At 71.4% G+C, this 55,548-nt stretch carries 54 protein-coding genes and 3 pseudogenes (1 of these 57 cut by a window edge); 21 read left to right on the forward strand and 36 right to left on the reverse strand.

The window, feature by feature from the left end:
• Window positions 1-182: 182 nt before the first annotated feature.
• A complete protein-coding gene (locus ACFYPH_RS22760; RefSeq protein ID WP_387184389.1) occupies window positions 183-989 on the reverse strand; it encodes an MBL fold metallo-hydrolase in 807 nt (268 codons plus the stop codon).
• Between the two features lie 137 nt (window positions 990-1,126).
• On the opposite strand from ACFYPH_RS22760, the gene ACFYPH_RS22765 reads away from it, so the two are divergent.
• Window positions 1,127-2,344 carry an NADP-dependent isocitrate dehydrogenase gene (locus ACFYPH_RS22765; RefSeq protein ID WP_387184392.1) on the forward strand — a complete coding sequence of 406 codons (1,218 nt, stop codon included), beginning with the start codon at window positions 1,127-1,129 and terminating at the stop codon, window positions 2,342-2,344.
• Between the two features lie 318 nt (window positions 2,345-2,662).
• On the opposite strand, the gene galT is transcribed toward ACFYPH_RS22765, so the two are convergent.
• The 4 genes from galT to ACFYPH_RS22785 form a co-directional block, all read right to left on the reverse strand.
• Window positions 2,663-3,739: a galactose-1-phosphate uridylyltransferase gene (gene galT, locus ACFYPH_RS22770; protein ID WP_355138210.1), complete on the reverse strand. Its 1,077-nt coding sequence runs from the start codon at window positions 3,737-3,739 to the stop codon at window positions 2,663-2,665.
• Complete coding sequence (locus ACFYPH_RS22775) at window positions 3,736-4,560, reverse strand: DeoR/GlpR family DNA-binding transcription regulator (RefSeq protein WP_355138208.1); 825 nt, start codon at window positions 4,558-4,560, stop codon at window positions 3,736-3,738. The genes galT and ACFYPH_RS22775 overlap by 4 nt, the downstream gene beginning before the upstream one ends.
• A gap of 112 nt (window positions 4,561-4,672) precedes the next feature.
• Entirely contained in the window at window positions 4,673-6,202 is a 1,530-nt protein-coding gene (cysC, locus tag ACFYPH_RS22780; protein WP_354857122.1) for an adenylyl-sulfate kinase, read from the reverse strand.
• An 88-nt stretch (window positions 6,203-6,290) separates the two neighbouring features.
• On the reverse strand, window positions 6,291-7,805 hold the full coding sequence (locus tag ACFYPH_RS22785) for a glycosyltransferase family 2 protein (RefSeq protein WP_354857121.1): 1,515 nt from the start codon (window positions 7,803-7,805) through the stop codon (window positions 6,291-6,293).
• Between the two features lie 237 nt (window positions 7,806-8,042).
• Here ACFYPH_RS22785 and ACFYPH_RS22790 point away from each other — a divergent pair, with 237 nt between their 5' ends.
• From ACFYPH_RS22790 to ACFYPH_RS22810, 5 genes are all read left to right on the forward strand, one after another.
• Window positions 8,043-8,957 (forward strand): ABC transporter ATP-binding protein, encoded by a 915-nt coding sequence (locus ACFYPH_RS22790; protein ID WP_354857119.1) that lies wholly within the window; start codon window positions 8,043-8,045, stop codon window positions 8,955-8,957.
• The gene (locus ACFYPH_RS22795; protein WP_354857116.1) at window positions 8,950-9,855 is read left to right on the forward strand and encodes an ABC transporter permease; all 906 of its coding nucleotides are present in this window, start codon (window positions 8,950-8,952) and stop codon (window positions 9,853-9,855) included. The genes ACFYPH_RS22790 and ACFYPH_RS22795 overlap by 8 nt, the downstream gene beginning before the upstream one ends.
• The gene (locus ACFYPH_RS22800; protein WP_363936936.1) at window positions 9,855-10,766 is read left to right on the forward strand and encodes an ABC transporter ATP-binding protein; all 912 of its coding nucleotides are present in this window, start codon (window positions 9,855-9,857) and stop codon (window positions 10,764-10,766) included. The genes ACFYPH_RS22795 and ACFYPH_RS22800 overlap by 1 nt, the downstream gene beginning before the upstream one ends.
• A 4-nt stretch (window positions 10,767-10,770) precedes the next feature.
• On the forward strand, window positions 10,771-11,481 hold the full coding sequence (locus ACFYPH_RS22805; protein WP_354857112.1) for an ABC transporter permease subunit: 711 nt from the start codon (window positions 10,771-10,773) through the stop codon (window positions 11,479-11,481).
• 93 nt (window positions 11,482-11,574) lie between these two features.
• A complete protein-coding gene (locus ACFYPH_RS22810) occupies window positions 11,575-12,219 on the forward strand; it encodes a hypothetical protein (protein ID WP_354857111.1) in 645 nt (214 codons plus the stop codon).
• A 51-nt stretch (window positions 12,220-12,270) separates the two neighbouring features.
• On the opposite strand, the gene valS is transcribed toward ACFYPH_RS22810, so the two are convergent.
• The 8 genes and pseudogenes from valS to ACFYPH_RS22850 form a co-directional block, all read right to left on the reverse strand.
• Window positions 12,271-14,835 (reverse strand): valine--tRNA ligase, encoded by a 2,565-nt coding sequence (gene valS, locus ACFYPH_RS22815; RefSeq protein WP_354857109.1) that lies wholly within the window; start codon window positions 14,833-14,835, stop codon window positions 12,271-12,273.
• Window positions 14,836-14,891: 56 nt separating this feature from the next.
• On the reverse strand, window positions 14,892-16,772 hold the full coding sequence (locus tag ACFYPH_RS22820) for an ABC transporter ATP-binding protein (RefSeq protein ID WP_354857108.1): 1,881 nt from the start codon (window positions 16,770-16,772) through the stop codon (window positions 14,892-14,894).
• Window positions 16,769-18,649, reverse strand: coding sequence for an ABC transporter ATP-binding protein (locus ACFYPH_RS22825; RefSeq protein ID WP_355063776.1), 1,881 nt, complete (start codon window positions 18,647-18,649; stop codon window positions 16,769-16,771). Before ACFYPH_RS22825 ends, ACFYPH_RS22820 begins: the two co-directional genes overlap by 4 nt.
• A 37-nt stretch (window positions 18,650-18,686) precedes the next feature.
• Window positions 18,687-19,196 (reverse strand): methylated-DNA--[protein]-cysteine S-methyltransferase, encoded by a 510-nt coding sequence (locus ACFYPH_RS22830; RefSeq protein ID WP_387184401.1) that lies wholly within the window; start codon window positions 19,194-19,196, stop codon window positions 18,687-18,689.
• A pseudogene (locus ACFYPH_RS22835) lies at window positions 19,193-19,549 on the reverse strand (DNA-3-methyladenine glycosylase family protein); the annotation flags it as partial. The pseudogene ACFYPH_RS22835 and the gene ACFYPH_RS22830, both read right to left, overlap by 4 nt.
• 92 nt (window positions 19,550-19,641) lie before the next feature.
• Window positions 19,642-20,665, reverse strand: a pseudogene (locus ACFYPH_RS22840) (bifunctional transcriptional activator/DNA repair enzyme AdaA); the annotation flags it as partial.
• Window positions 20,666-20,765: 100 nt separating this feature from the next.
• Entirely contained in the window at window positions 20,766-22,166 is a 1,401-nt protein-coding gene (locus tag ACFYPH_RS22845) for an FAD-dependent oxidoreductase (protein ID WP_354857100.1), read from the reverse strand.
• Window positions 22,167-22,897: 731 nt separating this feature from the next.
• Window positions 22,898-23,407 carry a SigE family RNA polymerase sigma factor gene (locus ACFYPH_RS22850; protein WP_354857097.1) on the reverse strand — a complete coding sequence of 170 codons (510 nt, stop codon included), beginning with the start codon at window positions 23,405-23,407 and terminating at the stop codon, window positions 22,898-22,900.
• 140 nt (window positions 23,408-23,547) lie between these two features.
• Between ACFYPH_RS22850 and ACFYPH_RS22855 the strand changes: the two genes are divergently transcribed.
• Together ACFYPH_RS22855 and ACFYPH_RS22860 are read left to right on the forward strand one after the other, a co-directional pair.
• Window positions 23,548-24,054, forward strand: a complete 507-nt coding sequence (locus tag ACFYPH_RS22855; protein WP_354857095.1) for a hypothetical protein — start codon at window positions 23,548-23,550, stop codon at window positions 24,052-24,054.
• Window positions 24,055-24,114: 60 nt separating this feature from the next.
• The gene (locus ACFYPH_RS22860) at window positions 24,115-24,849 is read left to right on the forward strand and encodes a peptidase E (protein ID WP_354857093.1); all 735 of its coding nucleotides are present in this window, start codon (window positions 24,115-24,117) and stop codon (window positions 24,847-24,849) included.
• Between the two features lie 7 nt (window positions 24,850-24,856).
• On the opposite strand, the gene ACFYPH_RS22865 is transcribed toward ACFYPH_RS22860, so the two are convergent.
• From ACFYPH_RS22865 to ACFYPH_RS22890, 6 genes are read right to left on the reverse strand one after another with little or no spacing between them, the layout of a single operon-like run.
• On the reverse strand, window positions 24,857-25,204 hold the full coding sequence (locus tag ACFYPH_RS22865; RefSeq protein ID WP_387184405.1) for a hypothetical protein: 348 nt from the start codon (window positions 25,202-25,204) through the stop codon (window positions 24,857-24,859).
• 29 nt (window positions 25,205-25,233) lie between these two features.
• A complete protein-coding gene (locus ACFYPH_RS22870; RefSeq protein WP_354857090.1) occupies window positions 25,234-25,788 on the reverse strand; it encodes a nucleotidyltransferase domain-containing protein in 555 nt (184 codons plus the stop codon).
• A complete protein-coding gene (locus ACFYPH_RS22875; protein WP_354857087.1) occupies window positions 25,785-26,354 on the reverse strand; it encodes an exonuclease in 570 nt (189 codons plus the stop codon). Before ACFYPH_RS22875 ends, ACFYPH_RS22870 begins: the two co-directional genes overlap by 4 nt.
• Window positions 26,351-26,842, reverse strand: coding sequence for a hypothetical protein (locus ACFYPH_RS22880; RefSeq protein WP_387184409.1), 492 nt, complete (start codon window positions 26,840-26,842; stop codon window positions 26,351-26,353). The genes ACFYPH_RS22875 and ACFYPH_RS22880 overlap by 4 nt, the downstream gene beginning before the upstream one ends.
• Window positions 26,843-26,850: 8 nt before the next feature.
• Window positions 26,851-27,168 (reverse strand): hypothetical protein, encoded by a 318-nt coding sequence (locus ACFYPH_RS22885; protein ID WP_363938817.1) that lies wholly within the window; start codon window positions 27,166-27,168, stop codon window positions 26,851-26,853.
• A gap of 4 nt (window positions 27,169-27,172) precedes the next feature.
• The gene (locus tag ACFYPH_RS22890) at window positions 27,173-27,595 is read right to left on the reverse strand and encodes a YbaB/EbfC family nucleoid-associated protein (RefSeq protein ID WP_355138184.1); all 423 of its coding nucleotides are present in this window, start codon (window positions 27,593-27,595) and stop codon (window positions 27,173-27,175) included.
• A 152-nt stretch (window positions 27,596-27,747) separates the two neighbouring features.
• Between ACFYPH_RS22890 and ychF the strand changes: the two genes are divergently transcribed.
• Both ychF and ACFYPH_RS22900 read left to right on the forward strand, forming a co-directional pair.
• Window positions 27,748-28,833, forward strand: coding sequence for a redox-regulated ATPase YchF (gene ychF, locus ACFYPH_RS22895; RefSeq protein ID WP_387184412.1), 1,086 nt, complete (start codon window positions 27,748-27,750; stop codon window positions 28,831-28,833).
• Window positions 28,834-28,948: 115 nt separating this feature from the next.
• Window positions 28,949-29,761, forward strand: coding sequence for a class I SAM-dependent methyltransferase (locus ACFYPH_RS22900; RefSeq protein ID WP_387184497.1), 813 nt, complete (start codon window positions 28,949-28,951; stop codon window positions 29,759-29,761).
• Window positions 29,762-29,854: 93 nt separating this feature from the next.
• Here the strand turns inward: ACFYPH_RS22900 and ACFYPH_RS22905 are convergent, their stop codons facing one another.
• Entirely contained in the window at window positions 29,855-30,229 is a 375-nt protein-coding gene (locus ACFYPH_RS22905) for a VOC family protein (protein WP_387184415.1), read from the reverse strand.
• 129 nt (window positions 30,230-30,358) lie between these two features.
• On the opposite strand from ACFYPH_RS22905, the gene ACFYPH_RS22910 reads away from it, so the two are divergent.
• Complete coding sequence (locus ACFYPH_RS22910; RefSeq protein ID WP_355138174.1) at window positions 30,359-30,799, forward strand: SRPBCC domain-containing protein; 441 nt, start codon at window positions 30,359-30,361, stop codon at window positions 30,797-30,799.
• Here the strand turns inward: ACFYPH_RS22910 and ACFYPH_RS22915 are convergent.
• The 4 genes from ACFYPH_RS22915 to ACFYPH_RS22930 all read right to left on the reverse strand — a co-directional run bounded on the left by ACFYPH_RS22915 (window position 30,729) and on the right by ACFYPH_RS22930 (window position 33,885).
• Window positions 30,729-32,042, reverse strand: a complete 1,314-nt coding sequence (locus tag ACFYPH_RS22915; protein WP_387184418.1) for an MFS transporter — start codon at window positions 32,040-32,042, stop codon at window positions 30,729-30,731. The two genes, ACFYPH_RS22910 and ACFYPH_RS22915, sit on opposite strands and share 71 nt — an antisense overlap.
• A 169-nt stretch (window positions 32,043-32,211) precedes the next feature.
• Complete coding sequence (locus ACFYPH_RS22920; protein ID WP_387184421.1) at window positions 32,212-32,946, reverse strand: class I SAM-dependent methyltransferase; 735 nt, start codon at window positions 32,944-32,946, stop codon at window positions 32,212-32,214.
• A 223-nt stretch (window positions 32,947-33,169) separates the two neighbouring features.
• Window positions 33,170-33,532, reverse strand: coding sequence for a PH domain-containing protein (locus tag ACFYPH_RS22925; protein WP_354857068.1), 363 nt, complete (start codon window positions 33,530-33,532; stop codon window positions 33,170-33,172).
• 44 nt (window positions 33,533-33,576) lie between these two features.
• The gene (locus tag ACFYPH_RS22930) at window positions 33,577-33,885 is read right to left on the reverse strand and encodes a 4a-hydroxytetrahydrobiopterin dehydratase (RefSeq protein WP_354857066.1); all 309 of its coding nucleotides are present in this window, start codon (window positions 33,883-33,885) and stop codon (window positions 33,577-33,579) included.
• Window positions 33,886-34,068: 183 nt separating this feature from the next.
• On the opposite strand from ACFYPH_RS22930, the gene ACFYPH_RS22935 reads away from it, so the two are divergent.
• On the forward strand, window positions 34,069-34,509 hold the full coding sequence (locus ACFYPH_RS22935; RefSeq protein ID WP_354857064.1) for a (deoxy)nucleoside triphosphate pyrophosphohydrolase: 441 nt from the start codon (window positions 34,069-34,071) through the stop codon (window positions 34,507-34,509).
• A 144-nt stretch (window positions 34,510-34,653) separates the two neighbouring features.
• Here the strand turns inward: ACFYPH_RS22935 and ACFYPH_RS22940 are convergent, their stop codons facing one another.
• The 6 genes from ACFYPH_RS22940 to ACFYPH_RS22965 all read right to left on the reverse strand — a co-directional run bounded on the left by ACFYPH_RS22940 (window position 34,654) and on the right by ACFYPH_RS22965 (window position 42,176).
• Complete coding sequence (locus ACFYPH_RS22940) at window positions 34,654-35,721, reverse strand: succinate dehydrogenase/fumarate reductase iron-sulfur subunit (RefSeq protein WP_354857062.1); 1,068 nt, start codon at window positions 35,719-35,721, stop codon at window positions 34,654-34,656.
• The gene (locus ACFYPH_RS22945; protein WP_354857059.1) at window positions 35,718-37,646 is read right to left on the reverse strand and encodes a fumarate reductase/succinate dehydrogenase flavoprotein subunit; all 1,929 of its coding nucleotides are present in this window, start codon (window positions 37,644-37,646) and stop codon (window positions 35,718-35,720) included. The genes ACFYPH_RS22940 and ACFYPH_RS22945 overlap by 4 nt, the downstream gene beginning before the upstream one ends.
• Before the next feature lie 12 nt (window positions 37,647-37,658).
• Window positions 37,659-38,465, reverse strand: a complete 807-nt coding sequence (locus tag ACFYPH_RS22950; RefSeq protein WP_354857056.1) for a hypothetical protein — start codon at window positions 38,463-38,465, stop codon at window positions 37,659-37,661.
• Window positions 38,466-38,711: 246 nt separating this feature from the next.
• Window positions 38,712-40,118: a metallopeptidase TldD-related protein gene (locus tag ACFYPH_RS22955; protein ID WP_354857054.1), complete on the reverse strand. Its 1,407-nt coding sequence runs from the start codon at window positions 40,116-40,118 to the stop codon at window positions 38,712-38,714.
• Window positions 40,119-40,158: 40 nt separating this feature from the next.
• Window positions 40,159-41,595: a TldD/PmbA family protein gene (locus ACFYPH_RS22960; RefSeq protein WP_354857052.1), complete on the reverse strand. Its 1,437-nt coding sequence runs from the start codon at window positions 41,593-41,595 to the stop codon at window positions 40,159-40,161.
• A 32-nt stretch (window positions 41,596-41,627) separates the two neighbouring features.
• Complete coding sequence (locus tag ACFYPH_RS22965) at window positions 41,628-42,176, reverse strand: Uma2 family endonuclease (RefSeq protein WP_354857050.1); 549 nt, start codon at window positions 42,174-42,176, stop codon at window positions 41,628-41,630.
• A 279-nt stretch (window positions 42,177-42,455) separates the two neighbouring features.
• Between ACFYPH_RS22965 and ACFYPH_RS22970 the strand changes: the two genes are divergently transcribed.
• The 5 genes from ACFYPH_RS22970 (at window position 42,456) to ACFYPH_RS22990 (ending at window position 48,408) form a co-directional block, all read left to right on the forward strand.
• Window positions 42,456-43,511 (forward strand): ABC transporter ATP-binding protein, encoded by a 1,056-nt coding sequence (locus tag ACFYPH_RS22970; RefSeq protein ID WP_354857136.1) that lies wholly within the window; start codon window positions 42,456-42,458, stop codon window positions 43,509-43,511.
• The gene (locus ACFYPH_RS22975; protein ID WP_354857048.1) at window positions 43,508-44,518 is read left to right on the forward strand and encodes a dipeptide ABC transporter ATP-binding protein; all 1,011 of its coding nucleotides are present in this window, start codon (window positions 43,508-43,510) and stop codon (window positions 44,516-44,518) included. Before ACFYPH_RS22970 ends, ACFYPH_RS22975 begins: the two co-directional genes overlap by 4 nt.
• Window positions 44,515-45,522: an ABC transporter permease gene (locus tag ACFYPH_RS22980; protein WP_354857045.1), complete on the forward strand. Its 1,008-nt coding sequence runs from the start codon at window positions 44,515-44,517 to the stop codon at window positions 45,520-45,522. Before ACFYPH_RS22975 ends, ACFYPH_RS22980 begins: the two co-directional genes overlap by 4 nt.
• Before the next feature lie 10 nt (window positions 45,523-45,532).
• Window positions 45,533-46,519, forward strand: a complete 987-nt coding sequence (locus ACFYPH_RS22985; protein ID WP_354857043.1) for an ABC transporter permease — start codon at window positions 45,533-45,535, stop codon at window positions 46,517-46,519.
• A 146-nt stretch (window positions 46,520-46,665) separates the two neighbouring features.
• Complete coding sequence (locus ACFYPH_RS22990) at window positions 46,666-48,408, forward strand: ABC transporter substrate-binding protein (RefSeq protein WP_354857042.1); 1,743 nt, start codon at window positions 46,666-46,668, stop codon at window positions 48,406-48,408.
• A 154-nt stretch (window positions 48,409-48,562) separates the two neighbouring features.
• Here the strand turns inward: ACFYPH_RS22990 and ACFYPH_RS22995 are convergent, their stop codons facing one another.
• Together ACFYPH_RS22995 and ACFYPH_RS23000 are read right to left on the reverse strand one after the other, a co-directional pair.
• Window positions 48,563-49,030, reverse strand: coding sequence for a nuclear transport factor 2 family protein (locus ACFYPH_RS22995; RefSeq protein ID WP_354857040.1), 468 nt, complete (start codon window positions 49,028-49,030; stop codon window positions 48,563-48,565).
• Window positions 49,031-49,109: 79 nt separating this feature from the next.
• Entirely contained in the window at window positions 49,110-49,853 is a 744-nt protein-coding gene (locus tag ACFYPH_RS23000; protein ID WP_387184431.1) for a helix-turn-helix domain-containing protein, read from the reverse strand.
• Between the two features lie 152 nt (window positions 49,854-50,005).
• Between ACFYPH_RS23000 and ACFYPH_RS23005 the strand changes: the two genes are divergently transcribed.
• The 4 genes from ACFYPH_RS23005 to ACFYPH_RS23020 are packed head-to-tail and all read left to right on the forward strand — an operon-like array spanning window position 50,006 to window position 51,226.
• Window positions 50,006-50,170: a hypothetical protein gene (locus ACFYPH_RS23005; RefSeq protein ID WP_354857039.1), complete on the forward strand. Its 165-nt coding sequence runs from the start codon at window positions 50,006-50,008 to the stop codon at window positions 50,168-50,170.
• Entirely contained in the window at window positions 50,160-50,543 is a 384-nt protein-coding gene (locus ACFYPH_RS23010; protein WP_354857037.1) for a helix-turn-helix domain-containing protein, read from the forward strand. Before ACFYPH_RS23005 ends, ACFYPH_RS23010 begins: the two co-directional genes overlap by 11 nt.
• A gap of 30 nt (window positions 50,544-50,573) precedes the next feature.
• Window positions 50,574-50,795 (forward strand): hypothetical protein, encoded by a 222-nt coding sequence (locus tag ACFYPH_RS23015; protein WP_354857036.1) that lies wholly within the window; start codon window positions 50,574-50,576, stop codon window positions 50,793-50,795.
• Window positions 50,783-51,226 (forward strand): hypothetical protein, encoded by a 444-nt coding sequence (locus ACFYPH_RS23020; protein WP_354857034.1) that lies wholly within the window; start codon window positions 50,783-50,785, stop codon window positions 51,224-51,226. The genes ACFYPH_RS23015 and ACFYPH_RS23020 overlap by 13 nt, the downstream gene beginning before the upstream one ends.
• 201 nt (window positions 51,227-51,427) lie before the next feature.
• Here ACFYPH_RS23020 and ACFYPH_RS23025 read toward each other — a convergent pair.
• From ACFYPH_RS23025 to ACFYPH_RS23040, 4 genes and pseudogenes are all read right to left on the reverse strand, one after another.
• Window positions 51,428-51,906: pseudogene (locus tag ACFYPH_RS23025) on the reverse strand (response regulator transcription factor).
• On the reverse strand, window positions 51,897-52,349 hold the full coding sequence (locus ACFYPH_RS23030) for an ATP-binding protein (protein WP_354857032.1): 453 nt from the start codon (window positions 52,347-52,349) through the stop codon (window positions 51,897-51,899). Before ACFYPH_RS23030 ends, ACFYPH_RS23025 begins: the two are co-directional and overlap by 10 nt.
• Before the next feature lie 550 nt (window positions 52,350-52,899).
• A complete protein-coding gene (locus ACFYPH_RS23035; RefSeq protein ID WP_354857030.1) occupies window positions 52,900-53,820 on the reverse strand; it encodes an alpha/beta hydrolase in 921 nt (306 codons plus the stop codon).
• Between the two features lie 126 nt (window positions 53,821-53,946).
• Window positions 53,947-55,548, reverse strand: partial view of a prolyl oligopeptidase family serine peptidase gene (locus tag ACFYPH_RS23040; RefSeq protein ID WP_387184436.1) — the 3' portion only. Its footprint extends 543 nt past the window's final position; only the last 1,602 of its 2,145 coding nucleotides appear in the window; its start codon lies off the right edge, out of view; its stop codon occupies window positions 53,947-53,949.

The raw sequence follows: 55,548 nt of genomic DNA on the forward strand, positions 1-55,548 counted from the left end.
CGCGCCGGGGTCCCTCGCCCCCACGCGCCGCACTTGCCCTCTGTATTGGTCTCCCCCGCCCCACGCGGGCGGGGCGCGCCGGCCGCGGCCCCCCCCCCCTCCTGCGCTCCCGCCCCGCCCCGACCCCGTTGATCAAGAGGTTTGCGTCACCGCGAACGCGATTTCTGACCCAAACCTCTTGATCAACACGGGTGGGTGGGGGTGAAGGGGGTGGAGAGGTGGGGGGTGGCTAGGAGGGTGGGGTTGTGGGTGTGCAGGGCCGTTAGGCGGGAGGCGCGCGCTTCGTCGGGGTCTACCTCGTGGGCGTACGCCAGGGTGGGGTCGATCAGTTGCACCAGGTGCACCAGGAGATCGCCGGTGAGCAGCATTCGCTCGTCGGCCGCTGTCAGGAGCACCGACTGGTGGCCGGGGGTGTGCCCGGGAGTGGGCAGCAGTCGTACCGCAGGGGTCAGGGTTGTCTCGCCGTCGACCACCCGGAGCTGGCCGGCGGCGCGCAAGGGCGCGATCAGCCCGGCCGGCAGCCCGGGGTTGATCGCCTCCGCCGCCTCCAGTTCGGTGCGTTGGAGCAGGTAGCTGGCGTTCGGGAAGTACGGGCGGCCCGGTGTGCCGGTGACCGCCCAGCCGATGTGATCGCTGTGCAGGTGGGTCAGCACGACCGTGTCGACGTCGGCCGGGTCGATGCCGGCGGCGGCCAGTTCGGCGGGCAGCCGACCGGGCACCGGCGCCCAGCTCGCGGCGGGTGCGTCGGTCGGGCCGATCCCGGCGTCGACAAGGGTCACCGGCCCGTCACCCGAACGGATCGCGAAGCTGCGAAACGGCAGCCACCACCGCCCGTCGGCGGTGACCGAGGCGGGGTCGCGGCGGTCGGCCTCCTGCCACTGGGCCGCCGTGGCGTGCGGAAACGCCTCTGCGCGGGGCTGGAAGAAGGCGCCCTCGCCGTCGGTGAGCGCGGTAACCGTGATAGACCCGAGGGTGCGGCGAAGTGGCATCGAGCGATGGTGTCAGGGAACTGCTGTGTCGTGCAGCCCGGTTCCGCCGGTCGGTCGAGGCCGGCTGAGGGCTGCCGGCCCAATTGCAGTACGCTCGTACTGCTTGAGCACGTGTCCCCCGAGAGGAGCGCCGGCCGATGGCGAAGATCAAGGTAAACAACCCGGTCGTGGAGCTCGACGGCGACGAGATGACCCGGATCATCTGGAAGCAGATCCGGGAGCAGCTGATCCTGCCCTACCTCGACGTCGACCTGCACTACTACGACCTGTCGATCCAGTACCGCGACGAGACCGACGACCAGGTCACCATTGACGCCGCCAACGCCATCAAGGAGCACGGCGTCGGCGTCAAGTGCGCCACCATCACCCCGGACGAGGCCCGGGTCGAGGAGTTCGGCCTGAAGAAGATGTGGCGGTCGCCCAACGGCACCATCCGCAACATCCTCGGCGGCGTCGTCTTCCGCGAGCCGATCATCATGTCCAACGTGCCGCGGCTGGTCCCCGGCTGGACCAAGCCGATCATCATCGGCCGGCACGCCCACGGTGACCAGTACAAGGCCACCGACTTCGTCGTCCCCGGCCCGGGCACGGTGACCATCACCTACACCCCGGCCGACGGCGGCACGCCGATGGAGATGGAGGTCGCCAACTTCCCCGGCGGCGGCATCGCCATGGGCATGTACAACTACGACGAGTCGATCCGGGACTTCGCCCGGGCCTCGTTCCGGTACGGCCTGGACCGCAACTACCCGGTCTACATGTCGACCAAGAACACCATCCTCAAGGCGTACGACGGCCGGTTCAAGGACATCTTCGCCGAGGTGTTCGAGACCGAGTTCAAGGCGGAGTTCGACGCCGCCGGCCTCACCTACGAGCACCGGCTCATCGACGACATGGTCGCCGCCGCGCTCAAGTGGGAGGGCGGGTACGTCTGGGCCTGCAAGAACTACGACGGTGACGTGCAGTCCGACACCGTGGCGCAGGGCTTCGGCTCGCTGGGTCTGATGACCTCGGTCCTGCTCTCCCCGGACGGCCGTACCGTCGAGGCCGAGGCCGCGCACGGCACGGTCACCCGGCACTACCGGCAGTACCAGAAGGGCGAGAAGACCTCGACCAACCCGATCGCGTCGATCTACGCCTGGACCCGGGGCTTGGCCCACCGGGGCAAGCTGGACGGCACGCCGGCGGTGACCGAGTTCGCCGACACCCTGGAGCAGGTCATCATCGACACCGTCGAGGGTGGCCAGATGACCAAGGACCTCGCGCTGCTCATCTCGCGCGACGCCCCGTGGCTGACCACCGACGAGTTCATGAACGCGCTCGACGAGAACCTGGCCCGCAGGCTCGCCGCCTGATTCGACCGCACCAGCACCGGAGCCCGTCGGCACCCGCCGGCGGGCTCCGGCGTGTCTGCCGGCTGACACGCCTGCGGCGTCACCCGGCCCGGCGCGCCTCGTTGACCAGGGTGGACGAGATGCCAGTCGCGTCCAAGGAAGGTTGACCGCGGTCGACCGCGGATGCGTGCCGATCAGCCAGCCTTCCCGGCTGTGTCGAGCACAGCCAGCCGTCCCTTCCCTGCGGGGGGCCCTGTCCCGGGCCCCCCGCGCCCTGTTCTCCGCCAAGCCCCGACCGCTGGCCCTGCCCGGACCGCCGGCCCTGCCGGCTCGCCAGGGTCAGGCGGCGCGGAGCAGTTCGGCGGCGCGCTCGGGGGAGATGTCGTTGATGAAGACGCCCATCCCCGACTCGGAGCCGGCCAGGTACTTCAGCTTGTCCTTCGCCCGCCGGATGCTGAACAGCTGAAGGTGCAGGTGGCCCAGCTCTCGGTCGATCCGTACCGGCGCCTGGTGCCACGCCGCGATGTAGGGCATCGGCATGTCGAACAGGCCGTCGAAGCGGCGCAGCAGATCCAGGTAGAGCGGCCCGAAGGCGTCCCGCTCGCTGTCGGTGAGCGCCGGGATGTCCGGCACCACGCGGCGCGGCGCGACATGCACCTCGAACGGCCAGCGGGCCGCCGCCGGCACGAACGCCGTCCAGTGCTCGTTCTCGGTGACCACCCGCTCGCCGGCCGCGCGCTCGGCGGCCAGCACGTCCGCGTACAGGTTGCCGCCGCCGGTCCGCTCGGCGTGCCGGCGGGCCGCGGCCAGCAGCGCCCGGGTGCGCGGCGTCACGAAGGGGTACGCGTAGATCTGCCCGTGCGGGTGGTGCAGCGTGACGCCGATCTCGACGCCCCGGTTCTCGAAGCAGAACACCTGCTCCACGCCGGGCAGCTCGCCGAGCACCTCGGTCCGGTCGGCGAGCGCGTCCAGCACGGTGCGGACGCGACGCGGCGGGAGGCTGGCGAACGAGGCGTTGTGGTCGGAGGTGAAGCAGACCACCTCGCACCGGCCCAGGCCCGGCCGGACCGGCGTGAACGGGGTGATCTCCCCGGGCTCGTCGGCGACGCGGCCACTCAACGACGGGAACCGGTTCTCGAAGACCACCACGTCGTAGTCCGGAGCGGGGATCTCGGTCAGTCGGTCGCCCACCGAGGGGTCGAGCGGGCACTCGGCCGCCGGCGGGAGGAAGGTGCGGGTCTGCCGGTGCACGGCCACGGCCACCCACTCGTCGGTCAGCGGGTCGTAGCGCAGTTGCGACGCGGGTGGCGGTGGCGGCAGGTCCCGGCGGTCCGGCTGGTCGCGGACGGCGTCGTCGTCCTCGTCGAAGTAGATCAGCTCCCGGCCGTCGGCCAGGTTGATCGCGGTGCGCTTCACGTCGCCGTCTCCTCACTCGTCGGCGTGCGCGTCGCGCGGCCCGCCCTTGTTGCCTTTGCCATGATCAATTCGCCCACCTGTTCGCCGAGTACCCGTCGTGCGGGCGGGGGCAACGCCTCGTCGCTGACCAGCACGTGGGCTGCCGACAGCTCGACGATCGAGGAGATGCCCACGGTGCCCCACTTCGTGTGGTCGGCGAGCACCACCAGCCGGTCCGCCGCGGCCACCAGCGCCCGGTCGATCTCCGCCTCCATGAGGTTCGGGGTGGTGAAGCCGGCCCGCTCGGTGATGCCGTGGACGCCGAGGAAGAGCAGGTCGAGGTGCAGCCGCCGGACGGCGCCGACCGCGAGCGGGCCGACCAGCGCGTCCGACGGTGTCCGTACGCCGCCGGTGAGCACCACCGTCTGATCGGGCCGGCCTCCGGCGTGCAGGATCTCGGCCACCGGGAGCGAGTTGGTTACCACGGTCAAGCCGGGAACGTCCACCAGTCGGCGGGCCAGTTCGGCGGTGGTGGTGCCGGCGGAGAGGGCGACCGCCGCACCGGGCCGCACGAGCCGCGCCGCCCGGTCCGCGATCGCGGCCTTCTCCGGCAGTTGCCGGACCGACTTGGCGTGGAAGCCCGGCTCGTCGGTCGAGCTGGGGCCGGTCGCGGTGGCGCCGCCGTGCACCTTGGCCAGCAGGCCGCGCTCGTGCAGGGCCTCCAGGTCGCGGCGAATGGTCATGTCGGAGACGCCGAACTCGGTCGCCAGGTCGGTCACCCGAACGCCACCGGCGGACCGGACCCGATCCAGGATCGCCGACTGCCGCTGCTGAGCGAGCATCAGCCGTGCCTCCCAGGGGTCCACGTACTCTCACGCGGTCGAACGTGTTCCAACAAAGATGAACACTAGCGCGTGCCCGGAACCGGCGGAAGGAAAGGGGTGGGACGACGCCTCAGGCCGACTGGATCTTCAACTCCACCCAGCCGCTCTCGGTCAGGTGGTGCAGCACGGCCTGCACCGCGTCCGCGACGCTCAGGTGGGTGGTGTCGAGCACCAGGTCCGCGTCCGTCGGCTCCTCGTACGGGTCGTCGATGCCGGTCATGCCGGTGAGCAGACCGGCGCGGGCCCGCGCGTACAGGCCCTTGCGGTCCCGCTGCTCGCACACCTCCAGCGGCGTCGCGACGTGCACCAGCACGAAGCCCGCCCCGGCGGACAGGGCCATCTCCCGCGCCGTCGCGCGGGCGGCCGCGTACGGGGCGATCGGGCAACAGATGCTCACCCCGTGGTGCCGGGCGATCTCGGCCGCCACCCAGCCGATCCGCCGGACGTTGAGATCCCGGTCGGCCTTGCTGAAGCCCAGCCCGGCGGAGAGCTCCCGACGTACCACGTCCCCGTCGAGCAGGGTCACCGTCCGGTCGCCGTTCTCCCGCAACGCGTCCGCCAGCCCCCGGGCGATGGTGGACTTGCCGGAGCCGGAGAGGCCGGTCAGGAAGACCACCAGCCCCCGGTGCCGGCGCGGCGGCCGGGCCCGAGCCAACTCCTTCGCCACCGCCGGAGGCGTGTGCCACTCCGGCAGCGGGAAGCCCCGGTCGAGCAGGTCGTCGATCTCGTCCTGGGTGAGCGCGAGGCGGCGGTTGCGCGGCGGGATGTCCTCCCGCCAGCGCCACTGCCCGTCCCGGTTGTCGTACGCCAGCTCGCGCGGCACCAGCACCCGCAGCCCGGCGCCGGAGAGCATGTCCCCGGTCGAGAGCAGGTGGGTGACCCCGTACGCGGCGGAGACGCGCGCACGCAGCAGCGCGTCGCTGATCTCCTCCCGCCGATGCGACAGCGGCACGGCCACCAGGGTGGCCGGGGGCATCCGGTCCCGGGCGGCGAAGATCGTACGCACCAGCGCCTCCGGTGCGAGCCCGCCGACACCGCCCTCGCCGACCGGGATCATCACCAGCAGGTGCGCGGCCAGGGTGCGGGCCGCGTGCGCGATCTGGGCGAGCTGCGGCCGGTGCAGCGGACGGTCGGCGATGACCCCGAGCACCCGACCCGGAGGCAGCAGCGCGCGGACCTCCTCCGGGCTGCGCCGCAACCGCTGGAACGGGCCGTGACCGCCCTCGCCGAGCCGGCGGAGCTGGCCACCCAGGCCCGCCACGCCCTCGCGTACCGGCCAGACGTCCGCGACGTCCAGGGCGGCGACCGGCGCCCCCTCGCCGTCGGTCAGCACCAGGGCCCGGCGGGCCTCATCGCGCGGGTCGAAGCCCTGCGCCAGCGCGGCCGGCACCTGCAGGGTCACCGGAACCTGCCACGGCGTGCCGTCGGCCAGCCGGCCGCGTCGGCTCACCGACACCAGGTCGGCGCGGGTCATGAAGCCGGTCAGGGGGGCGTACGCGCCGGTCAGCAGCAGCTCCAGATCCGCGAGCTCACCGGGACGCGGCGTGTACGCCGGCGCGTCCCGGAGCACCTCGTCGGGCAGCACCCAGCCGTTGCTCATCCACACCCCCCACTCGCTGACCGGCACACAGTTTCGCAGCCGACCGCCGATCGGTCGAGGCCGCCACTCCACGACCCGGACGGTCGGGTCAGCGACGGACCCGGCGACCCACCGCGGACCGCAGCCAGTTCCAGACCTTTCGCTCGTCGCGGATCCGCGGGGGCGCGCCGTCGGCCGGGCAGATGAAGAGCAGCGGCAGCCGCGCGTCCTCGGTCCATCCGGCGTTGGTGATCCGTGCCTTGAGGAGCCAACTGCCCCGCGTACGACCGCCGTTGAGGGCGCGGAAGTCGATCGTGGTGGTGGCGCGGTGCACCAGGTGGACGGTCTCCGCGCCGCCGGGACCGGCGACCCGCTCGGTCTGGAACTGCACCGGCAGGAAGATCTCGTCGCCGGTCTCCCGGCGGCGGGCGACCACGTCGAGGCGGGCCTTGCGGACCTGCGCGGTGGAGTCGAGCACGTCGGGGGAGATCTCACCGACCGGAAGCACCAGCACGTCGCGCCCGTCGTCGGCGCGGAACCCGATCGGCTGGTCCGCGGAGCGCAGCTCGGCGGCAACGGTGACCGTGACGGCGTGCTCGTCCGGCTGGAGCTCGTCGATCCGGCCGTGCCCGGCGATGCCCGCCTCCCACCGGGCCAGCCGCCGCAGGTCCTCGACCCGGCCCCGCTCGGTCAGGTACGCCACGGCCCGTTGCAGCGGCGGCAGGCCGCCGGCTACCCCGGGAGCGAAGCGCTCCTGGATGATCTTCTGGACCTCGGCGGCGACCTGGTCCACCCAGTCGTGGGGAGCCTCCAGCAGTCGCTTGCCGCGCAGCCGGTTGATCATCTCGTTGCGCAGCCACCGCCGGTGCAGCCGGTCGCGCAGCGGTCCCGGTTCGGTGTGGGCGTCGACGATGTCCAGCGCGTCGCGCACGCTCGCGAAGTAGCTCGACGGCTCCAGCCGCGCCGCGGTGACGTTGCGGGCGTCGCCCCGCTGCGCGTGGTGGTAGCAGGTGTAGTCGGACAGCACGCAGGTGCGGCGGGACAGGAAGTAGGCCCGTACGACCAGGGAGTGGTCCTCGAGCCGCCGCTTGCCGCCCTCCGGGAACCGCAGCCCGTGCTCGTCGAGGAAGGAGCGGCGGAACAGCTTGTGGCAGGTCAGGCTGTCGATCAGCGGGGCGTTCGCCAGGGTGGCGTCGAAGCGGTTCTTGCGGAACAGCTCCCGGGGCACGCCGCGCCCGTGCCCGGCCATCTTGCCGATCACCACATCCGCGTCGTACGTCTTCGCGCAGTCGTAGAGCCGTTCCAGCGCCTGGTCGGCGAACCAGTCGTCGTCGTCGGCGAAGAAGACGTACTCGCCGCGGGCCCGCTCGATGCCGAGGTTGCGCGGGCGCGACGGCCAGCCCGAGTTCTCGATGTGCACCACGTGGATGTGCGGGTGCTCGGCCGCCAGCCGGTCCAGCCGCTTGCCCGTGTCGTCGGTCGATCCGTCATCGACGAAGATCGCCTCGAACTCGTCGGCCGGTAGCGACTGGCGCAGCAGCGACGCCACCAGCTTCTCGATGTGGGGGCCGCAGTTGTACGCGGGCACCACGACACTCACCTTGGGGACGCCAACCTCGACCATCACGATCCTTCCGCTTTGGCGGTCGAATATCCCCCGGAACACTGCCCGGTGAACGGGAAGTGAATCGTGCCACCCGGCAGGGGACTTTCCGGCAGCGGGGTCTGGCCGAACGCACGACCGGCGCAAACGTTCATCGTCGCCGTCGGCGGACCTTAGGGGTGGGTCGCCGCGAGGATCAGGGGAGCACCGGGGGCGCGCCGGTGTCGGTGCGGGGCATCGACTCCCTACGCTGGCGTCGTGACACTGATCGCGACCCAGTCGCTCACCAAGACGTACGGAGGTCGGGTCACCGCGCTCACCGACCTCACCGTCGCCGTCGAGCCCGGGATCATCGGCCTGGTGGGCGCGAACGGCGCCGGCAAATCCACCTTGATCAAGATTCTGCTCGGCCTGATCGCCCCGACCAGCGGTCAGGTCTCGGTGCTCGACATCGACCCGACCACCGAACCGGCGGCGGTCCGTGCCCGCGTCGGCTACATGCCCGAGCACGACTGCCTCCCACCGGACCTGTCCGCCGCCGAGCTGGTGACCCACCTCGGCCGGATGAGTGGCCTGCCGCGCACCGCGGCCCGCGAGCGCGCCTCGGAGGCGCTGCGCCACGTCGGGCTCTACGAGGAGCGCTACCGCCCGGTCGGCGGCTACTCCACCGGCATGAAGCAGCGGGTCAAGCTGGCCCAGGCGCTGGTGCACGACCCGGACCTGCTGCTGCTCGACGAGCCGACCAACGGGCTGGACCCGGCCGGTCGGGACGCGATGCTGGCGCTGGTGCACCGGATCGGCACCGAGTTCGGCATCTCCGTGCTGGTGTGCTCACACCTGCTCGGCGAGGTCGAGCGGATCTGCGACACGCTGATCGCCATCGACGGTGGCCGGCTGCTGCGTGCGGATCACATCTCCGCGATGACCTCGGCCACCGACGTGCTGGCCGTCGAGGTCAGCGAGGGCACCGAGGAGTTGGCCGCCCGGCTCGCGGCGCTCGACCTGCCGGTGGCGCGGGACGGCCGGTTGCTGCTCGTACCGCTCGCCGACGACAGCACCTACGACCTGATCCTCGGCGCGGTCGCCGAACTGGACCTGCCGCTGCACCGGCTGGACCAGCGCCGGCACCGGGTGGCCGAACTCTTCGCCACGAGGGAGCTCACCCATGCCTGAGCTGTCATCCGCCGCCGTGCGGCCCACACCGACCGGCGTCATCCACGACATCGGCTATCAGCGCTACGAGGGCCCACGGCTGGGCCGTCGGCACGTCTTCGGCGCGCTCTACCTGCACGGGCTGCGCACCATCTTCGGGTTCGGGCGCAGCGCCAAGGCCAAGATCTTCCCGTGGCTGGTGGTCGGCATCGTCACCCTGGTCGCGGTGGCCCTGGCCGCCGTCCGCAGCCAGCTCGGCGAGCCGGTCGCCACGTACGCCCAGTTCGCCGACGCGATGAGCTGGCTGGTCCTGTTCTTCGTCGCGGTGGCCGCGCCGGAGCTGGTCTCCCGGGACCTGCGCAGCGGTGTGCTGCCGCTGTACTTCTCCCGGCCGCTGCCGCGCGCCGACTACGCGCTCGCCAAGTTGCTGGCGCTGGTCACCGGCCTCTGGCTGCTGCTCGGCGGGCCGCAGCTGGTGATGTTCCTGGGTGCCGCGTTCACCACCAAGCAGGGCATGCGCGGGGTCTGGAACGAACTGCTCGACCTGCTTCCCGGCCTGCTCTACGCCGGCCTGTGGGCGGTGGTCTTCGCCTCGGTCGGGCTGCTGGTCGCCTCGCTGACCGGCAAGCGCGCCTTCGCCGCGGGCGGGGTGGTCGCGGTCTTTTTGATGACCACGCCGATCGTGGGCGTGCTGAGCATCCTGCCGTCGAACACGGCCAACGAACTGGCCGGCCTGGCCTCGCCCTCCACCCTCGTGCAGGGGGTGGGCATCTGGTCGCTGGGTGACCTGCTGGTCGAGGGCGATCCGGGCGAGATGATGATCGGCGACTTCGGCCCGGTCTACGCCCTGGTCGCGGTGCTGCTGGTCGCCGGCGCGACCGCCCTCCTGCTGGCCCGCTACCGGAAGGTCGCCTCCTGATGAGCACGCTGAGCCTGACCGGGGTGTCCCGGTGGTACGGCAACGTGGTGGCCGTCAACGACATCAGCATGGCCCTCGGGCCGGGCGTGACCGGTCTGCTCGGTCCGAACGGCGCCGGCAAGACCACGCTGCTGCACATGATGGCCGGGTTCCTCGCCCCGTCGCGCGGCACGGTGACCCTCGACGACGAGCCGACCTGGCGCAACCCCGACGTCTACCGCCGGCTGGGGCTGGTCAGCGAGCGGGAGGCGGTGCAGAGTTTCCTGACCGCGTACGAGTTCGTGCTCGCCAGCGCGAAGCTGCACCGGTTGGCCGACCCGGCGGCGGCGGCGCGACGGGCCATCGACCTGGTGGAGCTGGAGTCGGCGCAGGACCGCCGGATCGGCACGTACTCCAAGGGCATGCGCCAGCGAGCCCGGGTGGCCGCGGCGCTGGTGCACGACCCGCAGGTGCTGCTGCTCGACGAGCCGTTCAACGGCATGGACCCGCGTCAGCGGCTGCACATGATGGATCTGCTGCACAGCCTCGGCGACGCCGGCCGGACGATCCTGTTCAGCTCGCACATCCTGGAGGAGGTCGAGCAGGTCTCCGGGACGGTGCAGGTGATGGTGGCCGGTCGACTGGCGGCCTCCGGCGACTTCCGGACCATCCGTCGGCTGATGACCAACCGCCCGCACGTCTTCGCGGTGCGCTCCACCGACGATCGGGCGCTGGCCGTGGCCCTGATCGCCGAGGCGTCGGTGAGTGGCGTCGAGCTGGACCGCACCGGCCTGACCGTACGCGCCGGCGACTACGGCGCCTTCACCCGGGCGTTGCCCCGGATCGCCCTGAACAAGGGCATCCGGGTGCGCCAGCTGGTGCCGTCCGACGAGTCCCTGGAGAGCGTCTTCTCCTACCTGGTGGAGGCCTGAGAACATGTCGACCATTACCTGGATCACCGCGCGCGGGCTGTTCGGCCGGCGCCGGTTCCTGCTGCTGCTCCCGCTGCCGTTGGTGCTGCTCGGGCTGGCCATCCTCTGCCGGTCGCTGGGCGTGGACCCGGGCGAGTGGGGGCCGCCGGTGCTGGTCGGCCTCGGCCTGGCGGTGGTGCTGCCGGTGGTTGCGTTGATCATCGGCACCGGCGTGCTGGGCGCGGAGATCGACGACGGCACCGTCGTGCACATCCTGACCAAGCCGCTGCCGCGCTGGCAGATCGTGCTGCCGAAGCTCGCGGTCGCCGCCGGGGTCACCGCGGCCACCGTCGCGGTGCCGCTCTACGTCGCGGGCGTGCTGGCCGATTCGGTACGCCTCGGTCTGGCCCTGGCGTTCGCGGCGGCGCTCGGCGCGCTGGCGTACTCGGCGCTGTTCCTCGCGCTCAGCCTCGTCACCCGGCGTCCGGTGCTGCTCGGCCTCGTCTACGTGCTCATCTGGGAGGGGCTGCTGGGCAACTTCGTCAGCGGCACGAAGGTGCTCTCCATCCAGCAGTACGTGATCGCCCTCGCCGACCGGCTCGCCCCCAGCGGGCTGCTGGAGACCACCGTGTCGGTGCCGGTCGCCTCCGTGATGACCGCGTTGGTCAGTGTCGGCTTCACCGTGCTGGCGATCGACCGCCTGCGCTCGTTCAGCGTGGCCGGCGAGACGAGCTGAGGCACATGCGGGGTACGGTTCCGGCCAGCCTCCCGCAACGGGTAGGGCTGGCCGGATGGACCGGCCGGGGTGCCGGGGCCCAGGCTGACTGGTGTGAGCGTCGAAGCGGAGTGGACATCGTTGGCTGAGCCGTACTCGCGGAGCAGCCGGCCGTGGCTCACCAGCCTGGCGGTCGCCGGGCTGGCGTGCGCGACGGTCGCGACGGCCGCCCAGGGCAGCGGCCGGTTCCACTGGTGGGCCGGCTTCATCCTGATCCCGGCCGCGCTGATCGCGGCCAGCGGCGGGCCGTTGCTGGCCCGCGGCGGCGGTCGGGCCTTCGCCGGGTACGTCATCGCCTGCGTCGGCACGCTGGTGTTCGTGGTGGGTGCGTTGCTGATGTTCGGGGCGATGGGGCAGGGCTGGCCGCTGCTGGTGGTGCTGCCCTGCCTGGCGGTCGCCGGCACGTACGGCTGGCGGGCCGCCCACCCCCTGGCCCGTGGCCTGCACCGCGCGGTGGCGCTGCTCGCGCTCACCGGCGCGCTGCTCGGTGTGACCCTGCAACTGATCCACATCCGTCTCATCCACCTGGAGACGGGCTGGTGGGGCGTGTTCCTGATGCTGGCCGGGGCGATCGTGCTGGGCAACGCGGGCGAGCTGACCCGGCATCGGATGCCGTACCGCCTCCAGGCGATCACCCTGCTGGTCGGCCCCGCCGTGGCGGCCATCCTGCTCGGCCTGCGCTTCCTGCGCGGCTGGTGAACGACCGGTCCGCCGCCGCCGCCGGTCGGTGCGGGCGGCGGCGGACTTCGGTCAGAAGGCGCAGGCGATGACGAGTTCCGGGGTGCGGTCGGGCAGCAGGTCGAGCTTGCCGATCCGACCGGCCGCGCGCAGGTCGTCGGCGACCAGGGTGAGCTGCTCCAGCAGCGCCGCCGGGCCCAGTGCCTCGGCCAACGGCACCTCCGCCTTCATGGACAGCTTCCGCTCCGACTTGGCCCGCCGCACCTGGCCCAACGCGTCACCGGCGAGCCGCAGCAGCGCCGGCTCTCCCGTCCCCTCGATCGTCCGGGCCACCTCGTAGGTGGTGGGCCAGGGCGCGCGGTGCACCGACCCGTACCGCCACCACGACCAGATCTCCTCGGTGACGTACGGCAGCACCGGGGCGAACAGCCGTAGCTGCACCGACAGCGCGCAGGCCAGCGCGGCCCGCGCCGAGTCGGCAGCCGCTCCGGTGCCGTACGCCCGCTCCTTGACCAACTCGATGTAGTCGTCGCAGAAGCGCCAGAAGAACGACTCGGTGGCCTGCAACGCGGCCGTGTGGTCGTAGGAGTCGAAGGCGGTGCCCGCGGCGCTGACCACGGTGGCCAGTTCGGCGAGCATGGCCCGGTCCAGCGGGGCGGTCGCCGGTGCGCGCAACGCGTCCCCGGCGCCCAGGCCGAGCGCGAACTTCGACGCGTTGAGCAGCTTGGTGGCCAGCCGCCGGCCGACCTTGATCTGCGCCGGGTCGAAGGCCAGGTCCATGCCGGGCTTGCCGCTGGCCGCCCAGTAGCGCACCGCGTCCGAGCCGTGCTGCTCCAGCAGCGCCAGCGGGGTGACCACGTTGCCCTTGGACTTGGCCATCTTCTTGTGGTCCGGGTCGAGGATCCAGCCCGACAGCACGGTGTCCCGCCAGGGCAGCACCCCGTGCTCGAAGTGCGATCGGACCACGGTGTCGAACAGCCAGGTCCGGATGATCTCCTGACCCTGCGGGCGCAGGTCCATCGGAAAGACCTGCGCGAACAGGGCCGGGTCGGTCTCCCAGCCACCGACGATCTGCGGGGTCAGCGACGACGTGGCCCAGGTGTCCAGCACGTCCGGGTCGCCGAGGAAACCGTCCGGTTGGCCGCGCTGCGACTCGTCGTAGCCGGGCGCCGGATCACTGGACGGGTCGACTGGCAGCGCGGACTCGTCGGGCGTGAGAGGGTGGGACCAGTCCGGCTCGCCAGCGTCGTCGAGCCGGTACCACACCGGCACCGGCACGCCGAAGAAGCGCTGCCGACTGACCAGCCAGTCCCCGGTCAGGCCGCTCACCCAGTTGTCGTAGCGGTGCTTCATGTGCGCCGGCACCCAGTGCAGCTCCGCGCCCCGGGCCAGCAGCGTCGCCCGCAGGTCGGCGTCCCGCCCGCCGTTGCGCAGATACCACTGGCGGGTCGAGACGATCTCCAGTGGCCGGTCGCCGCGTTCGTAGAACTTGACCGGGTGGGTGATCGGGCGTGGCTCGCCGATCAGGTCACCGGCGTCGGCGAGCATCCCGACGATCTCCCGGCGGGCGCCGTTGACGGTACGCCCGGCCAGCGCCGCGTACGGCGCCGCGGGCACCCCGGCCGGCGGCTCCGGAAGCAGCCGACCGTCGCGGCCGATGACCACCCGGGTGTCGAGGTCGAGATCCCGCCACCAGGTGACGTCGCTCAGGTCGCCGAACGTGCAGACCATGGCGATGCCGGTGCCCTTGGCGGGGTCGGCGAGCGGATGGGCGTACACCGGCACCTCGACGTCGAACAGCGGGCTGCGCACCGTCTGACCCACCAGGTCGGCGTACCGCTCGTCGTCGGGGTGGCAGACCAGCGCGACGCAGGCCGGCAACAGCTCCGGCCGGGTGGTGTCGACGAGCACCTCGCGCCCGCCCGGCCCGGTGAACCGCAGCCGGTGGTAGGCGCCGGGGCGCCCCCGGTCCTCCAGCTCGGCCTGGGCGACCGCGGTGGCGAAGCCGACGTCCCACAGCGTCGGCGCCTCCGCCTGGTACGCCTCACCCCGCAGCAGGTTGCGCACGAACGCCCGCTGGCTGGTGGCGCGGGCCACCCGACCGATCGTCGTGTACGTCAGCGACCAGTCCACCGAGAGCCCGAGTCGCCGCCAGAGGGCCTCGAAGACCTGCTCGTCGGCGACCGTCAGTCGCTCGCACAGCTCGATGAAGTTGCGCCGCGAGATCGGGGTGGGGTCGCGGCGCGCGGCCTCGTCGATCGGGGTGGCCGGGGGCCGCCACACCGGGTCGTACGGCAGGGCGGGGTCGCAGCGCACCCCGTAGACGTTCTGCACCCGACGTTCGGTGGGCAGGCCGTTGTCGTCCCAGCCCATCGGGTAGAACACGGCTTTGCCGCGCATCCGCTGGTAGCGGGCGACGGTGTCGGTGTGCGTGTACGAGTAGACGTGCCCCATGTGCAGCTCGCCCGATACGGTCGGCGGCGGGGTGTCGATGGCGTACACGTCAACACGCTTCTTCGAGCGGTCGAACGCGTACGTGCCCTCCTCCTGCCAGCGGTGCGCCCAGCGCTCCTCGAGCCCGTCCAGACTCGGACGCTCGGGAACGCCGGCGCGGGCCGTCCTCGCCGTATCGGTCATCTGCCGATCGTAGGCATCAGCAGGGTGTCGAGCCACGGACTTGCGCATCGCCGGCTCTACACGAGCGAGTCGCGCCACTGCCGGTGCAGCGCCGCGTAGCGACCGTCGGTGGCGGCCAGCACGGCCGGTGGGCCGTCCTCGACGACCTGCCCGCCGTCGAGGACGAGCACCCGGTCCGCGGTCTCCACAGTGGAGAGCCGGTGCGCGATCACCAGCGCGGTGCGGTCCCGCAGGATGGTGCCGAGCGCCCGCTGCACGAGCCGTTCGGTCGGCACGTCCAGTGACGACGTCGCCTCGTCGAGGATCAGCACGGTCGGGTCGGCCAGGAACGCCCGGGCGAACGCGACCAGCTGCCGCTGCCCGGCGGAGAGCCGCCCGCCGCGCCGGTGCACCTGCGTCGCGTACCCGTCGGGCAGCGCGGCGATGAAGTCGTGCGCGCCGATCGCCTCGGCGGCGGCCCGCACGGCGGCGTCGTCGGCGTCCGGCCGGCCGAACCGGATGTTCTCCGCGACGGTGCCGCTAAACAGGTGGTTCTCCTGGGTCACCAGCACCACCGCGCGGCGCAGGTCGGCGTCGGCCGCCTCGCGCAGGTCGATCCCGTCCAGCAGGACCGCGCCGGCGTCCGGGTCGTGGAACCGGGCGACCAGCTTGGCGATGGTCGACTTGCCCGCGCCGGTCGGCCCGATCAGCGCCACCGTCTGCCCGGCCGGCACGGTCAGGTCCAGCCCGGCGAGGATGGGCGTGCCGGCGCGGTAGCCGAAGGAGACGCCCCGGAAGGTCAGCTCACCGTGACCGGGGCCGGTCGGCAGCGACACCGGCCGGGCGGGTTCGGCCACGGCAGGCCGCTCGTCGAGCACCCCGGCCAGCTTCTCCAGCGCCGCCGTCGCCGACTGCAACGAGTTGTAGAACTGGCTCAGCTCCTGCATCGGCTCGAAGAAGCGGCGCAGGTAGAGCAGGAACGCGGCGAGCACACCGACCTCTGTCCGCCCGCCGAGCACCCGCCATCCGCCGTAGCAGAGCACGACCGCGACCGTGACGTTGCCGATCAGCTTGATCGCCGGCGAGTACGTGGCGATCAGCCGGAACGCGTGCAGGCTGGTGCGCCGGTAGTCGTCCCCGAGCGCCACGAAGATCCGCTGGTTGCGGGGCTCCCGGCGGAACGTCTGCACCGCGCGGATACCCCGCATCGACTCGACGAAGTGCACGATGACCAGCGCCACGGCCTCCCGGGTCCGCCGGTACGCGCCGGCCGAGGCCCGCGCGAACCAGCGGGAGAGGTAGAACAGGAACGGGAACGCGAACAGCGTCACCGCGGCCAGCGGCAGGTCCAGCCAGAGCAGGATGGCGGCCACCGACAGGATCGACAACGCGGCCAGCACCAGGCTGTCGATCCCGCCGTCGACCAGTTCGGCGATCGAATCCAGGTCACTGGTGAGTCGGGACACCATCCGGCCCGACGTGTACCGCTCGTGAAAGCCCACCGACAGTCGCAGGAAGTGCCCGAACACCCGCTGCCGCAGGTCGAGGAGGACCGCCTGGCCGATCCGGGCGCTGAGGGTGAGGAAACCGCGGCGGGCCGCGTACTCGGTCACGGCGGCGACGGCGAACGCGCCGCCGACGGCGGCCAGCGGGACCGCGTTCCCGGCGCGCAGCGGCGCGATGGCCCGGTCGATGCCGACCATGACCAGGTACGGACCGGCCATCGCGGCAGCGTTCTGCGCCAGCAGCAGGCCGACCGCCGCGGCGAGCCCTCTCCGGTGCGGGCGGAGCAGATGGGCCAGCAGGGCTCGACTGTGCCGGCGCAGCCGGGCCACCGCCTCCGGGGTGGTCTCCTCGGCCCGACTCCGGTCGGCCTCCGGGTCGGTGGCCGTTCCCCGCCAGCGGGTCAGCTCCGGCTCCTCGGCGGGAGGCGGGTCGACCTGCTGCGGGGAGTTCACGAGCGCACCAGCCCCCAGCCGTCCGGGGTGGACGCGCCGGGCCCCGCCGCCCGGGTGTGCCCCAGTTCCGGGTTGGTGGCGCCGGCCGGCTGCGCGGGCGGCGGCTCGGCGGCGAGCAACGCCCGGTAGGCGGGCACGCTGGCCAGCAGTTCGGAGTGCCGGCCGATCGCGGAGATCCGTCCACCGTCGAGCAGGGCGACGCGGTCGGCCAGCGCGATAGTCGACGGCCGGTGCACCACCAAAAGCGCGGTGCTGGCCCGCAGGACCTGCCGCAGCGCCGCCTCCACCAGCGCCTCGGTGTGCACGTCGAGGGCGGACAGGGGGTCGTCGAGCACCAGCAGCGCCGGTCGGCCGAGCACCGCCCGCGCCAGCGCCAACCGCTGCCGCTGGCCGCCGGAGAGGGACAACCCCTGCTCACCCACCCGGGTGGCCAGACCCCACGGCAGGTCGTACGCGAAATCGGCCTGGGCCAGCGCGAGGGCGGCCCGGACCTCGTCGTCGTCGGCGTCCGGGCGACCCAGGGTGAGGTTCTCCCACACCGACATGGAGAAGAGCGTGGGCTCCTCGAACGCCACCCCGACCAGTCGGCGCAGCGAGGCCAGCCGCAGCTCGCGCAGGTCGTGCCCGTCCAGGGTGATCCGGCCGCCGGTCACCTCGTGCAGCCGGGGCACCAGGGAGAGCAGCGTGCTCTTGCCGCAGCCGGTGGCCCCGACCAGGGCCACCGTCTCGCCCGGCTCGATGGTCAGGTCGATTCCGTGCAGTACGGCGGTGGTGGCGCCCGGGTAGCGGAAGTCGACCCGTTCGAAGCGGAGTCGGCCGTGGATCGCCTCGCGGGCCAGCGTGCGCGCGTCCGGAGCGTCCACGATCTGCGGCGGAGTGTCCAGCACCTCCTGGATGCGGTCCGCGGCGGTGGCCGCCTCCTGACCGTTGGCGATGATCCAGCCCAGCGACTGCACCGGCCAGATGAGCATCAGTTGGAGGCTGGCGAACGCCACCAGTTCGCCGATGGTGAGCACGCCCTGCGCGGCGGCGGCAGCCCCGGCCACCAGCACCACGCCCAGGGTCACGTTGGGCACCAGGTCGAGCAGCGCCGCGGTGTTCGCCAGCAGCCGGCCCTTGCCCACACCGGTGTCGTGCAGCGTCCGGGTCCCCGCGGCGAAGCGGGCCGCCAACTCGGGCCCCCGGCCGTACGCCTTCATGGTGCGCAGGCCCTGCGCGGTCTCCTCGACGAGCGTCGCCACGTCGCCCTGCTGGTCCTGCATCCGGCGCGACGCGGTGTGGTAATGCCGGCCGAAGCGGCGGGTGATCAGCAGCAGTGGCACGGCGCTGGCGGCGACCAGCAGCCCGAGCGCCGTGTGCAGATGGATCAGCAGCAGGACCACCACCACGTAGGTGGTCAGGTTGAGCACCAGGAAGAAGACACCGAACGAGAGGAAACGGCGGATCACCGACAGGTCGCTGGTGATCCGGGAGAGCAGTTGGCCGGACTGCCAGCGGTCGTGGAAGCTGGCCGGCAGCCGTTGCAGGTGCGCGTACACGTCGGCGCGCAGCGCCGCCTCCATGCCCACCGCCGAGGAGGACTGCACCCACCGCCGGATGAAGATGAGCACCGCCTCGATCACGCCGAGCAGCAGCGCCAGGCCACCGAGCTGGAGCAGGCCGGCGGGCTCGTGCCGGGCCACCGGCCCGTCCACCACCCGCTGCACCACCAGCGGTACGGCGATCCCGGCGGCCGTGCCGGCAAGGCCCGCGACCAGCAACCAGGCGAACTCGGCGGCGTACGGGCGCAGGTAGCGGCGCAGCCGCCAGAGGTTGTGCACGGGGTGGCGGCCCGCGGCGACCGGGGCGGCCCGGTCGCCGTCGCTCTCCACAGGCACTACCCGACGGTAGCGTCAATAGGTGTCGATGCTGCTGTCAGCTTGCCGTCAACCGCCGCTCATGACCGAGAAGCCACTTCTTCACGTCCAGCCCCCAGCGGTAGCCGCCGAGCGTGCCGTCGGTGCGCAGCACCCGGTGGCAGGGTACGAAGAGCGCCGCCGCGTTGCGGGCACAGGCCGCCGCCGCGGCGCGCACCGCCGGTGGCCGGCCGGCCAGCGCCGCGTACCCGGTGTAGGTGACCGGGGTGCCCGGCGGAACCTCCCGCAGCACCTGCCAGGCGTGCGCCATGAACTCGCCGCCGGTGTGCTGCCGTACCGGCACCGAGTCGATGGCCGCGAGGTCGCCGTCCAGGTAGGACCGGACGGCCACGGTCGCCGGCCCGAGGTCGGCGCGTTGCCGCAGCGGCGCCCGCAGGGTCGGGTGGATCAGGGGCAGCAGCGCCGCCGGGTCGGGGGTGAAACCGGCCGCCAGGACCTCGCCGTCGCTGCCGGCGAGGATGCTCAGCGGCCCGGTCGGGGTGGTCAGCACGGTGCTGTCGATGCTCATGCCGCTCTCCAGAGTCTGATCGTGGCGTAGGACCGCCAGGGGCGCCACCGTTCGGCGTGCGCCGTGAGGGTCGTGTCGGGCAGGCCGAGCGCTGCTGCGCCGCGGCGGATCGCGAGGTCGGTGTCGAGGAGGACGTCCGGGTCGCCGAGGGCGCGCAGGGCGAGGTAACTGGCGGTCCACGGGCCGATGCCGGGCAGCGCGAGCAGCCGCCGTACGGTCTCCTCCCGGTCCCCACCCGGCGCCAGGTCCACGGTCCCGTCCGCCACGGCGAGGGCGAGCCCACGAATGGTCTCCCGCCGCCGAAGAGGCATCCCAAAGGCGGCATCCGGAAGGGCCAGAACCTCCTCAGGGCTGAGAAACCCCCGCAGGTCAGTCCGTTGATCATGAAGTTGTTGTCGCGACACGCCGTCGTCGGGGGCAACAACTTCATGATCAACGCGGGCGGTCAGGAGGCGGGTGAGGGTTGTTCGCGCGGACGTCACCGAGACCTGCTGGCCGATGATCGCGCGAACGGCCATCTCGAAGCCGTCGACCGCGCGGGGGACGCGGATGCCGGGCTCGGCGGCCACCACCGGGGCCAGCGCCGGGTCCGCCGCGAGCGTGGCGTCGACCGCGACCGGGTCCGCGTCCAGATCGAGCAGGCGTCGGCAGCGGGCTACCGCCGGCGCGAGGTCGCGCAGGTCGGCCAGGCGCAGCGTCGCCGCCACGTGCCCGTCCGCCGGGGTCAGCGCCACCTGGCCGGCGCCGTGCGGCAATCGCAACCCCCGGTGGTACGTCCCGTCGCGCACCTCCTCCACCCCGGGCAGCGCGCGCAGCGCGAGGAAGTCCAGCAGCGCTCGGGCGTGCAGCGGCGGACGGTACGCCAGCCGGAGCGTGATGGTTCCCGCCCCGACCGCCGCCAGGTGCCGACCACGGGCCGTCCGCAGCTCGGACGGTGCGCTCGCGTACACCTCGCGGACCGTGTCGTTGAACTGCCGCACGCTGCCGAACCCGGCGGCGAACGCGATCTCGGCCATGCCGAGGCCGGTCGTCTCGATCAGGATCCGGGCGGTCTGCGCCCGCTGGGCCCGGGCCAGCGCGAGCGGCCCGGCACCCATCTCGGCGCGCAACATCCGGTGCAGGTGCCGTTCGGTGTAGCCGAGGCGGGCGGCCAGCCCCGGCACGCCGTCCCGGTCGACCACCCCGTCGGCGATCAGTCGCATCGCCCGGCCGACCACGTCGGCGCGGACGTCCCACTGTGGCGAGCCGGGTGCGGCATCCGGCCGGCAGCGGCGGCAGGCGCGCAACCCGGCGCCCTGCGCGGCCGCGGCCGACGGAAAGAACCGGACGTTCTGCCGCTTGGGGGTGGTCGCCGGGCAGGACGGCCGGCAGTAGATCCCGGTCGACGTCACGCCGGTGTAGAACCAGCCGTCGAACCGCTGGTCCCGGCTGTCCACCGCGCGGTAGCACCGTTCGAAGTCCATCTCCACGTCACCTATGGTGCCCCGCTGGTCGGGCCCTCGGCTGGCGGGAATCGGACCTGGGCGTGTGCGCGGCGGGCCGGCCGCGCACTGCCGGCCCGGGCACCGCTCAGCGGCGGCGACGGTGCGGCTGGCCGGACCGCTGCCCGGACCGGGCGGGTTGGCCGGACCGGTTCGACTGCCCCGACCGCGTGGACTGCCCGGCCAGCAGGGGCGAGCGGAACACGCCGTCCGGGTCGTACCGCTTCCACAGCCGGCGCACCCGGGCGCCGGTCTCGCCCGGGTAGATCCGGGCGAACGCGGCCGGGCCTGGTCGGCTCTCGAAGTTGACGTACTCGCCGTCGGCTCGCGCGCCGACGGCCCGCCAGGCGGTGTCCAACGCCGCGCCGCCCAGCGGTGGGAACGTCGAGGCGATGACCAGGGTGTTCTGGTGCCGGTGCGGGTAGGCCGTCGCGGCGGCGGCGACATCGTTGACCGCCCCGCCGACCGAGCGCAGTTGGATCACCGCCCGGCCCGGACCGGTGGTCGCCCGCGTGACCGCTCGCGCGACGCCCGGGTCCAGCTCGGCGAACAGGCCGTTGGTGGTCGTACCCCGTTGCTGCCCGACGTTCGGGTGCAGGTGCGCGGTCGGCACCAGCGTCGGGTAGGGCAGCAGGTCGCTGCGGTGTTCGAGCACCTTCCCGATGGCCAGCAGCGGCTCCACGACGGGCCGGACGCGGCGCAGGCTCTCCGCGGCCACCACTGCGGTGACGGACATGAGCGTCGAGCGGCCCTCGGCGAACAGCACGGCGGCGGCGGACAGCTCCCGGGGGGCCTGCGCCAGAAAGCTCGCCCACTCGCGGACGGTACGGCCGTCCGGGTGCGCCTCGACGACCAGCTGCGCCACGCCCACGTTGCGCTGCTCGGCGGCCTCGATCTCGAACGCCACCACGACACCGGCCCCCGCGCCGGCGCCCCGGACCAGCCAGAACAGCTCGGGTTCGTGCGCCGCGTCGGCGCGTACCAGCGTCCCGTCCGCGAGCACGACCTCCACCGCGCGGACGCGATCGATGGTGAGGCCGTGGGCGCGTACCAGCCAGCCGACGCCGCCGCCGGTGGCCAGCCCGCCGACGCCGACACCGCCGTAGTCGCCCGAGCTGACCACCAGGCCGTACGGGGCAAGCGCCGTCGCGACGTTCGCCCAGCGGGCGCCGGCCTCGACCCGGACCAGTCCGGCCCGTTCGTCGAGCACCCGCACCCGGTTGAGCATGGACAGGTCGATCACGACGCCGCCGTTGTTGGAGGAGGCTCCGGACAGGCCGTGCCCGCCGCTGCGCACGGCGATCGGCAGTCGCTGCTCCCGGGCGTACCGGATCGCGTCGATCACCTGCGCGGTGGTCTTCGGCAGCAGCACGGCGGCCGGCGAGGCAGTCGTCGTGTACGTCGAGCGAAGCTGCGCGTACCGGCGGTCGCCGGGCGTGACGATCTGCCCCCGCAGGGAGTCGGGCACCCGGGCCATGGCGGTGGTCATCGCTGGCCCTGGGCCGCTCGGCCGTCGTGCTCGGTCATGGCCCAAGAGTGGGGCGGTGGCGACGGCGTTGGCAAACCCCGGGTCGGCCACCAACCATTGGTAGGTGGTCAATGAGCGCGGAGCGGTGACACGCGTTCGGTCGTAGTGACCGGAATCTCCGCCGACGTGGGCGTCCGGGCCGGTCCGACCGAGGCGTGGAGATCACCTCGGTCGGACCGGGCCCGATCACCTCGCGGGGCTGGGCCCCGTGCTCGGCCCGGACGGGCTCGGCTTGATCGTCGGGGAGCCCGGTCGCCCCGGAACGCCCGGCGCACCACCCGTGGTCGGCCCCGGCTCGTCCGGCCTACCCGGCACACCCGGGGGGCCGGGCTCGTCCGGCCTGCCCGGCACGCCGGGGTCTCCCGGCTCGTCGGAGGTGGCCGGCGACGGCACCGGAGCCGGTAGGCCGGGCCGGCTCGGCACGCCGGGCGGCGCCCCGGACGGGTCGGGTACGGCCGCCGGGCCCGCTGGGCTCGGCACGGCTGGCGGAGGCCCGTCCGAGCCGCTCGCGGCCAGGGCGATCGGAGCCGCGATCAGGATCGCCGCGAGAGTCCCCACCGCCCCCATCGTCACCGTGGCGCGGCGTCTGTTGCGGAACCGCCGTTCCGCTCGGTTCAACTGGTCATGCACGATCGGTGCCTCCTCGGCCAGGTCGGTGAGGGTGGATCGGATGAGGCTCTCGAAGGGATCGGTCATCGCCGTACCTCCAGCAGCTCGATCTCCGGCAGCAGGTCGCGCAGACGCTGGACCGCCCGGTGCGTACGACTGCGGACGGTGCCCACCGAGCAGCCGAGCAGCTCGGCCACCCGGCCTTCGGGCAGGTCCTCGTAGTAGCGCAGGACCACCACCGTCCGCTGTGCCGGTGGCAGCTGGCGCAGCGCGGCACGCATCGCCAGCCGTACGTCGGAGCCGCCGCTCGGGTCGGCGCCGACCGGCTCGTCGGCCGGGTTGAGCGGCGTCTCCCGCCGTCGGCGAAGTCGCCGCCACCAGCTGATCTGCTCGCGGTACATCACCACGCGGAGATATCCCTCGGGATCGGCGTGCCGGATGGTCTCCCACTTCGGGATGGTTCGCACCAACGCCGACTGGAACAGGTCCTCGGCGGCGTTGCGGTCCCCGGTCAGCAGGTACGCGACCCGCATCAGCGCCGGTGTCCGGCTGCCGACGAACTCGGCCAGCCGAGCGCGTTCGTCCTCGTCCACCCACCACCCCCGTTTCGTTGTCACCCGTACAGACGCCCCAGGTCATCGTCGCTATCCGCGATCCGCTGTGTTTTTCCGGCCCGGAAGTGTCGGTCGTGACGGGTACCGTCCGGCCACCAACTGAAGAAGGGATGCGGGACATGACGAGCGTGGCGGGTTGGGCGGCGGCGTCGACACCGGGCGCGTTCCCGCCGCTGCCCCGCGCGGTGGCACAGTCCTTCTACCGCCGGATGCGGGCCGTCGCGCCGGCCGCCGTCGGCGCCATCGAACGGGACCGGGCGGCCGAGGCGGAGCAGGTCTTCGCCGACACCGCCTGTGGCCGGTTGGTCGGCTCACTCGACGATGCGGGCCTGCGCGCACTCGGGATGTGGACCCACCACTGGTGCATGCGCTTCTACGACGACGACACCCGCGTCGGTCGGCGGTTGGTGCGCGAGATCGCCGCGCGGGCCGAGTTGGGCTGGACGGCCGACGAGGTGCGCTGGATGCTGCGCGAGTCGTTCTCGGCCGGCCCGGCCGCCGCCGACCGGTTCACCCTGCCCCGTGCCGCCGCGGCGCAACTGCCCCCGGCCGACCGGCCGCCCGCGGACCACTGGCCCGAGGTCGAGGTGCCCCGCCAGCGCAGCGGCCGGCACGTGGGCGCGTGACCGGCCGCTTCGTGGCTGCGGCAGGATGGACGCCGCACCGCCCCGACGGAAGGACGCCCGATGCCCGCCAGCGAGCCGACCATCATCGCCACCAGCATGGGCTTCTCCCGGGGCGACCGAGGGCCGTACGACATGCGCCCCAGCCCGGTCTTCGAGCTGGCCGCCGAGCTGGCCGAGGCTGGTCCGCAGCCGCGGATCTGCTACCTCGGGCAGGCCGTCGGTGACCAGCCCACCTCGTTCGCCGCCGTCTACGGCGCGTTCGCCGAGACCCGGTTCCGCCTGTCGCACCTCGCGCTGTTCCCGATGCCGAACGTCGACGACGTCCGCGCCCACCTGCTCGCCCAGGACGTGATCTGGGTCGGCGGCGGCAGCGTCGCCAACCTCGTCGCGGTCTGGCGGGTGCACCGGCTCGACGAGATCCTGCACGAGTGCTGGCAGGCCGGCGTGGTGCTGGCCGGCGTCTCGGCCGGCTCGATCTGCTGGCACGTGGGCGGCGCCACCGACAGCTTCGGGCCCCGCCTGCGCGGGTTCACCGAGGCGTTGGGCTGGCTGCCGTACGGCAACGGCGTGCACTACGACAGCGAGGCCCAGCGCCGACCGCTGATGCACGAGCTGGTCGGCGACGGCACGTTGCCGACCAGCCACTGCACTGACGACGGCGTCGGCCTGGTCTACCGGGGGACCGGGCTGGTCGAGGCGGTCGCCGACCGCGAGGGCGTCTCGGCGTACGAGGTGAGCCGCAACGCGGACGGCAGTGTGCGGGAGGCGGTCATCGCGCCCCGCCTGCTTGGTTGAGCGCCGGTCAGACCCGATCCTCGAAAGCGGCGCACACGGTCGCCCGCACCTGCGGCCCCTCGATCGATCGCAGCAGCTCCCGGGCGAGGGCGATCTGGTGCGACTCGTCGACTGACCGGTCCATCGGGGTCAGCTCCACCCGCCACCGGAAGTAGAGGTAGTCGTCCTCGTCGGTGGCGGCGAGCCGCAGGTCGGCGTCCTCGTTGGGGTTGATCTCCAGCAGGTTGCCCCGGACGTCCACCGAGTCGCGGCGGTAGGGCACCGCGTCGGGCAGCCGGGTTCGGATCAGGTCGAGCAGCTCCGCCGCCGTCAGCGGGCCGTCGACCATGATGAGGAACTGCAACGTCGTCTGCACGTCTGCCACCTTGCCAGATGCGGAACCGCTCAATCGAGCGGGAGGAACGGGCCGTTGTCGAACTTGCCGCCCCGGCGCAGCACGGAGAACTGCACCTTGTGCGGCACGTGCGTGTCCATGAGTTCACGGCGCAGGTGGGTGAAGTCGGTGCCCAGATCGAAGCTGGCGAGCTGACCGTTCTCGTTGATGCGGCGCAGCATCGTCTTGCGCAGCCGGGTCCCGTCCGGAGCCCGGGACAGGGAGCGTTCGGCCAGGTCGAAGAAGGTCTTGTCGTCGACGATGAGCGCCACGTCGATGTCGGAGTCCGGGCGGGCGGTGCCCTTCACCCGGCTGCCGTGGGCGACCAGGTCCCCGTCGGGCAGCCCGGCCTGCCGTTGGGTCTGCCGGGCGCCCCGGGCGAACCGGGTCCACTGGCGTTCGGTGAAGCCCTGCGGGATCTGCCGGGCGGCCCGGGTGGTCGCCGCCTCGGCCGTCTCGCCCGCCACGTCGTCGGCCCGTCGCATCATGCTCCGGGCGGCCTGCGCCACGATGCCCCGGGCGGCCGTCGTGGCGCCGTCCGGCAGATCCCGTCGACGGCCGGTCATTCCAGCCCGCCCGACTGGCGGCGGCGCAGCACGGCGTCGAAGACCTGCGCCAGTTCGGCGGCGTCCTCGCCGGCGTGGTGGGTGTGCGGTACGTCGTGCAGACCCAGCTCGTGCTTGATCTTGCCCTTGCGGGTCTGGACCCACTCGCTGCCGGTCAGCCCCATCCAGTAGCTGCGGAGGTCGACGCCGGAACCGGTGGCGCCGAACGGGCTGTGGCCGACGAAGCGCACGAAGTACCAGTGCACGAACATGCCGTCCCAGACAGCGGGAGCGGCGAGGAAGACCGGGCGGCCGATCCGGCGCAGTCCGTTGACCCAGGCCGCCGCCGCTGCCATCGCCTCCGGCGCGGTGGGCGCCTCGCGGAGCAGACGGTCCCGGTCCAGACCCGACACGGCCAGCGCGGCCGGCACGAACTCGTCGGAGATGGGACGCAGTTCGGTGTAGAACGTCAGATCCGGGCGACCGGCCACGGCCATGCCCAACGAGATCATGCTGTTCGGCCCGGGGATCGGCCCGTCCGCCTCCACGTCGACGCCGACGTACAGCTCGGGCAGCGGAGAGGTCATCCCAGCACCACCCCGATGGCCTGGTCGATCAGCATGTTCAGGACGATGTCGGTGAGCTTCTTGAAGACGGGGATCTCCAGCAGCGAGGCGCCGAACGTCGGAGCGGCCGTCGCGATCGCCTGGATGATCTGCACCAGCAGGATGATCAGCTGGACGATCACGTTGATCTTCAGGGCGAGGACGATCAGCGCGCACACGAACAGCGTCGCCGCCACCATCTGTGCGCCGGTGCCGCCGTCCCGCAGCACCGACATCGCCGAACCGTCGGCATCCCAGCGCTCCTGAAACGCGGTCAACGCATCGCCCTGGTTGCCGGTCAGCACCCGCTGTGCGGCCGCCGTACCCTTCGCCGCCGCGTTGTGCAGCGAGTCGGCCATCTCCATCCACATCTGGCCCAGCTCGAACATCTTCGTCTCGTCCGACTTGGGCCAGGTGTAACCCAGCTCGTTCAACAGGCCGGCGAGCTCGCCGGGCAGCATGATCCCCATCGACCCGCCTACCAGCTCATCGTCGTGAACTGGGCGTCGTTGTCCTGCTCGACGGAGTCGTACTGGTCGGCCATCAGGCTCAACCCGGCACCGAAGCCGCGCAGCCCGTCGACGACCGACCCGAGGCACTCCGCCGCGATCTCCTCGGCCACCTGGTACGACATGCCGATCAGGCCGCCCACGTCGTCGTCGCCGAAGATGTCGCCCATCGAGGCCGTCCGCGCGAGCAGCACCTCCCACTGCGCGGCGAGCTGCTCGGCCACCGTCGTCAGGTGGCCGCCGCCCTGCCGCAGCGCGGGCGGGTGCACCTGTAGGTCCTCGCGCATGACATCACCTCGCTGCCTGCTGGATGCGCCGCACCGCGTCGGTGAGCGCATCGGTCATCGCCGCCATGCTGCGCACTGATTCGTTCTGCAACTCGTCGAGCTGCTGGCCCAGCGCCACCGGGTCGACCGCAGGTGCGTCCGCGGCCTCGCCGGCCGCAAGTCGCAGGTCGTCCAGCGCGGCGTTGACCGCCATGGTGATCTGCTCGCCGAGCATCTCGGCGCCCATCCGGAGCGCGCGCGGGTCCACCGTCACCGACTCGACGTGCTGGCCGACCGCCACGACCTCGACCTGACCGCCCGCCGCAGACCCGGTGCCCCGTGCCGGCTCGACCTCCAGATCATCGGGGACCTGCCCGGTCGAACGCATCGACGCCAGCGCCTGTCGGGTTTGCTGGAACAGCCGGTCGAATTCCGTCACCTGGTCCACAACGCCCCCTCACGTCGCACGCGACATCGAGAGGGTAGCAACGGGACGCCACCTGCCGTACCCGCCGATGCGCGACCCGGGGCAGCGTCCGGCCCGGTGGAATCGGAGCCGCCTGGACCGGCGCGTCCGGCACCGGCGTAAGCTGGCCCGTCGTGAGTCTCACCATCGGCATCGTCGGCCTGCCCAACGTCGGCAAGAGCACGCTTTTCAACGCGTTGACCAAGAACGACGTGCTGGCGGCGAACTACCCGTTCGCCACCATCGAGCCCAACGTCGGCGTGGTCGGGCTGCCCGACGAGCGGCTGGGCAAGCTGGCGGAGATCTTCTCCTCGCAGAAGGTGCTGCCGGCCCCGGTGTCGTTCGTCGACATCGCCGGCCTGGTCCGTGGCGCGTCCAAGGGGCAGGGCCGGGGCAACGCCTTCCTGGCCAACATCCGCGACGCCTCGGCGATCTGCCAGGTGGTCCGGGCGTTCTCCGACCCGAACGTGGTGCACGTCGACGGCAAGATCTCCCCGGCCGACGACATCGAGACGATCAACACCGAGCTGATCCTCGCCGACCTGCAGACCCTGGACAAGGCGCTGCCCCGGTTGGAGAAGGAGGCCAAGCTCCGCAAGGACCGGTCCGCCGCGGTCGCCGCCGCGAAGGCCGCGATCGAGGTGCTCGACGGCGGCACCACGCTCTACTCCGGGGCCGGCGCGGCCAAGATCGAGCTGGAGCACCTGCGCGAGCTGCACCTGCTCACCACCAAGCCCTTCCTGTACGTCTTCAACGTCGACGAGGCCGAGCTGGCCAACGAGACGTTCCTCGACGAACTGCGTGCCCTGGTCGCCCCCGCCGAGGCCGTCTTCATGGACGCCAAGATCGAATCCGAGCTGGTGGACCTGCCCGAGGAGGAGGCCCGCGAGCTGCTGGAGTCGATCGGGCAGAACGAGCCCGGCCTTAACCAGCTCGTCCGCGTCGGCTTCCGTACGCTCGGGCTCCAGACGTACCTCACGGCCGGCCCCAAGGAAGCGCGCGCCTGGACCGTCCCGGTCGGCGCCACCGCGCCGGAGGCCGCGGGTGTCATCCACTCGGACTTCCAGCGCGGCTTCATCAAGGCCGAGGTGGTCTCCTACCATGATCTGGTCGAGCACGGATCGATGGCCGCGGCCAAGGCGGCGGGCAAGGTCCGCATCGAGGGCAAGGAGTACGTCATGCAGGACGGCGACGTGGTGGAGTTCCGCTTCAACGTCTGAATCCAGCTCTCCCTTCCGCGGACGCGGTCGACGGCGGCCCTGATCGACTCGGATTCCTGGAAAGCGGGGTATCCGGACGGCTGGAACACCCCGACATCCAGAAATCCGAGGGATGATGCGGGTCCGGCACGGACAGGCAGAGGGACGGTGCCTTGTGGGGGAACGGACGTTGCTCAGTTCGTCGTTCGGCTCGGCCGCGTCCGCGTACGCCGAGCATCGCCCGGATTACGCGCAGGCCGCGGTGCGGTGGGCGCTTGAGTTCGCGCCCGGCCCGCGAGTGCTCGACCTTGGTGCCGGCACCGGCAAGCTGACCCACACGTTGGTCGCCGTTGGCGCGGACGTCGTCGCGGTCGAACCCGACCCGGCGATGCTCACCGAGCTGCGCCGTGCCAGGCCAACCGTTCGTGCCCTGCCGGGTAGCGCCGAGGCGATCCCGTTGCCGGACGCGTCCGTCGACGCCGTGCTGGCCGGCAACGCCCTGCACTGGTTCGACATGGCCGTCGCGGGGCCGGAAATCGCCCGGGTCCTCGCACCCGGAGGCGTCCTGGCGGGCCTGTGGAACATCATGGACGACCGGATCGACTGGGTCGCCGAGCTCGAACGTGTCAGCGGGAGTGCGGCGATCGGCCCGCGTGACACGCTCACCAGTTGGCGCGCGGCGACCGCTGACATGCTCGTTGTGAGCACCAGGCTGGACTCCCGGTTCGGTTCGTCGGAGCAGGCCGAGTTTCCGCACGGTCAGCGCCGAACCGCCGACTCCCTCATCGCGACACTCGCGACCCGGGCCGGGATGCTGGTCATGCCGGAACCGGACCGGGAGACCACGCTCGGCCGGATCCGCGACTTCCTCGCCAGTAGGCCCGAAACCGCCGAGGGTGAGTTCAACCTGCCGATGCTGACCGGGGTGTTGCGCGCCCGCCGGCGGTGACGGTCAACAGGTCATGTGCGGTAGTAGTCGGCTCGCCAGCGCGACTGCTCGGCTACCGAGAAGCCGTCGAAGTCACCGGCGGCCTCGCACGCGCTACTGCTCGGCCCAGACGCCCAACTCGTTGCCGCTCGGGTCGGTGAAGTGGAACCGGCGGCCTTCGGGGAACTCGTACGGCCCGTTGACCACCTGGCCCCCGGCCTCCTTCACCGCCTGCACGGACCGGTCCAGGTCACTTGAGTAGAGCAGCACCAGCGGGCCGCCCGCCCGTACCTCCTCGTCCAGGCGGAGACCACCCACCTCGGGTGCGGAGTCGCCCTGCGGGCTGCGGATGCCCGCGTACCCCGGGCCGTAGTCGGTGAACTGCCAGCCGAACGCGTCGGCGTAGAAGCGCTTGGCCTCGGCGAGGTCGGTCACGGTGAGCTCGATGTAGTCGATGGTGTGGTGTCGCTGTGGAGCTGACTCAGACATGCACCGCATTGTGTGCCTCGGGTACGACGGGATCGTAAAACGCAACTAAAGGTTGCGCGATGGGCGGCAATCGTCGTACGGTGACGCAACCAAAGGTTGCAGGCCGGCGAGGCGAAGGAGTCTGAAGTGGTGGACATTCTGCATCAGGTCGGCGTCGTCGCCCCGCTCGGCGACGTCTACCGAGCGGTGGCGACTCCCGAGGGCGTCGCGGGCTGGTGGTCGATCGACACGACCGGAAAGGGCGAGGTCGGCGGGCAGTTGACCGTCCGGTTCGGTGCCGACGGTGGGTTCGATCTGGAGATCATCGAGCTGGACCCGGCCGGACGGGTGCGGTGGCGGGTCGTCGGTGGCCCCGACGAGTGGATCGGCACCGAGGTCAACTGGCGCTTCGGCCAGCGTGGGAAGTACACGATCGTTGACTTCACGCACGGGGGTTGGCGCGAGCCGACCGAACTCATGCACGAGTGCAGCACCAAGTGGGCGATCTTCCTGATGAGTCTCAAGGAGCTGGTGGAGACGGGGCGCGGCCGGCCGGCGCCGGACGACGTCCAGATCGGCGACGGGCACTGACCTCGGTGGCGACGGAACCCGCCCCGTCCCGCCGCGCCATCTGGAACCCGGCAGCCAGCAGGCCGAGGATCACGATCGCCACGGCGCAGAGCAGCAGCGTCGGGCGTGCGCCGATGGCGCCGACCAACGGGCCGCCGAGCATCGTGCCGAGCGGCACCGCGAGCACAAGGACGGCGCCGTTCGCGGCGAGCACCGCGGGGAGTTGCTCGGTGGACGCGCTGCGCTGGAACAACGCCATCGACGTGGACATGTACGGCGCCCAGATCAGGCCTGCCAGGGCGAACGCCGGCAGGGACAGGCCGATAGGGGCGCCCAGGCCGAGGGGCAGCATGGCGACGCCGAACCCGATGACGATGCCGATCGTGGTGGCACGCAGCGGCCAGTGGCGAAGGTGCCCGGCCACCACACCGCCGACGAGGCCGCCGACGCCAAAGGCGGTGTAGTACGCGCCGAGCAGCGTCGCGGACGCGTGCAGGTCGTCGGTGACGTGCAGCGGCATGGCGACGTACACCGGGCCGAAGAGGAAGAAGAACGCGACGCTCAGCATCAGCAGGCCGAGCAGCGCGGGCTGACGGCGGATGACCGCGAAGCCCGCGGTACGAGAGGCGCCGCGCTCGTACCGATGAATCATGTCGGTGGCGGGAAGGGCGAGGCGATAGGTGAGCGCCAGCACGGCGAACGTCGCGGCGTCGACGGCGATGACCCACACCGGGCCCGCCCAGCCGATCAGGATGCCCGCCAGCGGCGGGCCGACGATGGTGGCGAACCCGGAGATGGTGGTGAGCACCGCGTTGGCCGGCAGGTGGTGGCGCTGCGGCAGCAGCTCGGCGATCAGGGTGAACCGCCCGGCGGAGCCCCACGAGTGCAGCAGCGCGGAAGCGGCGAGCAGGACGACGTACAGCCCGATGGTGAGCATGCCGGCGAGGTGGGCGATCGGGATCGCCGCGAGCGCGGCGGCTCGCAGGATCGCGTCCCAGCCGGCGAGCTGAGCGCCGCTGCGCCCGCGCAGCAACCGACCGAAGACGACCGTCCCGGCCGCGCTGGGCAGGGTGTACGCGGCCACCGCGACCGCGATCCACAGGCCGCGCTGGCCCTGCGGCGCGAGCTGGATGGCCAGCCAGGTCACCGCGACCACCGCCATGCCGTCGCCGAGGGCGGACACGGCCAGCCCGGGCAGCACGCGCCGCAGCAGGGGATGACTGACCACCGGCCAGTAGGGCGAGGTACGCGGGAATCGAGGCATGGAGACAGTCGACCCGCCGTGGGCCGGATCGGCCAGCAACGACTGCCGACAGCAGAATCAGCCCGGAGCGAACGGCCGGCCCTCGTCCGTGGCTGACGGTGATCGACTCCGGATCGCGCGGGTGGGGGTCACGCACACCCTGCACGGGACCGGAGCCGATCGACCGCCGCTACTCCGCTCGGTAGACGGAGATGTGTGCCGGGCTGTCGGCGGCGAACGGCCGCCGGTGCCAGTCGGCGTACCGCTCGGTGAGCCGGAGCCCCGCCTGCCGCGCCATCTCGTCGATCTGGTGCGGCCAGGCGTAGCGCATGGCGAACGGTTTCAGGTGCACACCGTCACCGTCGAAGGTGATGGTCTGCCGGATGAACCGCTGCGCGGGCCGGTCGTACCGGTGCAGTCGGATCGTCGCCGAGTCCTCGGTGACCTCCCGCACCTGCACCTGCTCATCGGCGTCGAAGCTGCGCGGGTCGGGTACGAACGTCTCGATGACGAACGCTCCGCCCGGCGACAGCACCCGGGCGACGTTGCGGAAGCAGTCCGCCTGCCGCTCGGCGTCCACCAGGTTGAACAGGGTGTTGAAGACCAGGTAGGCCAGGCGGAACGGGCCCTGCACACCCACGTCGGCCATGTCGCCGACGACCGCGGGGATCTGGTCGCCGCCGGGCTTGGCCCGCATCTGGGCCAGCATCTCCTCGGACGCCTCGATGCCGTGCACGCTGAGGCCACGTTCGGCAAGGGGCAGCGCGACGCGGCCGGTGCCGATCGCCAGTTCGAGGACCGGGCCGCCGTCGGCCAGATCGGCCAGGAAATCCACGGCGGGGGCCGGGTCGGGGTTGGTGCCGCCGTCGTCGTATCCGGCCGCCCAGAGCCGGCCGAAGAGGCCGGGATCGTCGAAGACCGACATCAGCGGCCTCCGGGGTTGGGATCAGTGGCGCCCAGCAGCGCCAGGGGAACGGTCCTGCTCACGAAGTCTCGATTCCTCGGATCGGATGACGTCGGGTCGGAGGGACTTCGTCGAGTGGGGCATGTCGGCTGCTCCTTTCGCGCGGCTGTCGACCGAGGACACCAGAGACGCCGCGGGCCCGGCAAGGCAATTACGCCAGCCGGGCCCGCGACGGGACGTGCGGTCAGGAGATGTGGTGCAGGATCACGTTGTGTACGTGGTGGCACTTCTGCGCGCCACGGAACTCCACCTCGTAGGTGTGCGTGCCGACGTGGATGGCGATGGCGCCGGTGGAGAAGAACGAACCACCCCACGACTTGTTGCTGACCACGCTCACGCTGGTGATCTTCGAGTACGGGATGCTGGTGATCGCGAACCGCTTCCCGACGAACGAGCGGTCCTGGATGATCACGCGGCGGTCGGTCAGCCCGATGAACCCGGTGCCGGTGCCGACAGCGTCGTAGACGGCGATGATCTGCTCGCCGTCGAGGAGGCCACTCTCGATCTGCTGGACCTGCTCCTTGCGGTCGTACGCGATGTTCGCCATGCGACCCAGGTTAGGCAACCGGTGCCAGTGGGTCGGGTGGGTCGTCAGGCCTCGGTGACCGCGCGGTACGCGTCCTCGATGCGGGCGGCCAGCAGAACCTCGCCCTCGGTCAGCGGCTCGTCGTTGCCGTGCCCGACCCGGATCTGGGTGCTGTCGGACCGGCGGCTGATCTCGGGACGCAGGTGCAGAGCGTCGGCGACGACCTTGACCCGTTCAGTTAGCGCCGCGTGTTGGGTATCGTCGATCACGAGCGTCCGCCGGATCTGTTCACCCTCCCGCGTCCAACCGGTTAGCAAGGTCAACGCGTCGGACAGGTAGTCGTGCTTGGCTCGGCTGTTGAACAGCACGCGCATCACCGCACCCCCCAAGCGCCGTTGCCGGCTTGTGGCCAAATCGTCGCCATCCCGTGTCTTGTCGGTGCCTTCTAGTCTGTCGTCGCTCGGTAAGGGTGTCCACGCCCACACTTCCGTGTTCTGTTGGACTAGCGGACGGCGTCGGTACCCAAACCGCCGATTGATCTGGCACCCTGGACGCCCGTGCAGACCGAACGGGCTAATGGCGGCGGGCAGGCCGAACGACGGGACCTGAAGGTGATCGTGGGGGCGGCGATCATCCGGGACGGACGGGTGCTCGCGTGTGCGCGCTCCGCCCCGCCCGAGGTGGCCGGCATGTGGGAGTTCCCCGGCGGGAAGGTCGAGCCGGGGGAGGGGGAGACCGAGGCGCTGATCCGGGAGTGCGCCGAGGAGTTGGCCGTACGCGTGGAGATCGGTGACCGGGTCGGCCGCAACGTCCGGATGGCCCACGGCCGCTCGGTGCTCAAGGTGTACGCGGCCCGCCTCCTGCACGGCGACGAGCCGCTGGCGTTGGAGCACCAGGCGCTGCGCTGGCTCGCCGCCGACGAGCTGGACTCGGTCACCTGGCTCCCCGCCGACGCACCGATCGTCGCCGCCCTGCGCCCCCGCCTCCTCGCTCGTTGATCATGAAGTTATTGCCGCGACACGCCGGTCGGCAGGGCAATAACTTCATGATCAACGGGGTGGGCCGGGGTGGGGTGGGTTAGGGGTGGGGGGATGTGACGGGGGCCCCGGCTATTGCCGGGGCCCCCGTTCGGGTGGTCGTGCTCAGTGCTTGTCGTCCTGGTCGGGGTGCGCGAAGTTGAGGTGCTCCGGAGGCATCGGGAAGGTCACGTCGTCGCCGAACGGCGACGGCGCGGCGGCCCGGTCGAAGGTGAGCTCGGTCAGCGGCAGCCGGCCCCGGTCGTCGACCGCAGGCGCGGTGGGGTGGGGCACCTCCCGGTGCCAGTTGACGCCGCTCTGCGCCTGCGCCTCAGCCTGCGGGTCGTGCGAGCCACCCGCGTGCGAGTGCCCCCCGCCCCGGCTCGTTCCCGGCAGGCTCGCCGAGCCCGGACGGGCGGTGGTCACGCTGGTCTGGGGCGTCTCGCCCCGACGGAAGATCTTGCTACCAAGCCACACAAGGGGATCGTACCTGCGGTCGACGACGCGTTCCTTCATGGGGATGATCCCGTTGTCGGTGATCTTGATGTGCTCGGGGCAGACCTCGGTGCAGCACTTGGTGATGTTGCAGAAACCGAGGCCCTGTTCGGCCTGCGCGTACTCCCTGCGGTCGGTCCGGGCGTCCAGCGGGTGCATGTCCAGCTCGGCCGCCCGGATGAAGTACCGCGGGCCGGAGAACGCCTGCTTGTTCTCCTCGTGGTCGCGGATCACGTGGCAGACGTTCTGGCACAGGAAGCACTCGATGCACTTGCGGAACTCCTGCGAGCGCTCGACGTCGACCTGCTGCATCCGGTAGTCGCCCGGGGCGACGTCCGCCGGAGGGGCGAACGCCGGGGTCTCCCGCGCCTTCTCGTAGTTGAACGAGACGTCGGTGACCAGGTCCCGGATGACGGGGAAGGTCCGCAGCGGCGTGACGGTGACCGTCTCCTCGTCGCCGAAGGTCGACATCCGGGTCATGCAGCCCAGTCGCGGCTTGCCGTTGATCTCCATCGAGCAGGAGCCGCACTTGCCGGCCTTGCAGTTCCACCGGCAGGCCAGGTCGGGCGCGTCGGTGGCCTGCAGGCGGTGGATGACGTCGAGGACGACCTCGCCCTCGTTCACCTCGACCATGTAATCCTGCAGGTCGCCGCCGGTCTCGTCGCCCCGCCAGATCCGGAACTGACGCTTCGCGCTCATCGGTTGTCCGCCTCTCCAGCGTCGGCGACGGAAGCGTCGAAGTCGGCGAGCTCCTCGTCGGTGAGGTACTTGGCCAGCTCGGCCCGGTCGAAGAGGCTGATCAGCTCCGGCCGCATCGTCGGCAGCGGCTTACGGGTCAGCCGTACGCTGTCGCCGTCCAGCGAGCAGACCAGGTTGACCTGCCGCCACTTCGGCTCCATCGCCGGATAGTCCTCCCGGGTGTGCCCGCCGCGCGACTCCTGCCGCTCCAGCGCCGCCTTCGCGGTGCACTCCGAGACCACCAGCATGTTGCGCAGGTCCAGGGCCAGGTGCCAGCCCGGGTTGTAGCGCCGGCCGCCGGCGGCGCTCACCTTGGCGACCCGCTCGCGCAGCTCGGCCAGCCGCACCAGGGCGTCGGCCAGCTCGCCTTCGCGCCGGATGATTCCGACGAGATCCCCCATGACCGCCTGGAGGTCCTGCTGGAGGGTGTACGGGCTCTCGCCGGTGTCCCGTTGCAGCGGCGCCAGGGCGGTCTCCACCGCCGCCTCGACCGCGTCCACGGCCACCTTCGGCCGGGCGGCCAGCCCGTCGGCGTAGCTGGCCGCGTGCCCGCCCGCCCGCTTGCCGAAGACCAGCAGGTCGGACAGGGAGTTGCCGCCCAGCCGGTTGGAGCCGTGCATACCGCCGGAGACCTCACCGGCGGCGAACAGCCCGCGTACGTGGCCGAAGGCGGCGCCCGAGTCCGGGTCCACCTCCACGCCACCCATCACGTAGTGGCAGGTCGGCCCGACCTCCATCGGCTCGGCCGTGATGTCGACGTCGGCCAGCTCCTTGAACTGGTGGTACATCGAGGGCAGCCGGCGGCGGATCTCGTCGGCCGAGCGCCGGCTCGCGATGTCCAGGAAGACACCGCCGGCGGGGGAGCCCCGACCGGCCTTGACCTCACTGTTGATCGCGCGGGCCACCTCGTCGCGGGGCAGCAGCTCCGGCGGGCGCCGGTTGTTGTCCGGGTCGGTGTACCAGCGGTCCGCCTCCTCCTCGGTCTCCGCGTACTGCTTGCGGAAGACGTCGGGGACGTAGTCGAACATGAACCGCTTGCCCTCGGAGTTCTTCAGCACGCCGCCGTCGCCGCGGACCGACTCGGTGACCAGGATGCCCTTCACCGAGGGCGGCCAGACCATGCCGGTCGGGTGGAACTGGAGGAACTCCATGTTGATCAGCGTCGCCCCGGCGCGCAGCGCCAGGGCGTGCCCGTCCCCGGTGTACTCCCAGGAGTTCGACGTGACCTTGTAGGAGCGCCCGACACCGCCGGTGGCCAGCACCACGGCCGGCGCCTCGAAGAGGATGAACTCGCCGGACTCGCGGTAGTAGCCGAAGGCGCCCGCGACCCGGTCGCCGTCGAGCAGCAGCTCGGTGATGGTCGTCTCGGAGAACACCCTGATCCGGGCGTCGTACGAGCCGAACTCGCGCTTGTCCTCCTGCTGGAGCGAGACGATCTTCTGCTGGAGGGTGCGGATCAGCTCCAGGCCCGTCCGGTCGCCCACGTGCGCCAGTCGGGGGTACTCGTGTCCGCCGAAGTTACGCTGGGAGATCTTGCCGTCCTTGGTGCGGTCGAAGAGCGCGCCGTACGTCTCCAGCTCCCAGATCCGCTGCGGCGACTCCTTCGCGTGCAGCTCGGCCATCCGGAAGTTGTTGAGGAACTTGCCGCCGCGCATGGTGTCGCGGAAGTGCACCTGCCAGCTGTCCCGGCTGTTCACGTTGCCCATCGCGGCGGCGGCGCCGCCCTCGGCCATCACCGTGTGCGCCTTGCCGAACAGCGACTTGGAGATGATCGCGGTCTTCTTGCCGGCGAGCCGGGCCTCGATGGCGGCGCGCAGGCCGGCGCCGCCGGCCCCGATGACGACGACGTCGTAGTGGTGTCGTTCGATGCGAGTGGTAGTGGTCATGTCAGGGGCCCTTTAGTTGATGAACCGCAGGTCGTTGAACCAGCCGGCCGCGAGCGCCATGACGTAGAAGTCGGTAAGCGCGAGGGTGCCGAGGGTGATCCAGGCGAGCTGCATGTGCCGGACGTTCAACGCCGAGACGAAGGTCCAGGCCCGGTAGCGCACCGGGTGCTTGGAGAAGTGCTTGAGCCGCCCGCCGATGATGTGCCGGCAGGAGTGGCAGGAGATGGTGTACGCCCAGAGCATCACCACGTTGAGCAGCAGGACGAGGTTGCCCAGGCCGAAGCCGAAACCCTTCGGCGAGTGGAAGGCGAGGATCGCGTCCCACGTGTTGATCAGCGAGATGATCGCGGCGGCGTAGAAGAAGTAGCGGTGCAGGTTCTGGCCGAGCAGCGGGAAACGGGTCTCCCCGGCGTACTCCTTGTGGCCGTCGGGAACGGCGCAGGCCGGCGGCGACAGCCAGAACGACCGGTAGTACGCCTTGCGGTAGTAGTAGCAGGTGAGCCGGAACAGCAGCAGGAACGGCAGGGTCAGCGCCGCGTCCGGGATGATCCACCAGCCGGGCAGGAACCGGCCGAAGTGTGAGGCCTCCTCGACGCACCGGTCCGTCACGCACGGGGAGTAGAACGGGGTCAGGTAGTGGAACTGGTCCACCCAGTACCACTTGTGCATGAAGACCCGGACCGTCGCGTAGGCGACCCAGGCGCTGAGCCCGATCACGGTGATCAGCGGGGCGAACCACCATCGGTCGGTACGCAACGTCTTCGCCGCGATGGCGGCGCGCGCCCGCGCCCCCCTCGGCCTCGTTGCCGTTGAAGTCATTCGAGTCGTCTCCTCGACGGGCCCGTACGGGCGGGCTGGTCTCTCTCCGGTCGGCACGCGGACCGGCGAACCCGCACCCGCTGCCACGTCATGCGCACACCAACGACCACGCCGGATCGACCGACGCAGCTAAGTGACACACGTTACGCCGATCTCTGCGAGCCGTCCGCGCAAGGGAGTGTCCCGTGTGTCTGGCCTGCGGAAAAGCCCTCAGCGCGCGGGTTTGCGGCGCGTCGTCGAGAAACGTCAGCCGGAGGCGCCGCCGGTGAAGTGCCAGGACGCGAGCCGCACCGACGGCGCCGCCCACCAGGCACCGTCCACCCGGTCCGGTTGACGCACCGCCCGCGAGCCCAGCCCGAGCACCGCGCCCGGCCCGAGCGCCCGAGGGTACGACTCGGTGAACCGCAGGTCGCGGACCGCCCGGACGACCGTGCCGTCCTCGATCAGCCAGACCCCGTTGCGGGTCAACCCGGTGACGACGAGGCTCTTCGGGTCGAGCACCCGCGTGTACCACAGATCGGAGACCAGCAGCCCGCGCCGCACCCCGGCGACCAGCGCCGCGGTGTCCGTGTCCACCACCGCGCCGGCCGCCGTGCCCGTGGTGCTCCGGCCCACCGCGCTGGCCGGGCCCACCGCCGCGGGAGAGAGCCGCAGGTTGCGGGCCATCGGGCCCCAGGTGGCGCCGCCCGCGATCGCGTGCCCGGTGGACTCCGCGCCCGCCTCGGCGGCCGTCCGCCGGTCGTGCGCGACCGCCCGCGTGGTGCCCGCCTCGACCAGGGTCACCGCCCGCCGGCCGGTGCCCTCGGCGTCGAACGGCAGACCCGACGCGCCCAGCGGGTCATCCACCAGGGTCACCTGTCGGTCGAACTGGGCCGCGCCCGGCTCGGCGAAGGACTGCCGCTCCGCGTACCGCTTGCCGTTGAAGCCGAACCAGGAGAGGTTCTGCAACAGGTCCGCCACGGCGGCCGGCTCGAACACCACCTCGTAGCGCCCCGGCGGCAGCTCGACCGGGTCGGCCGCCGCCTGCGCCTTCGCGGCGGCGTGCGCGCCCAGCTCCGCACCGTCGAGGTCGGACAGCCGGTCGACGCAGCGTCGGGCCACCCCGTCCGCGCCGTCGCGCCGGGCGATGCCGTCCATCGCCGCCTCCGCCGAGCGACCGTACGCGGTGTGCCCGGCCGAGTTGGCGAACGCCGACGAGCGGTGCGCGGTGCGGCAGTATCCGGCCGTGATGAGGCTCCCGGCGGCGGCCACGAACGCGCCGACCCGGTCGGCCCGCTGGTCCGGCTCGGCGTGGGCGGTGGCCTCGTCGACGGGCGGGGCGTCCGGTGTGGGCGTCGGCGGGGCCAGCCCCGGCCAACCCGGGTCGGGCGGGCAGAGCCGCGCCGCCGCCAGGGTGCGCTCGACCAGCGCGCCCAACCCGTCGGTGGTGACCACGCTGCCGCTGCCGGCGGCGGTCCGTCCGTCGACGTGCACCCGCAGCCGGACGCCGACGGTGGACTCGGCGACGTTCTGATGGATGGCCGAGTTGGCGAACCGGGTCAGCGCCAGGTCCGCCCGGGTCACCACCGCCTCGGCCTGCGCGGCCGGCCCGCCGAGACGCCGAACCAGCTCGATGACCTGCCCGGCCAGCTCCAACTCCGTCGAACCACTCACGGCAGCTCCTTCAGTCGCGACTGCGCGGCTCGCACGGCGTTCACGCCGACACCCCCACGCGGACGTTGCGGAAGCGGGCCGGCGCGGCCGGATGGCCGGTGTGCCCGATCTGGCCCGGCTGGCCCTTCCCGCAGTTGGGCGTCCCCCAGGGCACCGTCTCGCCGGAGAGCATGTCCATCGAGCGCCAGAAGAGCGGGCCGATCCCGGTATACGTGGGATTGCGCAGCATCCGCCCCCGGCGACCCTTCTTGATCTCCCAGCCGACCTCGCAGCCGAACTGGAAGTTGAGCCGCTTGTCGTCGATCGACCAGGACCGGTTGAGGTCCATCAGCACGCCGTCGTCGGTGGCCCCGATGATCTCCTCCAGGGTGTGCGGGCCGGGTTCCAGGCCGACGTTGGTCATCCGCACCATCGGCAGCCGGGCCCATCCGTCGGCGCGGACGCTGCCGCCGTAGTCGAGGCCCGCCATGGCCGCCGAGTCCCGGCCGGCGAGCACTCCCACCCAGCGACCGTCGCGCACCGCGTCCCGCTTGACCGCCGGTGAGCCCTCGTCGTCGAAGCCGAAGCTGCCCAGCGCGCCGGGGATCGTCGGGTCGATCGTGATGTTCATCAGCTCGGAGCCGTAGCGCAGCGAGCCGAGCTGGGCCAGGTCCAGCCAGGACGTGCCGGCGAACGCGGCCTCCCAGCCGAGGATCCGGTCCAGTTCGATGGCGTGCCCGACCGACTCGTGGATCTGCAGGGCCAACTGCTCGCCGCCGAGGATCAGATCCGTCTCGCCGGCCGGGCAGGGCGGCGCGGTCAGCAGCGCCCGGGACTCCTCGGCGATCTGCGCGGCGTGTGCGGCCAGGTCGAGCGACTCGACCAGTTCCCAGCCGGTGGTGCCGTACTGCCCGCGGTAGCTGGGCCAGGAGCGCCGCTGTGTCTCGCCGTCACCGATCGAGGTGGCCGAGATGCCGCCGCCGCACTCGCGGATCCGCTGGTCGATCCGGTGGCCCTCGCTGGAGACGAACCACTTCGCGGTGTCCCAGATCTGGTACAGCCCCTCGGCCAGGTCCGCGCCGTGCTCGGCCATCGTGCGGGTCGCGCCGACCAGCAGGTCGCCCTTGTCCGACAGGGGCACCCCGAGCGGGTCGATCCGGCAGTCCGAGGCCCAGCTCGCCGCGACCGCCTCGACCGCGACCAGGTCGACCGGCGGGCCGGGCACCCGCGCGCTCGCCATCGCGGTCCGGGTCGCGCGCCGGCCGGCGTCGCGGGCGGCGGCGTCGGACAGATCGGGTACGGCGTGAAAGCCCCAACTCGCGCCGACCAGCGCCCGGACGCCCAGCCCGATGCTCTCGTCCTGGGTCAGCTCCTCCACGTCGCCGTTGCGCGCGGTCATCGACTCGTAGCGGCGGTGCATCACCCGCGCGTCGGCGTACCGCGCTCCCGCGTCGAGGGCGGCCTGGACGGCGGCGGTGGCCGCGTCGAACTCGGTCATGGACCGACCCTAGGCCAGCCGACCGACACCCGTCAGGGGACGAGATCCTCTGGCCGGATAGTGGCCCGCACTGGCTCGGTCAGTTCCAGAACCTCGCCGCGCTTCGTCGTTGCCCTCTCCACGTAGTGGCCACCCTGCCGCTGGTAAAGGCGCATGGCACCCGTCCCCTGCTCCACCAGCAGATACCACTCAATGCCCGCTGCGGCGTAGTAATGCATCTTGAGGACCTTGTCGGTGGAGGCGTTGCTCGGCGAGATGATCTCGCAGACCAGTCGCACATCAGCTGACTCGATGTTGGGCTCGTCGAGATCGACTGCGTTGGTGACGACGAGATCAGGAATCGGTATTCGACCTGGTCGGAGCCGGACGTTCACCGCCTCCAACAGCTCAAGGTCGGCTGCCTCCGCGGCTGCTTCCAGGATATTGCCGAGCTTGCGGGAGATTCGTTGATGCCGTGGGGTGGGTCCTGGGGTCACGTGGAGGCTCCAGTCGAAGAGTTCGACGCGATCCTGCGTCTCGCCGAGGGCGAGGAACTCCTCTTCGGTCCACGGACCTTCGTGATCGAACACCGCCGCGGTCATGGGTCACCTCCACCTCGTGCCACGGACATCCTCTGCTGGCTGCTCGCCCAATGATCGCACTTGACGTGCGATCAGAGCCATGAACGGGCGTGGATGGCGAGGTGACAGGGGATGCGGGGCCGATGCGGACTCGTTACGCTCGGGCCCGCTGACACGTGCCGACTTTGTAGCTTATTTTCACCCTCGGGACTTTGTTGTAAGTTCTCTTCGTCACTGAGGGAGGTGGCCGTGGACAGCTCGGAACCGTCGTCGTCCGGGGACCCGGACGACCGTCCCGCCGTGCCGGCACAGCGCTCCGACCAGGACGCCTACCTGCGGGTGAGTGACCTGCGGGTCCGGTTCGACACCTCCGACGGCGTGGTGCGCGCGGTCGACGGGGTGTCGTTCGCCGTCGAGCGGGGCCGCACTCTCGGCATCGTCGGCGAGTCCGGCTCCGGCAAGAGCGTCACGTCGCTGGCCATCCTCGGCCTGCACGACCCCAAGCGGGCCACCATCACCGGCGAGATCTCCGTCGGCGGCCGGCAGCTGGTCGGCCTGCCCGACGAGGAGGTACGCCGGCTGCGCGGCCGGGACATGGCGATGATCTTCCAGGATCCGCTGTCCGCGCTGCACCCGTACTACAGCGTCGGTCGGCAGATCGCCGAGGCGTACCGGGTGCACCACCCGAAGGCCAACCGGCGCGAGGCCCGCCAGCGCGCGGTGGACATGCTGGACCGGGTCGGCATCCCGCAGCCGGCACGCCGCTTCGACCAGTACCCGCACGAGTTCTCCGGCGGGATGCGCCAACGGGCGATGATCGCGATGTCCCTGGTCAACGACCCCGCGCTGCTGATCGCCGACGAGCCGACCACCGCGCTGGACGTCACCGTGCAGGCGCAGATCCTGGACCTGCTCGCCGACCTCCAGGCCGAGTTCCACTCCGCGATCATCCTGATCACCCACGACCTCGGCGTCGTCGGCCAGGTCGCCGACGAGGTGCTGGTGATGTACGGCGGGCGGGCCGTCGAGCACGGCAGCGTCGAGCAGGTGCTCCGCTCGCCGCAGCATCCGTACACCTGGGGGTTGCTCTCCAGCGTGCCGTCGCTGCACGGCGACGCGGACGCGGACCTGGTGCCCATTCCCGGCAACCCGCCCAGCCTGATCAACCTGCCGACCGGCTGCGCCTTCCACCCACGCTGCCGCTACGACGACCGCGTCGGCGACCGGTCCCGCACCGAGGTGCCCGAGCTGCGCCCGGCCGGGGCCGACGGTCACCTGGTGGCCTGCCACCTGAGCGCCGAGGAACGCGCCGCGATCTACGCCGAGAACGTGGCATCCGTGGGAGTGGCCCGATGACCGACGAACCACTGCTGCGCGTGCGCGGACTGACCAAGCACTTCCCGGTCCGCCAGGGGTTGCGCGGCACCGGCCTGGTGCGGGCGGTCGACGGTCTCGACTTCGACGTACGCCCCGGCGAGACGCTCGGCCTGGTGGGGGAGTCCGGCTGCGGCAAGACGACCACCGGCCGGATGCTGGTGCGGCTGCTGGAGCCGACGGCCGGCACCATCGAGTTCGACGGGCGGGACATCACCCACGCCGGCCGCCGGGAGCTGCGCCCGCTGCGACAGGAACTTCAGATCATCTTCCAGGACCCGTACGCGTCGCTGAACCCCCGGCACACGGTGGGCCGGATCGTGGCGATGCCGTTGCAGGTCAACGGGATCAAACCGCCGGGCGGGATCAAGGCGCGGGTGCAGGAGCTGCTGGAGCTGGTCGGGCTGAACCCGGAGCACTACAACCGGTATCCGCACGAGTTCTCCGGCGGCCAGCGCCAGCGCATCGGTATCGCCCGCGCGCTGGCCCTGCGGCCCAAGCTGATCGTCGCCGACGAGCCGGTGTCCGCCCTGGACGTCTCGATCCAGGCGCAGGTCGTCAACCTGCTGCGCGACCTGCAACGGGAGCTGGGCCTGGCGTTCGTGTTCATCGCGCACGACCTGGCCGTGGTCCGGCACTTCTGCCAGCGGGTAGCGGTCATGTACCTGGGGCGGATCGTGGAGATCGGCGACCGGACGGACATCTACGAGCGCCCGCAGCATCCGTACACCCGGGCTCTGCTCTCGGCCATCCCGGACGTCACGCAGCTCGGCCCGGTGGGCCGGATCCGGCTGACCGGCGACGTCCCCACCCCGCTCGACCCGCCGTCGGGCTGCCGTTTCCGCACCCGGTGCTGGAAGGCGCAGGACATCTGCGCCACCGAGGAGCCGCCGCTGGGGCCGCGCGACGGCGGTCGGCAGGCCACCGCGTGTCACTTCCCCGAAGGGGCGGGGTCGATCACCCAGGTCGTCGAGGAGGTGTCGTCGTGAGCCTGTCTCCGGTGGAGGGTGTGGCGCTCGCCGAGATCGAGTCCAGCGCGGACGCGGGCGGGCCCGAGACCAAGGGCGTCGTCGGGCGTTCGCCCGGGCAGCTCGCCTGGCTGCGGCTGCGTCGTGACCGGACGGCCGTGGTCAGCGGCGTACTCCTGGTGTTCTTCCTGCTCTTGGGGCTCTCCGCCCCGCTGATCGAGATGGTCTACGGGATCGGGCCGCGCGAGCAGTTCCAGAACCTGCTGGACGGCTTCGGCATGCCGCTGGGTTACGTCGGCGGTGTCACCGGGGACCACTGGTTCGGGCTGGAGCCAGGATTGGGCCGGGACATCTTCATCCGGTTGATCTACGGGCTGCGGACGTCGTTGTTCATCGCGTTCGCCGCCGCGCTGATCACCGCCACCATCGGCATCGTGCTCGGCGCGCTGGCGGGTTACCTCGGCGGCTGGCTTGACGCGGTGATCAACTGGATCACCGACCTGACGCTCGCGATGCCGTTCCTGATCATCGCGCTGGCGCTCACCCCCACCATCACGCTGCGCTTCTACGGCGAGCGGGGGCAGGTGTCGTCCGCCTTCGGGGTGGGCGTGCTGATCGCCGTGTTCGCCATCTTCGGTTGGACCAGCACGGCCCGCCTGGTGCGCGGGCAGGTGATCGCGCTGCGCGAACGAGAGTTCGTGGAGGCCGCCAAGGCCAGCGGCGCCGGGCTGGGGCACATCATCTTCCGGCAACTGCTGCCGAACATCTGGGCGCCGATCCTGGTGTCGTTCTCCCTCGCCGTGCCGCAGTTCATCACCAGCGAGGCCGCGCTGTCGTTCATCGGCGTCGGCCTCAGCGACGAGACGCCGAGCTTCGGCCGGATGATCTACCGCAGTCTGGACTTCCTCCAGACCGACCCGGCGTACGTGTTCTTCCCGGGCATCACGATCTTCGCGCTGGTGTTCGCCTTCAACCTCTTCGGCGACGCGTTGCGGGACGCGCTCGACCCGAAGTCGTCCCGGTAGGGGTGGACTCATGTCACGGTTTCTGATCAAGCGGCTGTTCTCCGCGACGCTGACCCTGTTCGCGGTGAGCGTGCTGACCTTCCTGATGTTCTTCGCCCTACCGCGCGACCCGGTGACCGGCATGTGCCCGAAGAACTGCAACCCGGAGCGGCTGGAGCGGGTCCGTGACGACCTGGGCCTCAACGACCCGCTGATCAGCCAGTACGCCGGTTACATGAAGGGCATCGTCACCGGTCGTGATCTGGGCAGCGCCCAGGGCGGCCGGTGTGACGCGCCCTGCCTGGGCTGGTCGTACGTCTCCAACGAGGCGGTCTCGGACACCATCGCCCGGGTGCTGCCGGTGACGCTGAGCATCGTGATCCCCGCGGCGATCCTCTGGCTGCTGCTCGGGGTGGGGCTGGGCATGATCTCGGCGCTGCGCCGGGGCACCTGGCTGGACCGCCTGGCCATCGGCTTCTCCCTGACCGGCGCGTCGTTGCAGCTCTACTTCGTGGGCGCGGTGCTGCTGCTGGTGTTCGTCTACAACCTGCGGCTGCTGCCGGTGCCCAGCTACACGTCCCTGTTCGACAATCCGGCCAAGTGGGCCAGTGGGCTGGTGCTCGCCTGGGTCGCGCTGGCCTTCCTCTTCTCGGCCATCTACGCCCGGCTGTCGCGGGCGCAGATGCTGGAGACGCTGTCGGAGGACTTCGTCCGGACCGCGCGGGCCAAGGGCCTGGCCAAACCGACGGTGTACGGGCGGCACGCGCTGCGCGCGGCGATCACCCCGGTGGTGACCATCGCCGGTCTGGACGTGGGCGGGGCGCTGGGCGGCACGGTGATCACCGAGACGACGTTCGGCATCCAGGGGCTGGGGCGTACGGCCGTGGACGCGGTGCGCTCGGGTGACCTGCCCACCATCATGGCCACCGTGCTGATCGCGGCCGTCTTCGTGGTGCTGGCGAATGTCCTGGTGGACCTGCTCTACGCGGCCATCGACCCCCGGGTCCGGCTGCGCTGACCCGATGGGTGGCCACTGCGCGGCTGGTGGCGAAATTTATCAACAACTGTTACACAACTCGTAGGTTTTCTTCCTTACGATCCTCGGGACGTCGGCGGTTCTCGCCCCGGCGAAACCGCACGGCACATGGGTGAAGGGGGTACTTCATGAGACCACGCGTGGTGGCTGCCGCAGGCGGCGCGATCGCTCTGGTGGTGGCATTGGGTGCGTGCTCGAAGAACACGGGCGAGGGCACCACGGTGGACACCGAACGGCAGCAGTCCGGGGTCATCGCGACCGACCCGAAGGATTCGCAGGGCCCGGCGGCCGAGGTGAGCGGCGCCGCGAAGGGCGGCACCTTCACCATCATCCGGGAGTCGCCGATCTCCCACCTGGACCCGCAGCGGACGTACTCGTTCGCCGGCCTGATGACCAACCCGCTCTTCGCGCGCTACCTGACCACCTGGAAGGACGACGGCAAGGGCGGCCTCGTCCTCGTCGGTGACCTGGCCGAGACGCCGGGCAAGAACGTCAACAACGACTGCAAGGTCTGGGAATTCACCATCAAGGACGGGGTGAAGTTCGAGGACGGCCGGCCGATCACCTCCAAGGAGATCGCGTACGGCATCGCCCGCTCCTTCGACCCGGACCTCTCCGGCGGCCCCACCTACATTCAGGAGTGGCTGGCCGACACCCCGCAGTTCGACACCAAGTGGGACTTCAAGAAGAACAAGACGTCGCTGCCGCCCGGCCTCACCACGCCGGACGCAAAGACGCTGCGCTTCGAGTTCGCCAAACCCCGCTGTGACCTGCCGTTCGCGGTCTCGCTGCCGACCACCGCGCCGCTGCCCGCGGACAAGGACACCGGCGTCGACCTGGACAAGCAGCCGTTCTCGTCCGGCCCGTACAAGGTCGCCAAGAACCAGGTCGGCGTGCAGATCACCCTGGACCGCAACCCCAACTGGGACCCGAAGACCGACCCGGTCCGCCACCAGTACCCGGACCGGTTCGTGTGGACCTTCGGCCCGACCGCGGACGCCGCCAACAACCGGGTGATCGCCGACAACGGCGCCGACCAGAGCGCGCTCGCCTTCAACACCGTGCCCGCCTCGCTGGTCGCCAAGGTGGCCGGGGACGCCACGCTCAAGTCGCGCACCATCCTCTCGCCCACGCCGAGCGCCAACCAGCTCGTCATCAACAACCAGCGGGTCACCGACCTGAAGGTCCGTCAGGCGCTCAACTACGCCATCGACCGCGAGGGCCTCATCAAGGCGATGGGCGGGCAGACCGTCGCCGCGCCGATGACCACGCTGATGCCGTCGGCCACCATCGGCTACAAGGCGTACGACGCGTACCCGGCGGGCGCCAACGGCAACGTCGACAAGGCCAAGGAACTGCTCGGCGGCAAGACGCCGGAGCTGGTCCTCGGCGTCGCCGACAACTCGACCGAGCAGCAGCAGGGCGCCCAGCTCAAGGCCAACCTGGAGCGCGCCGGCTTCAAAATCACGCTGCGGAACATCTCGGACGACGCCAAGCTCGACGAGGTCAAGAAGAAGGACAACCCCTGGGACCTGTACATCGGTAACTGGGCGGCGGACTGGCCGAGCGGGGCGTCGATCCTGCCGGTGCTCTACGACGGCCGCACTATCAAGGCCGAGGGCAACAGCAACCAGTCCTACTTCAACGACCCGGCGATCAACGCCGAGATGGACCGCATCCAGGCGATGCCCGCCGCCGACCAGGGCCCGGAGTGGGCCAAGCTCGACGAGCGGATCATGAAGGAGCACGCGCCCGTGGTGCCGCTCTTCGTCGACGTGGCCTACAACGTGCACGGGTCCAAGGCCGGCGGGGTCTTCATCTCCAGCGTCTTCGGCTACCCGGCGTTCGTGAACGCGTACGTCAAGCCGTAGGTCGTATCGCAGGCAGGCAGGGTCCCCTCCCGACAGCGTCGTCGGGTGGGGGCCCTCGCCGTTTCCGCCGGTCGGCTCACTGATCCGATCCGGCCGCGCCCGATCGCGATTGGTAGGTGCGGGGCAGATCAGTGCGCGTGATGTCGTATGAGCATCAGGGCCGGGTGGCGCCGTCAACGGTGGTGCTTCCCTGCGGGCGAAGTGCGACTAGCAGGCTGTCGAGTTGACCCCAGGCCCGCGCGCTGGCGATGTGGTCGATGTAGTCCCGCGACTCGATGATGAGCCCGTCGCGGATGCGCATGACAAACACGCATGGCACGGTGAACGCCTCGCCTGTCTCCTCGACTCGCCCCTGATAGGCGAACTCGGCGACGATCACCTCCGGGTCGGCGGTGTCATGAATCGTGATGTCGACCGGATTGCGGTTCAGCGTCCGGCCGGCCGGTGGCGGCGCGGTGAAGTGCTCGTGCAGTTCGCCGCGGCTGCGTAGCGGCGGCGGGTCGAGTGGGTGGAACGGGTGCGTGACGTGGGTCTGCTCGGCATACAAGTCGGCCAAGTCCTCGTACGGACCGTCGCAGACGCCGTTCACCAGTCGTAGGAAAGTTTCGCGGGGGTTGCTCATGCGGGGCTTCCTTTGAATCGGCGGTCTCACTGTCGGCACACCGAGGGCCGTACCGGACGGCCGATTCCCATCGGCGGGCCTACTCGGGCGACGTGTTGTACTGGTCGAGCGTTGCCTTCGACGTGGAAGCATCCCGGAAAGTCAGCTCCCATGGCCCGGTGTTGACGTCCATGTCCTTGCCGAACCCGACCCATTTGCCGGCCATCCGTCGGCCGGTGGGCTCCACCAGGAGCTGGATTGCGCCGTGGTACCGGGCTCCCCGGTAGTAGCCGGCGGGATCGGTCTGCTCCACCCAGGTGCCGGTGACCACCGCACCGTCGATGGTGAGATCCATTGACAGCGACGATGCTGCTGAGCCGGGCAGGCTGCGCACGGTCAGTCGGTCGCCGTGCTGGAGCACGACCACGAAGTGCTGCCCGGCGAATGATTCTCCCCGGCCGCTGGAATGGAACTGGTAGCGGCTGAGCCAGACACCCTCGTACGACGGGCGGACTGCGAGTGGCTTGGGTGTTGGCGTGGCCAGTTTGGACATGGGCGAGGCCAGATCGTGGCCACCGTGTTGGTCATCGACTGCATGGCCGTCGGGTATCGCAGCGAAGCCGAGCAGCGAGACCGGTAGACCGGTGACGACCTCCAGGGCGCGGGCATAGACGGGCCGTGGTGCGGCGATCGCGCCGGACTCCCAGCGCTGGACGAGTCTCTTGTTGGCGTCGTTCGGCTCGCCGACGCGGCGGCCGGCGGCCTGAAGCGCGCGGGCGAAGTCGTCTTGGCTCATGCGCATCCCGGTGCGGACCGCGCGTAGGGCGGTGTTCGGGGCATTCATGTTCGCCACAATACCGCCGTGTCGTCTGAATGTCGCCGTCAATGTGACCGGTATGCCGCATCCTGTGCCGTCGCGTCCGACGACAGTTAGGCGTCACTGTGGATGGCACGCGACGGCAGGGCCTGCCGGTGCGCCCAGCAGCGGAGGTGATGATGCCCAGTTCTGACGACGAGCCGGTCAGCCGGGGCGAGCAGATCGACGCCGCCGAGCGGGAAGACGCCAAACGCCGGTTGCTCGCGCGGGCCGAGGCTGAGCGGATACCGGTGCAGGAGACGACTCGGGCGGTGCCGGATCGGCGGTGGCGCGGTGAGCCGTGACCCGCTGCCGATCGGCCGACGCGTCGCCTACCTGCGGGTGCGGCGCAGGTTGTCGCAGCAGTCGTTCGCGGATCGATTGGGAAAGTCGAAGAGCTGGGTGGACAAGGTCGAGCGCGGGGTCCGCTCCCTGGAGCGACTGTCGACCATCCGGGAGATCGCGGGAGTGCTGAGGGTCGATCCCGCAGCGCTGCTTGGTCGTGATGTTCAGCCTGCCGAGGTTGCCGAGCGCAGCGAAGGCGTCGCGCGGATTCGGGCCGCGCTGTCCGCGTACCCAATGGCTTTTGGTCGTCAGGCGGACCGCGCGGTGATGCCGCCCGATCGGCTGGCTCGGGAGGTGCGGCACGCGTGGACGACCTACCAGCACGCCCGGTAACCACGTCTGATCGAGCTGCTGCCCACGGTGGTGACCGAGGTTCACCGCGCCCACGGTCAGCACCCGGAGGCCGGGCGGGCAGCGGTGGTGGAGGTGTACCGGGTGGCGGCGGCGTTGCTGGTCAAGCTGGGGGAGGGGAGCCTCGCCTGGTTGGCCGCTGACCGGGCGATGTCCGCCGCCGCCGGTGATCGGGTGTTGCTGGCCTGCGCGGCGGTGCAGCTCGGCCAGGTGTTGCGGGGGTGGCGCGGGTAGGGCCGGTGATGCTGGCCGCCGCTTCCCAGATCGCCGCTGGCACGCCGGAAGAACTGTCGCTGCGTGGATCGCTGCTCGTGCAGGCCGCCCTGATCGCGGCCAGGGCGGGTGACGACCGGATGGCCGGACGCCTGCTGGACGAGGCTGCCGAGCTGGGCGACCAGGTGGGCGACGGGCACGACCACTACCGGACGGCGTTCGGGCCGGCGGCCGTCGAGGTGGCGCGGGTCGCCGCCGCCGTGGAGTTGGGCGACGGGCCGGAGGCGGTCGCCCGGCACGAGAAGACGATCGGTAGGGACGGGTGGCGGTGGCTGCCGGTCGAGCACCGCGCCGCGCACCTGATCGACGCGGCGCGCGCCTACCTCCAGACGGACGACCCAGCCGCCCCAGCCACGATTACCCAGCTCGCCATCAACCTCGGAGTGCTGTGAGCATGACGGCCAATACCGTCCCGGCTGTGGCGGCCAGAGCAGCGGCATGGCACACGTGTCAGCCGTCGGCGGTGACCGTCGGTCACCTCCGTCGGGTCGGGTGCCCTATTGAGCGGTATACCTCAGAGTCATATTCATACCTCTGAGGTATACCGCTCAACAGCACATCGGCAGGCCGGGCCAGCCAGAGTGCGGGAAGCCTCAGCGCCCCGCGTTCAGGTAGCGCAACACGGCGAGTACCCGCCGGTGGTCGGTCCGCGCCTGGGGTAGGTCCAGCTTGGTGAAGATGGTTGTCACATGCTTCTCCACGCTGCGCGGGGCGAGGTGGAGCGACTCGCAGATGGCAGCGTTGGAGCGGCCCTCGGCCAACATCCCCAGGACCTCTCGTTCCCGCTCGCTGAGGCGGGCGACGCCCGCGTCCACCGCCACTGTGAGAAGACCAGCACGCCGATGTCCGGGTGGGTCGTACGGATCGCCAATGCCGCCCGCAACCCCTCGTCGGTGAAGGTCGGTGGCATCCGCACGTCGACCACCGCCGTGTCCGGCCGGTGCTCCCTGACCGCCGCCCGCAGGTCGTCGCCGTTGTCCACCGTCGACACGACGGTGATTCCGTGATCGGTCAGCAGCAACCTGATCCCGTCGCGCAGTAACGGGTTGTCCTCGGCGATCACTACTCGCATGGCAACTCCACGGTGATGGTCGTCGGCCCACCCGACGGACTGTCTACCCACAGCGCGCCGTCGAGCGACTCGGCCCGCCGGATCAGCCCGGCCAGACCCGTACCCTCGCCCCCGGGCCTCGCCCCACCGCCCCCGTCGTCGGTGACAGTCACGCGCAGCATGCCACCCAGCGTGCGAAGGTCCAGCCGGATCCGGCTGGCCGCAGCGTGCTTCGCCACGTTGGTGAGCAGTTCGGCGGCGCTGAAGTAGAGCGCCGACTCCGTCTCGGGCGGTGGCCGCTGGGGCAGGTCCACGTGCACGACGACGGGCACCGCGCTGCGCGCGGCCAGGGTCTCGATCGCGGTGCTGAGGCCAGCGTCCAGCGCGGGTGGGTGAATGCCCCGCACGATGTCCCGCAGCTCGGAAAGCGCCTCCACCACCGCGCCCGGGGCCTGCGCCACCATCGTCCGCAGCTCCGGCTCGCCGCTCGATGCGCGACAGCGCCACGCCCAGCGCGACCAGCCGGGCCTGCGTACCGTCGTGCAGGTCCCGCTCCACCCGCCGCAGCAGCGCTGCGGCGTCCGCCCGCAGCGCGGCCCGGCTGGCCTCCAGCGCCGCTATCCGGGCTCGCTCCGGGCCCGGCTCCAGCAGCGCCCCCACCAACCGCCGGTCCAGCCACACGATGATCCGGAAGTACCACGGAAACACCAGCAGCGCGGCCAACCCCTGCGCGGCCAGACCCCAGGGACCGCCCCAGGGCGGGTCTTGCGGAAACCGGTGCATCCACACGGGATAGGTGATGCCCAGCAGCCCGCCGGCGATGAGGACTCCGCCGAGGTAGGCGGCCGCGGCCATCAGGGGCAGCCGGCGAAGCAGTAGGCGAGGGCCTTCCAAGCGCTGGCGTCCGTCAGCACCGCGGCGGCCCAGCGCACCGGACCCGGCCCGCGGCGGCGTAGGCCCCAGCCCCAAGGGCCTGCGGCGCAGGCCGGTCGATGACGACGCCGTTGCTCCCGTTCAGGAACGACCGATGGATCGGTCGAGAAAGTCGCGGATCATCGGCGCAGCGACGTCGAGCTTGTCTTCCAGCAGGAAGTGGCCGGTGTCGAGCAGGTGGAACTCGGCCGACGGCAGGTCGCGCCGATAGGGGTGGGCACCCTCGGGTGGGAAGATCGAGTCGTTCTGGCCCCAGATGATCAGCGTCGGTGGCTGATGGTCGCGGAAGAAGGCTTGGAATTCCGGATACAGCGTGACGTTGCTGCCGTAGTCGTAGAACAGATCCAGTTGGATGTCCGCGTTGCCGGGGCGGGCGAGCTGGGTGGCGTCGTGGGTCCACTGGTCGGGGTCGAGTCGGCTGAGGTCGTGCACCCCCTGCGTGTACTGCAACTTGACCGTGTCGGGGTCGAGGATGAAGGCGATGGCCTGGCGGCGCTCGTCGATCTTCTCCGCCCAGTAGGCCTTGATCGGATCCCAGAAATCGCTCAGGCCCTCCTCGTACGCGTTGCCGTTCTGCACGATGAGCGCGCCGACCCGCTCGGGCCCCTTGAGGGCCAGCCGGAACCCGGTCGGCGCCCCGTAGTCGAAGCAGTAGAGCGCGTAGCGATCCACGCCGAGCTGGCCGAGGAGGCCGTCCATCAGATCCGCGAAGTTGGCGAAGGTGTAGTCGAACGTCGACCGGTCCGGGCTGGCGCTGTGGCCAAAACCCGGGAAGTCCGGCGCGATCACCCGGTACCGGTCCGCGAGCAGCGGGATCAGGTGGCGGAACTGCGAGGACGACGTGGGAAATCCGTGCAGCAGCAGGACCGCGGGGCCGTCGGCCGGTCCGGCCTCGCGATAGAAGATGTCGATCCCGTTCACCGTCGCCGTACGAAAGTGCGTGACCGGCAACTCGCCTTCCTGAACGGCGGCGGTCGACGGTTTCTGCGCAATCCCCACCATGGTGGAGTCCTTTCGGCATAAGGGAAAGCGGTGCCGCCCCGGGGAATCGCCCGGTCGGCTCATGCTTCGGCCAGCATGGCATGCGGCAGGGGACCCCACCTGCCGAAATCACGTACCGAATGCCGCTCAGCGCAGGTGGGTGCGGAGGAAGTCGAGTTCCAACGGAAGCAGCCGCTCGGCGGTGCCGTTCGCGGCCATGTGGGTGGCGCCGGTCAGCGGCAGCACGGCGTGCGGGCGGCCGGTGCTCAGCAGGGCCGCGGAGAGCCGGAGCGTGTGCGCGGCCACCACGTTGTCGTCGGCCAGACCGTGCACCAACAGCAACGGGCGGGCCTGGTCCGGGCCGGTGACCGGCTCCGCGGCCAACTCGATCAGCGAGTGGTGCGCGTACACGTCCATGCCGTCCTCCGGCAGGCCGAGATAACGCTCGGTGTACGCGGTGTCGTACAGCGCCCAGTCGGTCACCGGGGCGCCCGCGATGCCGCACTTGAACAGCTCCGGGTGGCGCAACACCGCCAACCCGGCCAGCCACCCGCCGAATGACCAACCGCGCACCCCCACCCGACCCAGGTCCAGGTCCGGGTGCTTGCCGGCGAGCGCGGTCAGCGCGTCGATCTGGTCGGCCAGGATCACGTCGGCGACCCGCCGATGGATCGCCTTCTCGAACGATGGCGCCACGCCCGGCGTACCCCGGTTGTCGATGGTGACCACCGCGAACCCGGCGTCGGCCCACCACTGCCGCTCCAGCCACGCGGCCCGGGCCGCCACCACCTCCTGGTGTCCCGGACCGCCGTAGATGTCCAGCAGCACCGGCAGCCGCCGGCCCGTCACATGGTTGTCGGGGTAGAGCACCGCCGCCGGCAGCCGCCGGTCGGTCACCCGCTCCAGCAGGGGCAGCGGAGAGTACGGCGGGTTGGCGGCCAGTGACCGCAGCTCGGCCAGCTCCTGCCCGCCGCGCGACACCGTCCACCGCACCCCGGCGTGGTCCAGCGAGGCGCTTCCCACCACCAGGACGTCCCCGCCGACGGCCGCCGTGTGCCAGCCCGAGTCGGTGGTGAGCCGCCGGGCGTCCACCCCGCCCCCGATGGTCGTACGGACCCGGAACAGGTGCCGTTCGCTCGGCTCCCCGTCACTCGCCTCGACCAGCAGGTCGGCGGGACCGCTGACGGCCGGCAGTCGACCCACCACCCGTCGCACGTACAGCGACGGGGGAGTGAGCAGGGTGCCGTCGGCGAACAGGCAGCGGGCGTCGTACCCGTCGTGGGCCAGCTCGCCGCCGACCAGCACCCGGCCGTCCGGCAGGTGTGCCGGCGTGCCGGCGACCGGCTCCACCCAGCGCGGATCGGCCAGCTCGGCGTGCACCTGCGTCTCACCGGTGCGCGGGTCCACCGCGAGCACCAGCCCGTGCTGCTGCGAGCGGCGCAGCACGGTGATCAGCGGGCTGGCCTCGCCCCAGCTCACCCCGGTCAGGTACGGGTAGGTCTCCCGGTCCCAGTGCACGTCGACCCAGCCGTCGTCCAGGTCCAGCAGGTGCAGGCTGACCTCGGCGTTCGGGCCGCCGGCCCGGGGGTACGCGACGGCCGTCGGCGGGCTGGCCGGCTCGGCCGGGTCGTGCAGGTGCCAGCGGTCCAGCCGGGACTCGTCCACCCGGGCGGCGAGCACCATCCGCCCGTCCGGGGCCCACCAGTAGCCCCGGTACCGGCCGAACTCCTCGGCCGCGATGTGCTCGGC

The organism is Micromonospora sp. NPDC005252 (genome assembly GCF_042872475.1).
Lineage (GTDB): Bacteria > Actinomycetota > Actinomycetes > Mycobacteriales > Micromonosporaceae > Micromonospora.

Coding starts and splice junctions, on each gene's coding strand:
- ACFYPH_RS22805 (WP_354857112.1), top strand. CDS start 10,771: ATGTCGACCATTACCTGGATCACCGCGCGCGGGCTGTTCGGCCGGCGC.
- ACFYPH_RS22760 (WP_387184389.1), bottom strand. CDS start 989: ATGCCACTTCGCCGCACCCTCGGGTCTATCACGGTTACCGCGCTCACC.
- ACFYPH_RS22765 (WP_387184392.1), top strand. CDS start 1,127: ATGGCGAAGATCAAGGTAAACAACCCGGTCGTGGAGCTCGACGGCGAC.
- ACFYPH_RS23000 (WP_387184431.1), bottom strand. CDS start 49,853: ATGAATGCCCCGAACACCGCCCTACGCGCGGTCCGCACCGGGATGCGC.
- ACFYPH_RS22775 (WP_355138208.1), bottom strand. CDS start 4,560: ATGCTCGCTCAGCAGCGGCAGTCGGCGATCCTGGATCGGGTCCGGTCC.
- ACFYPH_RS22940 (WP_354857062.1), bottom strand. CDS start 35,721: ATGAGCGCGAAGCGTCAGTTCCGGATCTGGCGGGGCGACGAGACCGGC.
- ACFYPH_RS22990 (WP_354857042.1), top strand. CDS start 46,666: ATGAGACCACGCGTGGTGGCTGCCGCAGGCGGCGCGATCGCTCTGGTG.
- ACFYPH_RS22985 (WP_354857043.1), top strand. CDS start 45,533: ATGTCACGGTTTCTGATCAAGCGGCTGTTCTCCGCGACGCTGACCCTG.
- ACFYPH_RS22900 (WP_387184497.1), top strand. CDS start 28,949: ATGCGGGTCCGGCACGGACAGGCAGAGGGACGGTGCCTTGTGGGGGAA.
- ACFYPH_RS22855 (WP_354857095.1), top strand. CDS start 23,548: ATGACGAGCGTGGCGGGTTGGGCGGCGGCGTCGACACCGGGCGCGTTC.
- ACFYPH_RS22945 (WP_354857059.1), bottom strand. CDS start 37,646: ATGACCACTACCACTCGCATCGAACGACACCACTACGACGTCGTCGTC.
- ACFYPH_RS22875 (WP_354857087.1), bottom strand. CDS start 26,354: ATGACCTCTCCGCTGCCCGAGCTGTACGTCGGCGTCGACGTGGAGGCG.
- ACFYPH_RS22920 (WP_387184421.1), bottom strand. CDS start 32,946: ATGTCGGTCTTCGACGATCCCGGCCTCTTCGGCCGGCTCTGGGCGGCC.
- ACFYPH_RS22950 (WP_354857056.1), bottom strand. CDS start 38,465: ATGACTTCAACGGCAACGAGGCCGAGGGGGGCGCGGGCGCGCGCCGCC.
- ACFYPH_RS22785 (WP_354857121.1), bottom strand. CDS start 7,805: ATGGTCGAGGTTGGCGTCCCCAAGGTGAGTGTCGTGGTGCCCGCGTAC.
- ACFYPH_RS22995 (WP_354857040.1), bottom strand. CDS start 49,030: ATGAGCAACCCCCGCGAAACTTTCCTACGACTGGTGAACGGCGTCTGC.
- ACFYPH_RS22870 (WP_354857090.1), bottom strand. CDS start 25,788: ATGACCGGCCGTCGACGGGATCTGCCGGACGGCGCCACGACGGCCGCC.
- valS (WP_354857109.1), bottom strand. CDS start 14,835: ATGACCGATACGGCGAGGACGGCCCGCGCCGGCGTTCCCGAGCGTCCG.
- ACFYPH_RS22925 (WP_354857068.1), bottom strand. CDS start 33,532: ATGGCGAACATCGCGTACGACCGCAAGGAGCAGGTCCAGCAGATCGAG.
- cysC (WP_354857122.1), bottom strand. CDS start 6,202: ATGAGCAACGGCTGGGTGCTGCCCGACGAGGTGCTCCGGGACGCGCCG.
- ACFYPH_RS22830 (WP_387184401.1), bottom strand. CDS start 19,196: ATGAGCATCGACAGCACCGTGCTGACCACCCCGACCGGGCCGCTGAGC.
- ACFYPH_RS22930 (WP_354857066.1), bottom strand. CDS start 33,885: ATGCGCGTGCTGTTCAACAGCCGAGCCAAGCACGACTACCTGTCCGAC.
- ACFYPH_RS22880 (WP_387184409.1), bottom strand. CDS start 26,842: ATGGGGATCATGCTGCCCGGCGAGCTCGCCGGCCTGTTGAACGAGCTG.
- ACFYPH_RS22885 (WP_363938817.1), bottom strand. CDS start 27,168: ATGCGCGAGGACCTACAGGTGCACCCGCCCGCGCTGCGGCAGGGCGGC.
- ACFYPH_RS22860 (WP_354857093.1), top strand. CDS start 24,115: ATGCCCGCCAGCGAGCCGACCATCATCGCCACCAGCATGGGCTTCTCC.
- ACFYPH_RS22845 (WP_354857100.1), bottom strand. CDS start 22,166: ATGACCACCGCCATGGCCCGGGTGCCCGACTCCCTGCGGGGGCAGATC.
- ACFYPH_RS22965 (WP_354857050.1), bottom strand. CDS start 42,176: ATGACCGCGGCGGTGTTCGATCACGAAGGTCCGTGGACCGAAGAGGAG.
- ACFYPH_RS22800 (WP_363936936.1), top strand. CDS start 9,855: ATGAGCACGCTGAGCCTGACCGGGGTGTCCCGGTGGTACGGCAACGTG.
- ACFYPH_RS23030 (WP_354857032.1), bottom strand. CDS start 52,349: ATGGTGGCGCAGGCCCCGGGCGCGGTGGTGGAGGCGCTTTCCGAGCTG.
- ACFYPH_RS22905 (WP_387184415.1), bottom strand. CDS start 30,229: ATGTCTGAGTCAGCTCCACAGCGACACCACACCATCGACTACATCGAG.
- ACFYPH_RS22795 (WP_354857116.1), top strand. CDS start 8,950: ATGCCTGAGCTGTCATCCGCCGCCGTGCGGCCCACACCGACCGGCGTC.
- ACFYPH_RS22975 (WP_354857048.1), top strand. CDS start 43,508: ATGACCGACGAACCACTGCTGCGCGTGCGCGGACTGACCAAGCACTTC.
- ACFYPH_RS22915 (WP_387184418.1), bottom strand. CDS start 32,042: ATGCCTCGATTCCCGCGTACCTCGCCCTACTGGCCGGTGGTCAGTCAT.
- ACFYPH_RS23005 (WP_354857039.1), top strand. CDS start 50,006: ATGCCCAGTTCTGACGACGAGCCGGTCAGCCGGGGCGAGCAGATCGAC.
- ACFYPH_RS23035 (WP_354857030.1), bottom strand. CDS start 53,820: ATGGTGGGGATTGCGCAGAAACCGTCGACCGCCGCCGTTCAGGAAGGC.
- ACFYPH_RS22960 (WP_354857052.1), bottom strand. CDS start 41,595: ATGACCGAGTTCGACGCGGCCACCGCCGCCGTCCAGGCCGCCCTCGAC.